Here is a 54623-nt window from a genome sequence, read left to right on the forward strand (position 1 = left end):
CACACCTGGCCGGAGTGGAAGAACGCGGCGCTGAGCGCGTAGTCCACGGCGGTGTCCAGGTCCACGTCCGGGAAGACGATGTTGGGGTTCTTGCCGCCCAGCTCCAGGGCGATCTTCTTGACCGTCCCGGAGGCCGCCGCCATGATCCGGCGGCCGGTGGCCAGGCCGCCGGTGAAGGAGATCAGGTCCACGTCGGGGTGCTCCGACAGCGGGGCGCCCGCGTCGGGTCCGCTGCCGGTGACCAGGTTGACCACGCCCGCGGGGACGCCCGCCTCGGCGGTGAGCTCGACCAGCTTGGCGGTGGTGACGGGGGTGATCTCGCTGGGCTTGACCACCATGGTGTTGCCCGCGGCCAGGGCGGGGGCCATCTTCCAGGAGAGCTGGAGCAGCGGGTAGTTCCAGGGCGTGATCATGCCGCAGACGCCGACGGGCTCGTAGACCACCTTGCTGTGCACGCCCTCGGGCGCGGACACCAGGCGTCCGGCGTCCTTTCCGGCCAGCCCGGCGTAGTACCGGAAGACGTTGGTGACGTCGTCGACGTCGATCCGGCCCTCCTCGATGGTCTTGCCGGTGTCCAGGGACTCCATGACCGCGATCTCCTCGCGGTCGCGCTGGAGGAGGTCGGCGATCCGCCCGAGGAGCCGGCCGCGCTCGTCGTCGGGGACGCGGCGCCAGTCGCCCCGGTCGAAGGCGTGCCTGGCCGCGGCGATGGCGTCCTCGGTGTCGGCTCTTCCGCCCTCGCTGACGATGGTCAGGACGGAGCCGTCCGCGGGGTCCAGGATCTCCCGGACCCGGCCGTTGCGGGCCGCCCTCCACTCGCCGTCGACGTACAGACTGGTGGCCGTGGCCGAACCCGGTTCCGACAGGTACGGCACGGACGGCAGGGTTACGTAGGGTTCGTTCACGGGTCCGGTTTGCCCAAGATCAGTATTCACAAACAGCCTCGTCCCATAAGACGCATAAGTCACATCGTTCCCTGGAAACCGCCCTGAACTGCGGTGACAACCGCTCACGAGAGGGACCTCCGTGGCGCTTCCCACGTCACATCCAAACCAATAACTACTCTGAGTGACGAATGATCGGGTATCGGACATACCCGCGTGGAGAAGACGAGGACGAGAGTTTGACGTACATTGGGGTGGACCCCGTTAGCTGAGGCTAACCTCAGCAGTTTTGTCCGGAACGCGCTAGCACGGTGCGGACCGCACCGAACCGCGCACGCCGCGCACCCCTTGAGGAACACCGATGCTGCTCGAACAAGAACGCCGGGACGTGTGCCTGACCGCCCGCGCACTCTCCGAGGCGGCCGGGACCGCCCCGGGCGCGTCGGGGACCGTCAGCGTCCGCAGCGGCGACCTGGTGGTCGTCACGCCGCACGGTGTCGCCCTCGACAAGGTCCAGCCCGCCGACTGCCCGGTGATGTCGCTCGACGACCGGGTCCTCGAAGGGCGGCGCGACCCCGCCGCCGAGGCCACCCTGCACATGGCCGTGCACCGGCTGGCCGCCGAGCACGGCCGTGAGGCCACCGCCGTGGTGAACGCCTTCACCGCCGACACGGTCGCGGTGTCCTCGGTCCTGGCCGAGCTGCCCCCGATCCACCACCGCGCCGCCGCCCTGGGCGGGGCGATCGAGGTGACCCCCTACACCACCTACGGCACCGGTGAGATCGCCGACCACGCGGTCAAGGCGCTCAAGGGCCGCGACGCCGCGCTCCTCGCGGGCCACGGCGGTCTGGCCCTGGGCCGCGGCCTGGCACACGCGCTGGAGAACCTGCGGCTGTTGGACTGGCTCAGCGCCGTCTACCTGCGGGCCCGCCAGATCGGCACGCCCCGGGTGCTGTCCGAGGACGAGCTGGCCCGGGTCCGCGACCGCGACACCCACGGCTGGGCGGGCCCGGACATCTGGTGACCTCCCCGGACGGGGCCCCTCAGACCCCCTCCTCCTCGTCGTCGAGGACCTCGTCCGGGCGGACCCAGGCCAGGTAGCAGGCGGGGAAGGCGGTGTGGCACATGGTGGTGAGGACCACCAGCGGCACCAGGACCGCCAGGAGGAGTCGGGCGCCCAGCTCCACGCTGGTGGCCCAGCTGCCGAAGACGCAGCCCACCACGAGCAGGACCATCAGCAGAGCCGTGGTCACGTGGTGCCCCAGGCGGGCGGCGTGGTCCATCTCGGCGCGCTGGAACTCGTCCAGGCCGTGGTAACCGGACACCCAGCGCGCGGCGATGTTGATGTTCGTGGCGAGCAGGGCCGAACCGGTCAGCAGCAGACCGTAGAGCGCCAGCGGCAGGTAGGACTCGGACGCTTCGCCCAGGAGTCCGAAGGCGAAGGCCACCGCGGCCAGCACGGTGACGAGGAAGAAGAGGACCACCGCCCGGCGGCGGCGGGAGCGCGCGGCCCAGAACCGGCGGCGGCGGGGGTTCTCGATGAAGGCGCGCAGCCGCTCCTGCCGCTGCGGACTCGGCTTGCTGAAGAACACGGGGACTCCTTCGGTCGGAGGGCTACTGTCCGATACGGGGGAAGGGCTCGGTGGAGAAGACGACCTCCACCGGAACCTCGAAATAGTGGGCGATGCGCAGCGCCAGGTGGAGGCTGGGGCTGTACTCGCCCCGCTCCAGGTAGCCGACCGTCTGGTAGTGCACCCCCAGGGCCTCGGCCAGCTGGCGGCGGGACACGTTCCGCTCGGCCCGCAGCATCGCGATCCGGTTGTAGACGGTCTCTCCGCTCCCGGCCGCCGCCCGGCGACCGGCGCCGCCCCGCTCAGTAACCACGCTTCATCGCCCTCTCCCGGGCCGCCTGGACCCTCGACCCCGACTCGCGCCGGGCCATCCGCCGCAGTACCCAGGGGGCGACGGCGAACCCGACCACGGCCCACAGTGCCAGAACCCCGGCCACCTGCGGCAGCTGCCAGGTCCCCGTGAGTTCGAGGGCGGCGTGGTCGGCGGGCAGCAGCGCGGCGCGTACGCCCAGGCCGATCCAGTAGACGGGAAAGAACTGGGCGAGGTCCTGCACCCAGCCGGCCATCGCCGTGATGGGCGACATGACCCCGGAGACCATGATCAGCCCCAGCACGGGGACCATCGTCAGGCCCGCCCCGGTGCGCGGATTGTTCAGCGTGGCGCCGAGGACGCAGCCGATCGGGGCCAGGGACAGCATCGCCAGCGCGAACACCCACGCCAGGGTGAGCGCCCCGGCCGCGCCCCGCAGGACGAACCCGTCGACGAACAGCACCCCGGGGGCGACCATCAGGGCCAGGGCCACGGTCGACATGAGCAGGACGTGCCAGGTCTTGGCGGCGGCGTAGCCGAGCAGGCCGTGCGGTGTCGCCCTGGCCCGCAGCAGGGTGCCGTCCTCGCGCTCGGTGCCGAGCACCTGCGCGACCGTGGCCAGCCCGAGCATGACCAGCTGCATCGTGATGCCCGCGGCCATCATCAGCGCACCGACGGAGGTGCCGGCCCCCTCCACGCTCTCGCGGCCCAGCAGGAGGGCGATGACCATGAAGATGGTCGGCATGAGCAGGTAGCCGCCGAAGACCTCCTGGAAGTTGGTGAACGAGGCCCGGAACTCGATCCACCCCCGGGAGAGGCCGGCCGCGACCGCGTTGGCCCTGGCGTTCATCGGATCTCCTTGGTGAACTCGGCGGCGGCGGCCTCGGCGTCCCCCGACTCGTGGCGCCGGACCATGGCCATGTACACGTCCTCCAGCGTGGCGCTGGAGACCCGCAGGTCGGTGATCCCGCCGCCGTGCTCGGCGTGGAGTCCGGCGACGTGGCGGGCGGGGCGGGCGGTGCTGTGGACGTGCCGCCGGCCGTTGACGGTCCAGGTGACCTCGCTCTCCCGGGCCACCAGGCCGGAGAGCTGGTCGGCGCTGCCGTCGGCGACGACCACTCCGCCCGCGAGGATGAGGATCCGGTCGGCGAGCTTCTCGGCCTCGTCCAGGTCGTGGGTGGTCAGCAGGACGGTGGTGTCCTCCTCGTCGGCGAGCCTGTGCACCAGGTCGTGGAACCCGCAGCGGGCCACCGGGTCGAAGCCCGCGGTCGGCTCGTCCAGGAAGAGCAGTTCGGGGCGGCCGACCACGCCCAGGGCCACGTCCACCCGGCGGCGCTGGCCGCCGGAGAGGTCGCGCACCCTCCGGCGCGCGTGTTCGGTGAGACCGACCGCCGCCAGCAGTTCGTCGGTGTCGTGGGGCCGGGGCCGCCCGGGCTCGGAGTAGGGGGCGTGGAACCGGCCGAAGTGGTGGACGAGGTCCCGGACCCGCCAGGCGCCGTGGTCGCGCCAGGACTGCAGGACGACGCCGACCCTCGCGCGCCAGTCCTCGCCGCCGTGCTCGGGGTCGCGTCCCAGCACCCGCGCCTCGCCCGCCGAGCGCGCGCGGAACCCCTCCAGGATCTCCACGGTGGTGGTCTTGCCCGCGCCGTTGGGGCCCAGCAGGGCGACGACCTCGCCGCGCCGCAGGGTCAGGTCCACGCCCCGCAGCACCTCGGTCGCGCCGTAGCTCATCCGCAGGCCGCGCACGCTGACCACGGTCTCCGCCGGTGTTCCCGCCGCCCCCGCCCGGGGCCTCACCCGGGCCGCTGAGTCCCTCACATCAGCCCTCCTTGTCGTCTGCGTCCTACTGCCATTGATAGCACAAGTACTATATTCCAGAGAATGAAGACTACACATCATCAGAGGAGGACTACACCTTCGTCCGGGTCGGGACACGCCAGGCGGGCGTGGCCGGTACCGGCCACGCCCAGGGGTTCCGCTCCGGACGGACCACCGCGAGGGCGCGGGTTTCGGACACGGCACCGCGGACAGAGAACAAGCGGGTACGGATACTCACGTCATCCGAATCCGCGGAAGGCGACAATGGTCCGGAGAACGGAACCGACCGGCAGGAGGCCCCATGCGCTGCAGCTACATCAGGCTTCTCGTCAACGACTACGAGGCCTGCTTCCACTTCTACTCGCAGGTGCTCAAGCTGCCCCTACTGCGGGGCGACGAGGGCAGCCGGTACGCCGAGTTCGACGTGGAGTCGGGGACGAGGCTGGCCATCAACCAGCGCGAGGTGATGGCGGAGGCGCTGGAAACGGACACCGCCGACCCGAAACTGCCCCACCAGGACCGACTCGCGGTGATCTTCGAGGTGGACGACGTGGACGCCACCGCGGCCAAGCTGGTCGCCGACGGGGCCCGCCAGGTGATGGAGCCCAGGGACTGGACGGCCTGGGGCATCCGCGCCGCCCACTTCCGCGACCCCGACGGCTACCTGCTGGAGATCAACGAACCCCTGATCCCCCTGGCGGAGGTCTGACTCCCCCTCAGCTCACCACGTACTCGGTCAGCAGCTCGTTCACCCGGTCCGCGCGCTCCACGCCGAGCAGGTGGGCGGCCCCCGGCACCACCTCGAACCGGGAGTCGGCGATACCGTCGGCCAGCCTGCGGCCGTGCCCGGGCGGCAGCAGCGGATCGTGGGCGGCCGACACCACCAGGGTGGGAACCCGTACCGCGGCGACCAGGTGGCGCTGGTCCATGGCGTCGACCGCCTCGCACACCGAGGCGAACCCGCCCGCGTCCAGCCGTGTGAACTCCTCGGCGAACCGGGCCACCACCTCCGGCCGCTCCTCCCCCATGTCCGGGGTGAACCAGGACAGCACCACCTCGTCCACCACCGAGTCCAGGCCCGCGCCGCGCACCCGGGCGGCGACGCGGTCCCACCGGTGGGCGCGGGGCGTGCGGGGCGCCGCGGCCAGGAGGACGAGGCGCTCCAGGGTGCGCGGGGAGTTGGCCGCGATCCACAGCAGCAGCGAGCCGCCGAGCCCGGCGCCCACCGCCGTGGCCCGGGTGACGCCCTGCGCCTCCAGCACCCCGAGCAGGTCCAGCGCGAGTTCCTCGATGCTGTAGGGCCCCTCGGGGGCCGGGGAGGAACCGTGGCCCCGGTGGTTGACCCGCAGGACCCGCCTGGTGCGGGTCAGCTCGGGCAGCTGCGGCTCCCACACCGACATCGTGGTCCCGAAGGACGGCACGAGCAGGACCACGGGCGCGTGCCGCGGGCCGTCGAACCGGTACTGGAGCGGAGTCAGGGCCATGGAACCTCCCAGTCGCCAGAACGCCAGGCTATCGGCCCGCGCCTGTCCGGAGTTCCCAAGGTTCTCCCGCATTCTCGCCAAGTGGAGGACAGAACCTGACCGCCTTGCTTCCTAGAGTCGCCGTACCGAGTCCGACACGACGCGAAGGCGATGATCATGACCGCGACGACCACCCTGGACGCCGAGCGCACCTCCCTCCTGGGGATGCTGGCCCAGCAGCGCGACTTCCTGCGCTTCACCCTCAAGGACCTGTCCGAGGAACAGGCCACCCGGCGCACCACGGTGAGCGAGCTGACCCTGGCCGGGCTGGTCAAGCACGTGGCGTCGGTCGAGCGCAACTGGATGGACTTCGTGCTCAACGGGGCGCCCGAGGTGGACTACGGGGACCCGGCCGTGTACGAGGGGCACGCCGCCACCTTCCGGCTGGTCGGGGAGGAAACCCTCGGGAGCGTGCTGGCCGACTACGAGCGCGCCGCCGAGGAGACCGAGCGGACCGTGGCCGAACTGCCCGACCTGGAGGTCAGCCACCGGCTCCCGGACGCGCCGTGGTTCCCCGAGGGCGCCTCCTGGTCGGCGCGCGACGTGCTGCTGCACATCCTGCGCGAGACCGCCCAGCACTGCGGCCACGCCGACATCCTGCGCGAGGCCCTGGACGGCCAGAAGACCATGGGCTGACGTTGGTCTCCTCCCGGAAGACCGACGGGGCGTTCCCGCCGACCGGCGGGAACGCCCCGGAAAAAGGTGGCGAGGGTCGCCTCCGCATCCCGTGTGAGTAGGGGAACGGGAAGCATCCAGGAACCCCCGATACTCAGGCGGCGGCATCACGACGGGTATCAGCGGAGGGTGCCTGAACCGTTCCTGCCCCATGTACATCCGTCGCCAATCTGTGCATTTTTCTATACAGTTGAGGCATGGCGATTCTTGAGCACACCCAGGAGATCAGCGTCACCGATGCGGCGAGACGTGGTGTCGCCGGCATCATCCACGACGCGGAACAGGGCACCGAGGTCATCGTGACCCGTCGACACGAGCCGGTCGCGGCCGTGGTCGCGTTCGCCCGTCTCGCGGAACTGGAGCAGGCGGAGGCGGATCTGAGGGATCTCGCCCTGGTCATGGCTCGGGAGCTCACGGACAGTGGACGACGCACCTCCATGGACGACGTACTGGCCGCCTTCGGTCACAGCCGCGACTCACTCGAAGAGCTCCCCGAGGACTGATGGCCGAGATCACCTTCACCGATGCCGCCCTCGACGATCTGCGACGGCTCGGCCCGGACGCCGTTCCCAAGGTCCTCAAGAAGGTTCTTCTCCTGGAGGAGAACCCAGAGGCCGGATACACCCTGGGCGGCGAACTCACGGGGTTTCGCAAACTGGTCGTCGGACGCAACACCTGGCGTGTCGTGTACCGCGTCACCGACGAGAAACGTGTGGAGATCTGCGAGGTCTGGGCCGTCGGAGCGCGAGCGGACGCCCAGGTCTACGCTGAGGCCTCCCGGAGAGTCCGAGCAGCATCGAAGGACACTCCCGCCGCCCAGAAGCTCGCGGTCGTCATCGAGCATCTCGGGAAACCAGCGGAGAGAGTGGCGCATGAACCGCCCCCCACGAGAGAACCCGTCCCGGGCTGGTTGGCCGAACGTCTGATCCACACCGTCGGCATGCCCCCTGAGAAGGTGGCCGCCCTCGATCTGGAACAGGCCGTGGACCTTTGGGCCGACTTCCGATCACGGCCACACTGACCCCGCGCTCCGCCCTCGGTGTCCAAACGCGTATCAGCGGCGCGGAACCCCACGGGAACGGCATCGGGGCGCCCCCGCCGACCGGCGGGAACGCCCCGGAAAAAGGTGGCGAGGGTCGCTTCCGCATCCCCCCTCAAAGTACGGAAGCGACCCTCGCGCCGGGAAGCGGCCAGCGACTCCTCCCCCCTGGAGTCGCGGCCTTGAAGGCCTGCCGCAGAATCGATCTTGTCGTTCCGCGTTGGTAGAGACACTACCCACCCCACCAGCGAAGAACAACCCTCAGTCACGAATAACTACTTAAAGTGATCGTCATTCCTCGGCAGGCGCAGGCCAAGCTCGTGTGGGCAGCGTCAAACCGGGGTCATGACGGGCCGCCGGGGGGGGCGCGCTTAGCCTGGTCTGGTGAGATCACCGCTCCTGAGCCCACGGTGGCTCGGCATCCACCTGCTCGCCGTTCTCGTGGCACTCGTCTGCGCCGCCGGGACCTCGTGGCAGTTCGTCCGGGCCTTCGAGCCCGACCGGGACGTCGTCACCAACCCGGTCGGGGACCTGGCCGGGGCCGTGCCCCTCGCGGACCTGCTCCAGCCCGGCGAGTACATGCACCCGGACTCCTTCGCCAACAGCGCGGTCCGGGTGAGCGGGCGCTACGACACCGACGCCCAGCTGCTGGTGCCCCGGTTCGCCGACGGGGTCAGCGGCCACGACGTGATCCTGCCCCTGGTCACCGACGAGGGCGTCGCCGTCACCGTGAACCGCGGCTGGGCCGAGGAGGGCCAGGAGCCGCCGCCCGCGCCGGAGGGGGAGGTCACCGTCTCCGGGTGGCTGCTGCCGCCGCAGGGCTCGGACATCGTGCCCGTGGAGACCGCCGAGGGCCAGGTCGAGCGGATCGCCACGTCCGTACTGGTCAACGAGTGGGACTACCGGCTCTACGAGGGTTACGTCACCCTGCCCGGGAACGACCCGGCCGCCGCCGGGCTCACCCCCGCGCCGCCGCCGGAGCCCCCCACCGGGTTCACCGTCAACTGGCGCAGCCTCAGCTACACCGTGCAGTGGGTGATGTTCGGCGTCTCCGCGATCGCCTTCTGGATCATCCTCATGCGCCGGGAACTGAAGGAGGCCCGCTCCCGGCGGGAGGAGGAGACCGCCGGGGGTCAGCCCGCGGCCACGGCCTCCTGAGCGGCCCGGTCCCGGGCCCGCTCGGACTCCACGATCCGGTGCTCCACCACGAACCCGACCACGGGGACCGTGCCCGCGAGCGCCACGCCCAGCGTGCGGGCGGCGCTCCAGCGGCGGTCCAGGGCCACCCACAGCACCACGAACACGTAGGCCATGTAGATGTAGCCGTGCGGCATCGCGATGAAGAGCATGAGCGGGGACTCGGGACCGAACCAGTGCTCCAGGCCCCGCGGCGCGCCCACCAGGGAGAACCGGGCGGTCTCCCCGACCAGGTACTTGGCGGGCATGGCCACGAAGGTCAGGCCCAGCAGGAAGATGCCGGTCACGTACGCGAGCACCCGGTACAACGCGAACGACACACGTCTCTTGTCCACGGCTGATCCACACCCCATCCGACGACTGCGGCCCGCCCGGGCGTCGCGCGAACGCGGTCTCCGCGCGGGCCAGATCAGCCTAAACGCTGTCCGGCGCCGCGGACGCCCGGGGTGGCTGGGACAGGGCGACCTCACATCGCCGCAGGCGGGATCACCTGTTGGAGACCCGGTCGGGGCTGGCCCAGCGGCCGTCGGACTCGGTGGTCCACGCCTTGGGGATCATCCGCAGCGCGAGGTAGGCGTCCACCACGCGGATGGGGAAGAACAGCAGTCCGTAGACCAGGTAGGACGGCCTGCGGCGGATGGCCGCCATGAGGCAGGTGAGCATGTAGTCGGGGACGAACAGGCCGATGGCGATGGCCAGCAGCGGCAGGAGGGCGGTCACCGCGGTGAAGGCACCGCCGATGTAGGGCAGGGCCAGCACGGGTTCACCGATGAGGGTGCCGGCCAGGACGAAGAGCCCGATCACCGAGGTGACCAGCAGCACCAGGGAGACCAGCACCACCTCCAGGATGTACAGCGCCAGGCACGCCCAGAACAGGCTGGGCCAGAACCTGTGGCGCCGGACGGTCTGCCAGAAGCCCAGCGTCCACCGGCTCACCTGCTTGTAGTAGTCCCGGAAGGTGAAGGGGTCCTGGCTGTAGGCCTTGGTGTCGGGGTCCATCGAGACCCGGCCGAGGCGCTTGTGGTGCACCTCGAAGGTCATGTTGAAGTCCTCGATCACCAGCCCCTTGGGGTTGACCTCGATCTCCCGCAGCGCCCGGGTGCGGTACACGCTGGCGAAGCCCGGCACGATGAAGGCCGTGTTGGCGTACCGCCAGGTCTGCCCGAAGCGCATGAGGTACTGGAGCATGAAGTACAGGCGGTCGCGGTAGGCGGAGATCGTGCGGCCCACGAAGGTGCGCTCGCGCGGCTTCCACTCCGAGACCACGAAGCCCGCGACGGCGGCCACCGAGGGGTCGGCGAGCTGGCGCCGGGCACCGTCCACGTAGCCGGGGTCGAGTTCGGTGTCGGCGTCCAGGATGAGCACGCCGTCGTAGTTGTCGGTCAGCGCGAACTCCTCGATGACCGCCTCGATCGCCCCGGCCTTGCCGCGGTTGGTGAGGAGTTCGAGGACGTTCACGCCGGTCTTGGCGGCGATCTCGGCGGTGGAGTCCCTTGAGGAGTCCGAGACCACGTAGACGTCCCACCGGGGGAACAGGCTCATCGCCGAGGCGATGGCCGCACCGATGACCGGCTCCTCGTTGTGCGCCGGGATGATGACGGCCAGGGAGATGTCCTCGGGGGAGGCCCGCTCCGCCGGGACCGCCGGGTCGGAGTCCTTCCCGGACGCGGCCCCGGCGGCCTCGCCCTCCCCCTCGGCCCGGACGGCCCCGCCCGCACCGACCAGGACGCGTTCGCGCGCCCTCCGGCGCACGGCGCGGGAGCGGCCCGCCGCGCGCGGTCGGACCACCGCGCGGACCGAGTCGTCGGCCAGGCGCACGAGCCCGATGACGGTCCACAGCAGCAGGTTGGCGCCGAAGGCGAGCCACAGGAACGCGTAGCCGAGGGCGCCCAGGCCCGAAGCCGCGGCCATGTCCGTCGCGAAGCCGAACCAGTAGACAAAGAGTGTGACGGCCAGGGTCAGGGCGATCAGCCCCGTCAGCAGGCCGCCGAGGAAACGTGCGGTACGCACAGCGCTGGTACCCCTCCGAGGTTCTCAGTTCCGGTCCGACATTAACCCGCAAAGTCGGTGTTAGATTGACGCCTTACGACTCCGAGAGGTTCACCCGGATTCGCGTCCTATGTAGGCCACGCAAATCGTATACACGGGCTTGTCTGAGGTGGTACCCATAAGAAGATATTTGGGAGCGGGGCTCGCGGCACTGTCGGCGACCTCCTCCCAAAAGGTACAGGTCCTAGAAAAATCCGTGCAAAGTGACCTACGGAGAGAAGGAGAATCCTCGGCGTGATCGGCGTACCGTCATCCCCCTCTCCCGATCGTGCCGGTGTCCCGGGGGACACCGGGTCAGGGAGCCGCGCCGCCGCGGGGGGCGAGCGCCCTCCCGGGATCACCGTGGCCCTCCACCAGCCGCACTACCTGCCGTGGCTGGGCCTTCTGGACAAGATCGACCGATGTGACCGCTTCGTCATCCTCGACAACGTTCAGTTCGAGCGACGGGGGTGGCAGAACCGAAACTACGTGTTAGGAGGGAAGAAACCCGTACTTCTCACCGTTCCGGTCACCCAGGGAAGCCGGGGCGACCGCATACGGGACAAGGTTGTTGACAACAGTCAGAAATGGAGGTCAAGGCACTACAAGGCACTTGCGGAACACTGTTACCGTAAGGCTCCCTACTGGAGGGACTACCGCGAGGAAATCGCCCACCTGTACGAACAGGAGTGGGAGAGCCTCACGGACCTGGCCGTCGCGACCACACGCATGCTGATGCGGGCGTTCGGAATCGACACCCCGCTGATGCTCGCCAGCGAGATCGGGGAGTTCCCCGGCCACAAGAGCGAACTCCTCGCACAGATCTGCGCCAAGGCGGGAGCCACCACCATGCTCTCCGGCGACGGAGCCAGGGACTACCTGGAGCCCGAGACCCTGCGCCGCTACGGGATCGACGTCGAGTGGCAGGAGTTCCGCCACCCCGTCTACCCGCAGCACTCGTGCGACCCGGCCGACTTCGTACCGCGCCTGTCCGCGATCGACCTTCTCCTGAATACCGGCCCGGAGGCGCTGAGCGTGCTCCGGGAGGCGAGAACCCGGAACTGATCCGCGCGGGTCCGCGATCTCCCCGTGCCACCGGGCACGGGGACGCTCCTCTCGGGAAAACCCGGTCACCCTCTAGTCAAAGGACGGAAAACGGTATGACGACGGACTGGTCCCAGGAACGCATCCTGGTCTACGCGCCCCATCCCGACGACGAGACGCTCGGCTGCGGCGGTCTCATGAGCAAGGCCAAGGCCGCAGGCGCCGAGGTGTTCGTCCAGTTCCTCACCGTCGGGGACACCGCCGACCTGTCGCCCAAGGGCTTCTCCACCGCGGAGGAGCGCTACGCGGAGATCAAGAAGGTCGCCGACCACTTCCGCTGGGACGACTGGCACATGGCCTTCCCCGGCGACCACTACCACCTGAGGCTCGACTCCGTCGCCCGGGTGGACCTCACCCAGGTGATCGAACGCGAGAGCCCGCTGTCCGTCGAGCGGCTCCGCCCGACCGTGGTGCTCGTACCGCACCGCTCCAGCTACAACCAGGACCACCAGGCCACGGCGGAGGCCGTGCACACCGCGCTGCGTCCGTCCAACACCGAGCTGCGCCACCACCCGGGGCTGGTGCTGGCCTACGAGGAGGCCGCCGACCACTGGCGCACCGACGCGCTGTGCCCGCCGAACCTCGTCGTGGAACTGGACGAGACGCACCTGGACGACAAGCTGCAGGGCATGCGGCTGTACGGCTCGCAGAGCCACCAGCACCCGCACACGCGCTCCGACCTCACCCTGCGCAGCCTCGCCGTCCTGCGGGGCATGCAGGCCGGGGTCGCGCTCGGTGAGGGGTTCCACGTCCTGCGTCACCTGGCCTGAGTCCGGCCCGAACGCGCCGCCCGCGTCCGGCGCGCCGTCTTCCACCCCCACGCGGCCCTGTCGGCCGCGCACAAACCGCCCCCCGTGACAACAACAGAGGAACATCCGTAGTGGAGGGGAAACCATGAAGGCAGTAGTCACCGGCGGAGCCGGTTTCATCGGCTCACACCTGTGCGACCACCTGGTCGCGCGGGGCGACCAGGTCACCGTGCTGGACGACCTGTCGACCGGCTCGCTGGCGAACCTGTCCTATGCCCGGAGGGCACCCGGATTCCGTTTCGTGGAAGGAGACATCCTCGACCGACAGCTCGTCGACTCCCTCGTGCGGGAGGCCGACGCCGTGTTCCACCTCGCCGCGGCGGTCGGCGTGTACAACATCGTCGACAACCCGCTGCGCTCCCTGCGGACCAACCTGCACGGCACGGAGAACGTGGTGGAGGCGGCCGTGGCGTACGGCGTGCCCTACATGGTCGCCTCGACCAGCGAGGTCTACGGCAAGAACGACGCCGACGGCCTCCATGAGAACGCCGACCGCGTCTACGGTCCGGCCACCAAGAGCCGCTGGTCCTACGCCGCGGCCAAGGGCCTGGACGAACTCGTGGCCTACGTGCACGGCCTCGAGTCCGGCGTTCCGTGCGTCATCACCCGCTTCTTCAACGTGGTCGGCCCCCGCCAGACCGGCCGTTACGGGATGGTCGTGCCCCGCTTCGTCGACCAGGCGCTGTCGGGCGAGCCCATCACGGTCTACGGCACGGGCACGCAGCGCCGCTGCTTCGGCTCGGTGTTCGACGTGGTCCCCGCCCTCCTCCGGCTGATGGACACCCCCGAGGCCTACAACCAGGCCGTCAACCTCGGCGGGCACGAGGAGGTGTCCATCAAGGGGCTCGCGGACCGGGTCGTGGAACTGACCGGTTCCAGGAGTCCGATCTCCTTCATCGACTACGAGGAGGCCTACGGCGAGGGCTACGAGGACATGCAGCGCCGCTACCCGGACACGTCTTTGGCCGCGCGCCTGATCGGTTACCGCCCCGAGCGCGACCTCAACGACATCATCCGGTCGATCGTCGAGCACCGCGACGCGGCGGACCCGCTCCCCCAACCGGTGTGATCTGAGCCGAGGTCCGGCCGGGCGCCCTCTCCGCCTCGGCTGGCCACCGCGACCGGTGTACGGGTACAGGGTCCGGGCCCGGTCCCTCTCCGTCAGGGCGGTCGTGCGTCCCGCCCACCCGTCGCCCCGCCCGTCGAGGGCAGTCGCGCCGGGTCTCCCCCCAGCCCGAACAGGGCATACGATCCGATCTCCCGCCCCGGCGGAGCAGCGGGGCCGTCCCCCCGCCGCTCCGGACCCCCACGACGGTTCAGACCCCCACCAGCACCGTCACCACCAGAACGCCACTGAGGGCCAGTACTCCCCCGCACAGGGCCGCCATCGCCCACGGGCGGGCCACGTACGAGGGCGGCCTCCCCGTCTCCGGCACCCGTGTTCCGTATCCGGTGGCGCGCCACCTCAGCCACACGTGCAGCCCCAGCACCGACGCCAGGACCAGGAGCACCCCCATCACCGCCACACGCAGTGCGGGCGGTGCCTCCGGGACCACGCCGTCACCCGGCACCAGCGAACCGCGCAGGAACAGCAACCCCACCACGACCATCAGGGCGAGCGTGCGCTGCCAGGCCATGAGTGTGCGCTCGGGCTGCATCCCGGGGTCGTCGCGTTCGACGGGACTGGTCACAGCAGGTGCCCCAGCAGTACCAGTGCACACACCAAACCCACCGCGAAGGTGGTGACCAGCGGTAGCAGGCTGAGTTTCAGAACCCCGCCGCGGCTCATGATCCGCTGTACGCGATACCAGCGCAGCGGGGCGTAGACGGTGATGAACCCGGCCAGCCCCGCCAGCAGCAGGCCGACCAGGGTGCGCGGCGCGTCGGCCCAGCCGAGCGGGAGCAGGTGCAGGACCGCCACGGCACCGGCGAGGAGGGCCAGGGCGGTGCGGACCCAGGCCAGGAAGGTGCGCTCGTTGGCGAGGGTGAACCGGTAGTCGACGGGTCCGCCGCCGTCCCCCGCGTCCTCCCCGCGCGTCCGGGAAGACATCCAAGCACCCCCTCTAGCAGGAACTTCACCCGTTCGGCCACCAGGCGGAACGGGAACTACCATGCTGGTCCCGTGCCCTTCACGTCGACACTAGCCGTCGCCCGTCTTTCCTCCCAAACCGGTATGCACCACGTGTTTGACCGGAAAAGGTTCAGCTGGCGGCACGGCCGACCGCCCCCGGCGAGGCATACGGAACAAACGAACGGGCACGACCGCTGTAGCACTCAGAGATGGCGGTTGGCCGACGGTCGACACCAACCAACCAAGAGATACAGGAGACCACGTGCCCACGGTCGAGCTCACCAAGGACAACTTCGCGGAGACGCTGAAGGACAACGACTTCGTCCTCATCGACTTCTGGGCGGACTGGTGCGGTCCCTGCCGGCAGTTCGCCCCGGTGTTCGAGTCCTCCTCGGAGAAGCACACCGACATCGTGCACGCCAAGGTGGACACCGAGGCGCAGCGCGAACTCGCCTTCGAGTTCAAGATCCAGTCCATCCCGACCCTGATGATCGTCCGCGAGCGCACGGTCATCTACAACGAGCCCGGGGCACTGCCCTCCGAGGCTCTGGAGAGCCTGATCACCCAGGCCCGGGAACTGGACATGAACGAGGTCCACCAGAAGGTCGCCGAGCAGAGCGGCGAGTCCCAGGAGTAGCGGCTCCCCGCACACACGGACCACCGGCGCGCCCCGGACGCCCCGCCAGCGGCGGCGGGCGCCCGGGACGCGCCGCCGCGCTCCCGCGCCCCGCGCTCAGGCCCGCGTGCGCCCGCGCGGCCCCGGGATCGCGTGCCCGGCCGCCGGGGGCCGCACCCCGGAGGGGCCGGAGTGCGGCTCCGGGCGGCCGGGGGGTAGACTCCCGGCGCACGGTCACGGTACGGCCCCCGACCACGGCGTGCCCCTCCACGGGAGGAGCTCCGGCGGGATACCGCCAGAGGCGGCGAAAGGTCACCAACGGGTTCGAACCCGGTCACCTTGCCCCGTTCCTCCGTGTAGCGCGGCGCACGGTCCGCCGAGCGGCTCCGGGCGCCCCGCGTCCCGGTGACGCAGGGCATGTCGGAGCCTTCCGACAGCTTTGAGTGACCGACGGGCAACGCCCAGCGTCCGCCAAGCCTCCCGAGTCCACCGCCCACGTTCACCTCCGTCATGGGGTTCGTTCACCCGTGCTTCACGTGGGCATATTTGTATGGGTTCGACCGCGCTGTGCGGCTCCGGCCGCTCTCTGCGCATGCACAGTCCGACCCGGAAGTGGCCTCATGTCTGTCAGCAACACCGCCTCCCCTCGCGGCACCGAGTCCGGTCGCGGCGTCGCCCCCGACACCGTCCGGTACAACCGTGAGGTTCCCGACCTGGGCGAGCCCGTCTTCGACGTCTCCGGCCTGTCCATCTACTACGGCAGCAACAAGGCCGTGCGCGACGTGGACATGAAGGTGGGGCCCCGCCAGATCACCGCGATGATCGGCCCCTCGGGCTGCGGCAAGAGCACCGTCCTGCGCACCCTCAACCGGATGAACGACCTCATCCCCGGCGCCCGCATCGAGGGCAGGGTGACCTACCACGGCGAGGACCTGTACGCCGCCGAGGTCGACCCCATCGAGGTCCGCCGCCGGATCGGCATGGTCTTCCAGAAGCCGAACCCCTTCCCCAAGTCGATCTACGACAACGTGGCCTACGGCCCGCGGATCAACGGCGTGCGCGGCAACATGGACGACCTGGTCGAGGAGACCCTGACCAAGGCCGCGCTGTGGGACGAGGTCAAGGACAAGCTCAAGGAGAGCGCCTTCGCCCTCTCCGGCGGCCAGCAGCAGCGCCTGTGCATCGCCCGCACCATCGCGGTCAACCCCGAGGTGATCCTGATGGACGAGCCCTGCTCGGCGCTCGACCCCATCGCGACCCTCAAGATCGAGGACCTGATGTACGAGCTGGCCAGCGAGTACACCATCGTCATCGTCACCCACAACATGCAGCAGGCGGCCCGCGTCTCCGACCGCACGGCCTTCTTCACCGCCGGTGTGGACGAGGGGGGCGAGCGCTACGGCAGCCTCGTGGAGTTCGACGAGACCGCCAAGATCTTCAGCAAGCCCGCCGACCAGCGGACCGAGGACTACATCAGCGGTCGCTTCGGCTAGACCGAACACCCGACCGCCCGGTCAGCCGCGAGGGGTGACGGGGGCGGTCTCCCAGGACAGGCAGCACGTCTACTGGCTCGCTCCACTTCCCGGCGAGGCGCCCGAGTGGCCGCACCGGGCTCCGGCGGACGGGTCCCGCGGAAAACTCCGGGGGTCCCGACCGGCCGGAGGAGCGGCCCGGGACCCTCATCTCCCGTTCCTTCGACGAAGTGGACCCTCCCCATGCCCGCGCTCACACCGTCCGCCGCCGTTCCGTTCCCGGGTGTCCCGGTCGAGGACGAGCCGGTGGAGCGCGCGGAGCGGCCGGAGGGCCCGCTGCGCGTACTGCTGGTGGAGCCGGAGTCGGAGCAGTCCCACCAGCTGGTGCTGTCGCTGAGCGGCCACGACGTGGACATCACCGTGTGCGTCGACGGCGCCGAGGCCCTGCTGCGGGTGGGCATGATGCGGCCGGACACCCTGGTGACCAGCGCGACCCCGCCCGAGGTGGATCTGGAGACGCTGGTGCGGGTGACCCGGCGGGCCACGGAGATCCCGATCCTCATCGGGGTGGGCCCCGGTGACTCCCAGCGGGCGATGCGCGCGCTGGCGGCCGGAGCCACCGCCTGTGTGAACCGCCCCTACCGGATCCCGGAGCTGGCGGCCCTGCTGCGCGGCTCCCTGCCGGGCGCGGACGGCGGCGGCCACGACGCGTCCGCCTCCCCGACCGCGCTGCGCTCGGGCGCGCTGGAACTGGACGCCCTGGGACACCGCCTGTTCGTGGACGGCAACCCGGTCAACCTGGCGCTGCGGGAGTTCGGGATCATGGACTTCCTGCTCAGGCACAGCGGCAGGGTGGTGAGCCGCGAGGAGTTGTGGACCGAGGTCTGGCACAAGCCGCTGCCCCCGGTGAACAACACCATCGCCGTGCACATCCGCCGCCTGCGGCACAAGCTGGGCGACTCCGAGTCCCAGCCCAGGTTCATCCACACCGTCCGCGGAATCGGCTACCGCCTGGACACAGCGAACAGCTCCTGAGCCCGGAGGAGAACGAGCCCGAAAAAGCACGAACCCCCCACAGGGTCCTCCGGTGAACACCGGAGTGGCCCGCTGTTCATGTTCGCGTCATTTGCCCCGCCAACGAACGCGAAGGTGAATCATCGGATAATCGACCCCGTCATCTTCGTTGCCGGAGGTCCACCGCGGAGTTCCCGTGGCCGTGATCATACCCGCAGGTCATCACGGTGCGTGGAAGAGACATGACAGCCCTGGTCAGAGCCGGGAACACGCGGCCGTTATCCAATGGTTACCTCCATTCACCCTGCATTCACCCGGGTTCTACCAGTGCGCCTTCATTTCGATGTTGCCACGTCTTTCGCCACGCTTACTGTCGTTTCACGTCAGCCCCGACAGCGGTGATTTTCACGAGGAGAACTACGACATGCGCAACGGGCGTTCCAAGCTCGCCGTCCTGGCGGCCATCCCCCTGCTCGCGGCGGCGTGCAGCAGCGGCGGCGACGGCACCAACGACGCCGGTGACGGTTCCAACGGCGGGGGCGGCGACCTCAGCGCCTCTCTGACCGGAGCCGGGGCCAGCTTCCCCGACCCCCTCTTCCAGGACTGGATCTACACCTACTCCAACGACGTCCAGCCCGGCGTCAGCATCAACTACCAGAGCGTCGGCTCCGGTGCCGGTGTGGAGCAGTTCCTGGAGCAGACCGTCGACTTCGGCTCCTCCGAGGAGCCCCTGAGCGACGAGGACCTCGCCGCCGCCGCCGAGGCCCGCGGTTGCAAGGCCGTGCAGTTCCCCGTCGTCTTCGGCGCGGTCGTGATCGCCCTCAGCAACCCGGACCTGGACGGCCTCGTCCTGGACGCCGAGACCATCGCGGCCATCTACGACCGCGAGATCACCACCTTCGACGACCCGGCCATCGCCGAGCTCAACCCGGACATGGACCTGCCCGACGACGAGATCGTCCCGGTCCACCGCTCCGACGGCTCCGGCACCACCTACGTGTTCTCGCACTACCTGAGCACCGAGGTGGAGTCCTGGGCCGACAAGTACGGCGAGGGCAAGGAGCTGGACTGGGCCGACGGCCTGGTCGGCGGCCAGCAGAACGACGGTGTCGCCCAGGGCATCACCCAGAACCCGGGCGGCCTGGGCTACGTGAACCAGTCCTTCGCCCAGGAGGCTGACCTGGCCGTCGCCCACATCGTCAACGAGGACGGCAACCCGATCGAGCCGACCCTGGACGCCACCATCGCCGCGTCCGAGGAGGCCGAGATCCCGGAGAACTTCCAGTTCTCCATCGACAACATCGGCGGCGAGGGCTACCCGATCGCCGGTTCGAACTGGATCTTCACCTACACCTGCGGTTACGACCAGGCCAACGCCGACGCGATCATCGACTTCTGGACCTGGGCCCTGACCGACGAGTCCGCCCGTGAGCTGGCCGGCGAGCTGGGCTACGCCCCGCTGGGCGAGGGCCTGACCGACCGCGTCGTGGCCGAGCTGGAGAAGACCAACTCCGAGAACGGCGGTGACGCCGGCGCCGAGGAGGGCGAGGAGTAAGTCGCCCCGCGGGGCCGGGGGCGCCTCCCCGGCCCCGCACCCCGCACCGCCCCGGCGGTGCGTTCCGCTCTCCACTCCCCACGAAAGCCACAGAGGAGAAGCCCATGTCCACCGAGGCCCGCGAGGCCCCCCAGGCCCCCGAGGACTCCCAGCGGGGGACACTCCACTCCGGCAGGGGGCGCTTTGCCGACCCGGTCTTCAAGTGGATCGTCGCGGTCTGCGGCACCACCGTCCTGATCATCCTGGCGCTGATGGTCATCCGGACCACCAGTGAGGCCTGGCCGGTCTTCGCCAAGGAGGGTTTCTTCGGCTTCCTCCTCGGGGAGAGCTGGAACCCGGGCGGCTCCCGTACCGAGATCACCGGAACCTACGGCGCCTGGCCCTTCATCTACGGCACCATGATCACCTCGGTGATCGCGATCGCCATCGCCCTGCCGCTGTCGGTCATGGTCGCCGTCTACCTGACCCACCTGGCCCCGCGCCGCCTCGCCAAGCCGCTCTCCTACACGGTGGAGCTGCTCGCCGCGGTGCCCAGCGTCATCTTCGGCCTGTGGGGCCTGCACTGGTTCCTCCCGAACGTGCTGCGCCCCTTCTTCGACGGGCTCGAGGCCGTCCTCGGCTGGTTCTTCCTCTTCGAGGGCCCGGTGCGCGGCGTCGGCTACCTGCCCGCCGGCATCGTGCTGGGCATCATGATCCTGCCGATCATGACCGCGATCATCCGCGAGGTGGTCGCCGTCCAGCCAGTCGAGCAGCAGATGGCCGCCTACGCGCTGGGCTCCACCCGGTGGGAGGTCATCACCAAGGTGATCCTTCCCGCCAGCTTCTCCGGGATCGTGGCCGCCGCCATGCTGGGCCTGGGCCGCGCCCTGGGCGAGACCATCGCCGTGCTCATGCTGATCGGCGGCTCCCAGTCCTGGGGCGCCAGCCTGTTCGGCACCGGCAGCAGCATGGCCTCGCACATCGCCGCGACCTTCGGCGAGTCCTCGCCGGAGAGCCGTATCGCGCTGATGGCGATCGGCGTCGCGCTGTTCCTGGTCACGATGATCGTCAACATCCTGGCCCGCGTCATCGTCTGGCGCCTCGGGCAGATCACGGGAGACGCCGCCGTATGAGCACCGCAACCACCACACCCCCGGCTTCCCGCCACACCCCGCTGAGCCAGCGCTCGCCCGGTTCCGGTGTGCGCAGGATCAAGGACCGCGCGGCCTCCGTGCTGCTGACCGCCGCCATGGTCGTGGCGATGATCCCGCTGATCCTCATCATCTTCGAGGTCACCCGGCGCGGCATCGGCGTGGTCAACCTGGACTTCCTCACCCAGACCGAACCTCCGCCCCGGCGCGAGGGCGGCGGGTACGCGGCCGGGTTCGTCGGCACGCTGTACATCATGGCCCTGGCGATCCTGATGTCGATCCCGTTCGGTATCGCCACCGCCGTCTACATCGTGGAGTACGGCCCCAACCGCCTGACGAGGGTGATCCGCTTCTTCACCGACGTGATGACGGGTATCCCCTCCATCTTCGTCGGCCTGTTCGTGTACGGCCTGCTGGTGATCGGCTGGGGCGGTCTGGGCTTCGGCACCTTCACGGGCGCGGTGGCCATCGCGGTGATGATGCTGCCGATCGTGACCCGCTCGGCGGAGGAGATGCTGCGCCTGGTCCCCAACGAGATCCGCAACGCCAGCTACGGCCTGGGCGCGCGCAAGTGGCAGACCATCGTGCACACGGTGCTGCCCGCGGCCGCCCCGGGTCTGACCACGGGTTCGATGCTGGCGGTCGCGCGCGGTATCGGTGAGACCGCCCCGCTGCTGATGACCGCCTTCGGCTCGGGTCTGATCGTGACCGCGTTCCAGGGCGAGGCCCAGGGCGCCGTGCCCATGCAGCTGTACCGGGGCGCCATGCAGCCCTTCGAGGCCGGTATCGACCGCGCCTGGGGCGCCGCCCTGTGCCTGTTCCTGCTGGTCCTGCTGTTCACCGTGATCGCGCGGTGGATCGGCTCCCGGGCCTCGGTGGGCAACCGCTAGGCCGGTACCTCCGCCTTCTCTCCGGGGCCGTGCGCCGAGCGCACGGCCCCTGTCGTCTTCCCGGACCCGAGCCGTCCCACCGCTTCCACCAAGCACATCCGCACCGATAGCCTTGCGCCGAACCGCGCTCCCCGCGCCCCGAACCCCCTGGAGAGGGACACCAGATGCCCGACACCAACGAGTACGCGGCGACCTTCGGGTTCGTCGACGCCGACAGCGACGGACGCATCTCCGCCCAGGAGTACGCCGACCTGATGCACCGTCTGGGCGACACCTGCACCGAGGCCCAGGCCGAGCGGGCCATCGAGGTGATGGACCAGGACGGCGACGGCCTGATCACCCTGGACGAGTTCACCGCCTACATGGCCCGTGCCGAGGGCTGAGCGGCCTTCCCGGGCCGGCGCACGGGCGCGGGAGCTCCCTCAGCGGGGCTCGCGCGCCAGGTAGACCGTGTCGGGTACGCCCCGGGCGACGGGGACCTCGACGACCTCCACCGAGGCGAACCGCCGTCGCAGCGAGGCCTCGAAGACCGGCACGGCGTTGGCGCTCCAGAAGGCCAGTACGCCGCCCGGCGCGAGCAGGCGGGTGAGGCGGTCCAGGCCGGGGGCCTCGTAGAGGCGGTTGTTGGCCTCCACCACCGTCCAGTCGGGCCCGTTGTCGGTGTCCAGGCAGATCACGTCGTAGCGGGCGGGCCGCTCGGCGGAGGCGGCCGCCTCCAGCCAGGCCACGATGTCGGCGTTGACCACCCGGCAGCGCGGGTCCCGGTGCACGTACTCGGCCGCCTCCCCGAGCTCACCGTCGTGCCAGGCGATCACCTGGGGTTCGAGCTCCACGACCTCCACCAGGGACACCCTGGGGTGGTCCAGCGCCTCGCGCGCGGAGAAGCCCACGCCCAGCCCGCCGATGAGCACGCGCGAGCGCGAGCGCCCGGCGGGCAGCGCGGCCAGGCTGGCCCGCACCATCTCGCGCTCGGAGGTGCCGTCACGGGTGTCCATGAGGAACAGGCCGTTGGAGTAGATCTCGTAGTGCGCGCCCACCCGGCGCAGCACGAGGTCGCCGCCGGTCTCCCCGGTCACCCTGGCCAGCGTGACCGCCTCGCCCTCGGGGGCGTGGGGGCCGGTCGCGGGGGTGTCTGGAGTTCGCTGGTTCATCCCCACATTCTGCCCGGGCGGCCCCGGGCCGCGGCGCCCGTCGTCGGAGGGCGCGCTTGACCCTCCCCTCGGGGGAGGCCCCACAGTGGAACCATGCTTCCCATCGGTGCCTTCAGTCAGCTCACCGGCCTGTCCGCCAAGACCCTTCGCCACTACCACGCGCACGGCGTCCTGGTGCCCGCGCGCGTGGACGGGGACACCGGATTCCGCTGGTACACCGTCGACCAGGTCGGGCGCGCCGAGCGGATCGCCGCCCTGCGCCGCACGGGGCTGGGCCTGGACGACGTCCGCCGGGTGGTGGACGACCCGGGTCTGGCCCCGGAGGTGCTCCACCGGCACACCCGGGATCTGGAGCGGCGCCGCCGGGAGGAGGACCGGGCGCTGGCGGCGGCGCCCGCCGTCCTGGCGTGGGAGCCGCGGGTGCGGGTCCGGCCCCGGGAGGCGTGCACGGCGCTCACGGCGGTGGCCGGGGAGTACGGAGAGGAGTACGACACCGCCCGCGTGACCGCCGACGCCGCCGCGCTCGCGGACGCGCTCACCGGCCTGGCGGAGGAGCACGGCTGGGGCGTCCGGGGCCGGTGGTGGCGTGCACTGGAGCCGGTGGCCGGAAGCGGGGGCTCGCGGGCGGCGGTGCGGGTGTGCCTGCCGGTGGCCGCCGCGGGCGCCCCCGAGCCGCCTCCGGGCGTGGAGGTCGCGGAGTACGGGGAGGGGAGGGAGTCCTACCTGGCGCTGCCGGGACCGGAGACCCTCGGCGGCTACGCCCTGGCGCTGTCCCACCTGTTCCGACACGAGGTCGACGGCGTGTTCCCCGACATCGGCCTGCTGCGGCACACGGACGTCGACGGGGGCGTGGAGTTCGCCATGGGACTGCGCCCGCTGGAGTGACCCGGGGCCCGCGGCCGAGAGGCCGCGGGCCCCGGGTGCGCCCTGGGGCGTGTGCCCGCCTACAGGCGGCAGGCGTAGATGTCGGTGACCAGGATGGCGCGGGCGCCGAGCTGCCACAGGTCGTCCATGATGCGCTGGGCGTCCCTGCGCGGCACCATCGACCGGACCGCGACCCAGCCCTCCCGGTGCAGCGGGGAGACCGTCGGCCCCTCCATGCCCGGGGTGAGCGCCACCGCCGACTCCAGCCGCTCGGCGTGCACGTCGTAGTCCATCATCACGTAGTCGCGGGCGACCAGGACGCCGCGCAGGCGGCGCAGCAGCGTGTCGAACCGGGGGTCCTCCTCGGCTTCGGTGGGCCGGATGACCACCGCCTCCGAGACCAGGATCGGCTCACCGAAGGTCTCCATGCCCGCCTGGCGCAGGGTGGTGCCGGTGGAGACCACGTCGGCCACCGCGTCGGCGACGCCGAGCTTGACGGAGCTCTCCACCGCGCCGTCCAGGTGGATGACCCGGGCGTCGACGCCCTGCTCCTCCAGGTAGGAGCGCAGCAGGCCGTCGAAGGAGGTGGCGATGCGCTTGCCGTCCAGGTCGGCGACCTTCATGCCCGCGCCGCCCGGGGCCGCGAAGCGGAAGGTGGAGCCGCCGAAGCCCAGCGGGAGGACCTCCCTGACCGGGGCCCCGGAGTCGAGCAGCATGTCGCGGCCGGTGATCCCGGCCTGGAGCATTCCCTCGCCGACGTAGACGGCGATGTCCTTGGGGCGCAGGAAGAAGAACTCGGTGTCGTTGTCGGGGTCGACCATGACCAGGTCGCGGCTGCTCTTGCGCTGCCGGTAACCGGCCTCGCGCAGCATCTCCACGGCCGGCTCGGAGAGCTGACCCTTGTTGGGCACGGCGATTCTCAGCATGTCGGGCATGTTCGTGCTTTCTTGGCTCGCGGGAACGGGGACGTCGGGGGCCGGAACGCGCGAGGGTGCGCGCCGACCTACAGATGCTTGTAGACGTCCTCGAGGCGCAGGCCGCGGGCCAGCATCAGGACCTGGAGGTGGTAGAGGAGCTGGGAGATCTCTTCGGCGGCCTGCTCGTCCGATTCGTACTCGGCGGCCATCCAGACCTCCGCGGCCTCCTCGACGACCTTCTTGCCGATGGCATGGACACCGGCGTCGAGTTGGGCGACGGTCCCGGACCCCTCGGGGCGGGAGCGCGCCTTCTCGGACAGCTCGGCGAACAGCTCTTCGAAGGTCTTCATGGCGTCTTTCGTCGACCGGCAGATGCCCTACCAGGGTAGGCGCTCCGGCGGTCCGATGCCGCAACGGAGCACCGGTGTCTCAGCATGTGGGCGGCGGGGTGCGCCACACCGGGGCGCTCAGTAGAACCTGCGGGCGGCGGCGCGGACGACCGGTTTGGGCAGGAAGCGCAGGATGCCCGTGGCGGCCTTGTACTGGGCGCCGGGGACGACGCTGGAGTGCCCGGCGGCCCAGGCGGCGAGGGACTCGCGCACGACCCGTTCCTTGGCGACGAACGCGAACGCCGGCATCCCGCTCTCCTGGACGCCCAGGGTCATGTCGGTGCGCACGAAGCCCGGCAGGACGGCGGTGACGTGCACGCCGTGCTCGCGGACCTCCGCGGCCACGCTCTCGCTCCACAGGGTGACGAACTTCTTGCCCGCGCCGTACACCGAGCCGCCGGGGTTGGAGGTGACCTCGCCCGCGACGGAGGAGACGTTGATGACGCCGAGCCTGGACCGGGTCCGGCCCGCCCCGCGCCGGGAGATCTGCACCGGCAGCACGGCGCGGGCGAGATGGAGGACGGCGCGCACGTTGAGGTCGAGCATGGCGTCGATCTCCGCCGGGCCCTGTTCGACGAAGGGGCCGCCGTCACCGCGCCCGGCGTTGTTGACGAGCAGGTCGATCGGGGCCTCGTCGCCGCTGCCGTCGGCTCTCAGGCGCTCGGCCACACGGGCCAGGCCCTCGTCGGTGCCCAGGTCGGCGGGCAGCGTCCGGGCGCCGATCCCGTAGCGGAGGGAGAGCTCCTCGGCCAGGGCTTCGAGCACCTCCGCCCGCCGGGCCACGAGGACCAGGGAGTAGCCGCGTTCGGCCAGCCTGCGGGCGTACTCCTCCCCGATCCCGCTGGAGGCGCCGGTGACCAGTGCGGTCCGGGGGTGGGCGGGGGTCTGGGGGATGCTGGCCGCTTCGTTCATGTGTCCCAGGTTAGGCCGTCGGGTGAAGAACGGCCGGTGGTCGGACGGCGGGCGGGTGACGGCCGGAGCGGGGCCGGGGGCGGTCGGGCGGCGGGACCCGGTGACGGCCGGGGAAAGCCCCGGTCCGGGGGCCCGTCGCGCGGTCTCCGGGCCCTCCGGGGCCCGGGCCCGGAGGCGGGCCGGTCCGGTGTTTTACCGGAGCGTCGCCGCGCCGACTCCCGCGGAGAGGCCGCGAGGCGTTAGCGTTCGGGTATGTCCGAGACACACAGCCCCGCCGGACCCTTCTCCTCCCTGAGGTTGGACGAGCGCCTGCGTGACACCCGACTGTTCGTGGCCCAGGCGCTGCGCACCTTCCACGCCACCGGCTCCGTCGTCCCGAGCAGCGGCGCCCTGGCGCGCGCGATGGCCGAGTACGTGCGGCGCCGCCCCGACCCCGACCGACCTCTGCGCATCCTGGAGGCGGGCGCGGGCACGGGCGCGATCAGCCGCGGGATCGCCGCCGAGATGCTCCCCGGGGACACCCTGGACCTGGTGGAGGCCAACCCGGAGTTCGCCGCCCACGTCGAAGGCCTGCTGAAGACGGACGCGGTCCTGTCCCGGGTGGGCGACAGCGCGCGCGTGCACGCCAAGCTCGTCAACGACATGGGCACGGACCGTTCCTACGACGTGATCGTGTCGGGTCTGCCGTTCGCCAACTTCACCGCCGACGCCGTCCGGGAGATCCTCGACTACTACTTCGAGGTCCTCGAACCGGGCGGCACCCTGTCCTTCTACGGCTACCTGTACACCAAGGAGGTCAAGGCGGTCATCGCCCGCCGCGAGGACTACCTGCGCCAGGTGCGCACGAGCTGGCTGGTGCAGGAGTGGATCGACCGCTACGGCATCGGCTCCGAGAGGGTGTTCGCCAACATCCCGCCCGCGTGGGTGCACCACCTGCGCAAGCCCGAGAAGACCTCCTGAACCCTTCCGACACCTTCCGGGCCCGTCACGACCGTGGCGGGCCCTTCGTCGTTCCGGCCGCAGGGGTCCGGACCGGGATCCGCCCACAGGCTGTGGACGACCTCCCCAGCCCCCGACGGCCCGGGTGTGCCCCACCCCACGCCCGGTGCCCGCGGAGGGCGCCGGGGCGCTCCTCCGCCGCGGATCGCCGCAACCGCACGTGATCGCGCGATCGCGCGGACGCGAACGTACGACCGCACTGTCCGTTTGCGATGGATTCGTGACCTCGATCACTGGAACTTGGTGTCGCAGGCACGGGCGGGGCGCGGGTAGTCTCGCGTTGACTTCGTGCGGACCGGTTCTTTACGTTCGGGCAGAACTCACTGCCCGCAGGCACGTGAAAAGTCCCCAGGGCTTCTCTTCACCCCCTGAAGCCCGCTCCGCGCCACAAGCACCGCGCACCTTTTCCACACCGCACCAGTGTGAACCACCACCGTGCGCGCGGAATCCTACAGATCATCGATTTCCCAGGTCAGTGTGGGCCGACGGAGGAGGCAACGTGACGCTCACCCAGGCTGTCGAGACGGTTCCGGGCATCCCGGGGGGCACCGCCCCCGCGGTCCTGCCCGTGGACGTCCGGCGACGCGTCTCCGCCCTGGCCCGGACGTCGCGGCTGCTGGTCGCCTGCGACTACGACGGCGCCCTCTCCCCCACGGGCCCGGCCAACGGACGCCCGCTGCCGGAGGCCCTGCGCGCGCTGCGCGACCTGGCCGACCTGCCCGGCACCGTGTGCGCGGTCATCTCCGCCCGGCCGCTGCGCGACCTGGCCACGCTCTCCCGGCTGCCCGCCGAGGTGCGCCTGGTGGGCGCGCACGGCACCGAGTTCGACACCGACCTGACCATCGGCCGCCCCGGGCCCGACGCCGCACCCTCGGACAAGGCCGCCGCCCTGGAGCTGCTGCGCGAGCAGGTGGAGGCCACCTCCACCCTCTACATCGGCGGCGGCGACGGCGAGGAGCCCGTCTTCATGCGCCTGAGCGGCGCGGACGCGGGTGTGCGGGTCGGCGAGGAGCCCACCGTGGCCGCGCACCGCGTGGCCGACACCCCGACCGCTGCGGCGCTGCTGTCCTCGCTGGCCAACGAGCGCCGCTCCTGGGTGTTCGGCGAGCGCCCCACGCCCATCGAGCGCATGTCGATGCTGTCCAACCAGAACTCGGTGGCCCTGGTCGGCCCGGACGCGCGCCTGCTCTGGTTCTGCCACCCCCAGCCCGACTCCAACGCCCTGTTCGCCGAGGTCCTGGGCGGGCGGAGCGCGGGCGTGTTCGCCATCGCCCCCGCGCACGGAGGCCTTCCGCTGGGCCAGCGCTACCTGCCCGGCACGATGACCGTGCGCACCCGCTGGTCGCGCATGGACGTCACCGACTACCTCGCGCACGGCACCCCGCAGGGCCGCACCGACCTGGTCCGGGTGATCAGCGGAGTCACCCCGGCCACCGTCGAGTTCGCCCCCCGCCCCGACTTCGGACGCGCGCCGGTGCGCATCAGCCGCCGGGAGAACGGTCTGCTCGTGGAGGGCGCCGATTTCCCGATGGCGCTGTACGCGCCCGGTGTGGAATGGGAGATCGGGCACGACGGTGTCGACGACGTCGCCCGCGCGGTCGTGCACCCGTCCTCGGAGCGGCCGGTCGTGCTGGAGCTGCGCTGCGGCACGGACTCCCTCGTGCCCGGCACCCTGCCCGAGCCCGAACTCCAGCGCGCGGCCGGGGAGCACTGGTCGTCCTGGCTCGACGGGCTCACCCTGCCGACGACAGCCCAGCAGCTGTCAGCGCGATCCGCCCTGACACTGCGCGGGCTGTGCACCCCCTCCGGCGGCGTGATGGCCGCCGCGACCACGTCGCTGCCCGAGGAGATCGGGGGCGTGCGCAACTGGGACTACCGCTACTGCTGGTTGCGCGACGGCGCCCTGACCGTGCAGTCGCTGGTCTCCCTGGGTTCGACCGCCGAGGCGGAGGGGTTCCTGGACTGGGTGCACCGGGTGGTGGAGTCGTTGCCCGGCCCGGAGATGCTGCGCCCGCTGTACTCGCTGAGCGGTGGCGACCTGGGCCCGGAGGAGGTCGTCGAGTCGCTCTCGGGCTACGCGGGGTCGCGTCCGGTGCGGATCGGCAACCTCGCCGACCACCAGGTGCAGCTGGACGTGTTCGGCCCCGTCGTGGAGCTGATCGAGAAGCTGTCCGCCGTGCGCGGCACCCTCGCCGACCGCGACTGGGACCTGGTGCGCGCGATGGCCGAGGCCGTCGCCCGCCGCTGGCACGAGCCCGACCACGGTATCTGGGAGGAGCGCGACGAGCCCCGCCAGCGCGTCTACTCCAAGGTGATGTGCTGGGTGACCCTGGACCGCGCCGTCTCGCTGGCCGAGCGCTACGGCCGCGACGTGGACCCCTCCTGGCCCGGTCTGCGCGACGACATCGCCGCCGAGGTGCTGGAGAAGGGCTGGAACGAGGACGCCCAGGCCTTCACGACCGCCTACGACGGCACCGACCTGGACGCGGCCTCGCTGCACATCGGCCTGTCCGGGCTGATCGACCCCGCCGACGAGCGCTTCCAGGCCACCGTGACCGCCGTGGAGGCGGAGCTACGCAGCGGCCCGACCGTCTACCGGTACCACCGCGACGACGGCCTTCCCGGAGGTGAGGGCGGTTTCCACCTGTGCACCACCTGGCTGATCGAGGCCTACCTGCTGACCGGCCGCCGCGCGGAGGCCGAGGAGCTGTTCAAGCACCTGGTGGACTGCGCCGGGCCGACCGGTCTGATCCCCGAGGAGTACGACCCGGTCACCGAGCGGGCGCTGGGCAACCACCCGCAGGCGTACTCGCACCTGGGCCTGATCCGCTGCGCCCAGCTGCTCGACCGCGCCTAGGGGGCCGGGGGCCCGGTCCGCCCTCCGCGGCCCCGGACACCCCGACCGCCTCCTATCGCACCGCCCCCTTCCCTCCCTTGGGAGGGTGCGGCCCCGGCCAGGGCACCGGGGACCGCACCCGACACCGGGGGGCGGTGTTGGAATGCGCACTGCCCGTAACCTCCGCGCCCAATCATCCCCGTGCGGGGGAAACCTCCAGACCCCCTGTCCCACAGGGTCTGCGGAACGGAAAAAACCTGGCTGACCAGGTGAGGGAGTACTCCGGAAACTTCGCTCCCGCCCCTCGAGAGGATCGGGAGCGGAGCACGGTGGGCCGACGGGGGGAATCCGCTCAGTAACGGCCCAAGGTCCGTCCGATCACGCGCGCACCCCCTCCATGCTCTCGGCCAGCGCGGGGGCAAGGCCGTGCGGGAGCACGTCGTGGACCCACACGATGCGGCAGCTCCCCTCCCCCTCGGGGTCGGCGAGCACGGTTTACCCGACCTTCCCCGGCTGGTGCTCCGGCACCGTCGCGCCCAGCTCCAGCAGCTCCTCCACCGCCCGGTCGACGTCGGGCACGGCGAAGTCCAGGTGCACGCGCGCGGGTCCGTCCGGCCGAGTCAGCCCCCGCTCCCGCCCCCGCGCGTCAGAGGCCCCGGAGGAGAGCGGGTCACGCCTCCTCCTCGTCGAACCGCGCGCGGGCGCGCTGGACCGCGGGCATGTTCGCGGTGCTCCAGCGCAGGAGCGCGTCGATGAGGTCCTGGAGCGTCTTGCCGAGCGGAGCGATGCGGTACTCCACGGCGAGGGGGCGGGTGCCCACGACGGTGCGTTCGACCATTCCGTTGCGTTCCAGGCGCCGCAGCGCCGTCGTGAGCGACTTCTGGGTGACGAGGGGAATGGCCCGGCGCAGTTCGTTGAAGCGCAGCGGCTGTTCGCACAGTTCCTCCAGCACCTGGAGCGACCACTTGTCGAGCACCTGGTCGAGCAGTTCGCGGTGGAGTGGGCTGATCCGGGGCTGCTGGGGTTCGGTATCCGGCATGAAACCTGGTTTCGTTGAAGTTCCTTTCGTATACCAAGTATTAGTTGGATACCTTCTTGCCGCCAAACGTGAGGACCTTCCATGACCGTGCGCCTGCTCACCCCCGAGGGCATGTTCCAGCCCGTGCCCTACCACCACGTCGCGATCGGTACGGGCACCCGTCAGGTGCACGTGGCCGGGCAGATCGCGCGCGACGCGGAGGGCAACCCCGTCGCGACGGGCGACCTCACCGGCCAGGTGGCCCACGCCCTGCGCAACACCGCGCGCGGCCTGGCCGGCGCCGGGGCCGACTTCTCCGACGTCGTGCGCCTCAGGTTCTTCGTCACCGACTGGCGCCCCGAGAAGGCGGACGACTTCATGGCGGGCCTCGAGGGCGTCATCGACGAGCTGGGGATTCCGCGTCCGCTGCCGCCCCTGTCTCTCATCGGCGTGGACTACCTGTTCGAGCCCGACGTTCTCGTCGAGGTCGAGGCGTTCGCGGTCCTCGACTGACCGGGGACGGGAGAGGGCCCCGCGTCCGCCGGAACGCGGACCGGGGCCGGAGGCCGGCGGGGGCTTCAGCCGAAGGGGGACTCGGGGCGGTCGGCCCCGGCGGCCTTCCGGACCCGGCCCTCCGGCTCCTTCCGAGCGGCCTCCCGGAGGCCGACCGGTACGTCGTCACGGCTGGCCAGAGAACGGCCAGCCGTCGTGTGTCACCGGAAGCGCGGACCCTCCTCCAGGAACTCGCGCACACCCGGCCACTCCGAGCGCAGCACCGAGTAGTAGACCACGTCCCGGCGGCGCCCTCCCGGCATGACGTCGTAGCTGCGCAGGACGCCCTCCTCCGTGGCGCCGATGGCGCGCAGGCCCCGGCGGGCGCGCTCGTTGAGCACGTCGGTCTTGAACTCGACCCGTTCGGCGCCCATCACCTCGAAGGCGTGCCGCATCGTGAGGTACTTCGACCAGTGGTTGATCCCGCGCCCCCAGAACTCGCTCCCCAGCCAGGAGTTGCCGACCTCCAGGCGCAGGTCGGGCTCGGACATGTTTCCGTAGCTCGTGCTGCCCGCCACGCGCCCGCTCGACTTGTCGGTGATGGTGAAGGTGGTCTGCTCACCGCTGTCGCTGGCGGAGAGGCAGGAGTAGAAGAACCGGACGAAGCTGGCCTGGTCCTCCACACGGGTCACGAAGTGGGTCCAGATGTCGGGATCCATGACCTGCTCCCGCCATCCCTCGCGATCGGACTCGGTCAGCGGAGTGAGCAGCACGTGCTCGTTCTCCAACCGGACACGCGACTGCTCGGACCACGACATGGGAACTCCTCCGGATATACGTCGGTACGTCCGGGGCGGAGTTTAGTTACGGCCGTCACGTACCTCCACGGAGGGGACCCCCGCACGGGCCGCGGTACCGCGCCGACCGTCGTACCCGGCCGATACGGTGTCCTCTCCACCAGAACGCGGAGGAACCGAGCGATGGCCGCCACCGACACCGTCATCTCCCCGCGCGCGCTGAACCGCGCCACCCTGGCCCGCCAGTTCCTGCTGGAGCGCGTGGACCGGCCGGTCACCGAGGTGGTCACCCGCCTCGTCGGCCTGCAGGCACAGACCACGCACACCTGGTACGTGGGCCTGCAGAACCGGATCGAGGGCGTCCGCCCCGAGGAGGTCGGGCGCCAGCTCACCGACGGCGAACTCGTCCGCGCCACGCTGATGCGCGGCACCCTGCACCTGGTCACCCCCGCGGACCTGCGCTCGCTGCGCCCCACCCTGGACGCCGTCATGGAGCGGGGACTGGCGCACGGCAACCACGGCAGGGCCCTCGCCGGGGTCGACCTCACGGCCGTGGTGGAGGCCGGGCGCGCCCTCTTGGAGAAGGGGCCGCTCACCCCCGGCGAGCTGGGGCCGCTACTGGCCGAGCGGTGGCCGGACGTTCCCTCCGGCGACCTGTCCCACGCGGTCCGCTCCCTGCTCCCCGTCGTCCACGTGCCCCCGCGCGGGGTGTGGGGCGCCTCCGGCCCGCCCCGACTCGCCCCCGCCGACACCTGGACCGGACTACCCATGGACGCCGCACCGGACCCCGGCGGCCTCGTGCTGCGCTACCTGGCCGCGTTCGGCCCGGCCACCGTCCGGGACGTGCAGGCGTGGTCGGGGCTGACCCGGCTGCGGAGCGTGGTGGAGGGCCTGCGCGAGCGGCTCACGGTGCTGCGCGGCGAGGACGGCGCCGAGCTGTTCGACCTGCCCGACGCCCCGCGCCCCGGGGGCGGGGTGCCCGCCCCCGTGCGCTTCCTCTACGACTTCGACAACCTGCTGCGCGGCCACGCCGACCGCGGCCGGGTGATCGACCCCGAGGACCTGCGCCGCCTCGCCTCCCGGAACGGGATGCCGCCCGCCACCGTGCTGGTCGACGGCCGGGTGCGGGGCTCGTGGAAGGTGGTGCGGAGCGGGGGGACCGCGACCGTGGAGGTGACCCCGTTCCGGCCGCTCGGGGGCGCCGACCGCGAGGAGGCCGAAGCGGAGGGGCTGCGCCTGCTGGGCTTCTGGGCCCGCGACAGCGACCGGCACGAGGTCCGCTTCGCCGCTCCCGCCTGAACGGCGCCTCGGCTTCCGTACTCCGTGGCACCCGGCGCAAAGTCGGAATCACCCGTTTCACACCGAGAATTACGGTGTCCACTGTGGAGGCATGTATCCGGACCTCGGACTCTACGTGTGGATATGGAAGGATTCACGGGTGACCGAAGAGTTCCGCGCCGCGTTCCAACGCGTGCTCGACACCGCAGCCAACCAGGCACCCGACTTCCCGGGAGCCGTGCACGACGTGTTCCGGCTGTCCTCCCAGGTGCCCGTGGACGAACTCGCCATCGCCATGGAGGCGCTGGCCCCGGTCCTGAGCGACGCCGAGCCGACCGCGGGGATCGCGGCCGACCTCGCCGTCCTGGCCGGCGCCCTGGTGGAGTCCGGTGCCCCGGCGGGACAGGTGGGGTTGGAGGTGCTGCGCCAGCTCGGCAGTTACGGTCAGGCCGCGGTGGCGTTCATGCACGCCTGGGACAAGACCGGCGGCGGCGCGCCCCCCGCGCCCCCCGAGGTGTCCGAGGCCGAGGAGGCCCGGGTCGAGGAGGTCCTCGGCGAGAACGCCCCCCTGGCCACCGTGGGCTGGTGGACGTCGCTGCGCTACGGTCTGGCCGCCAAGGCCATGCTGGGCGACGCCCGGGTGCGCGCGGCCGTGCGCTCCGACCCCAGCGCGCTGGAGGGGCTCACCCAGATCGTGCACGCCCTGTCCACGCAGCTCAGTGAGTTCGTCGAGGTGAACGAACTGCTGCGGATGGCGGAGGCGGACACCGCCCTGGTGCTGGACCGGGCCTCGTGGCGGGGCTTCCGGGTGCGCTTCGACGGGATCGGCGACAACTTCCAGCTGCACACGCTGCTCGCGGACGCGCTGATCGGCAAGGAGGGCCGGCGGGTACCGGGCACCCGGCCCGACCCCCGGTGGACGGCCGCCTGCCTGGACGCCCCGGCGGACCCGCTGGCGGACGTGGTGCGCGGCGAGTGGGACCTGGTCGGCGGGGACGGCACGTGGGTGGGCAACGAGGCGTGCCCCGGGGACATCCCGGTCCTGGAGGGGGAGCGCGTACTCGTCCTGGAACCGCAGACGCTGACCCACTCCTGGCGGGCCGGGCGCCGGCACCCGCACATCCCGGGGTCCCTGGAGGTGGTGGAGGAGATCCCCTCCAGCGAGGCGGCGGCCTGGTGGTCGCGGATCCACCCGGCCGGCGCGGTCCGCCACCCGCTGGCCCCGCCCCTGGAGCACGACGAGACCGGGACCCACCGGGCGCCCCGGCACTTCGGCGTGGCCGCGCACTTCGCCGAGGTGGACTCGGGACCGATGTCGGCGACGTTCCGCGCGCTGGAGCCCGAGGAGGACGGGGCTCCCCGTCCGGGGGCCTGGAGGTCTCCCGGGGAGTACGACGACGCCTCCGCGGCTCCCGGGTCCCGGGAGCCGCGGAGCGCTTCCGCCGGACCGGACGCGCCCGCCGCCCCCCAGGACCCGTGGGGAGCGCCCGCCGACGCGGGCGGGACCGACCAGGACCTCACGGCCGTACCGCACGCCTGGAACGCCCCCGGCTACCGGGACGAACTCAGCGAGGACCGCGCCCCCCTGCCGCACGCGTGGGACGACCCGCCCGCCGCGGACGGCCCCGCACAGCCGGTGTGGGGCAGGCCCGTGGAACACCGGGTCGCCCCCGCCCCGGACGGACCGGCCGAACCGCACCCGTGGGAGGCGTTCACCGGACACGGGGACGAGCAGACCGAACCGGGGGAGCCGCCGCGGACGGCGCCCGCGGAGCGGTCGAACGGGGCCGCCCCGGCGCAGGGGCCCGACCCCGACCCCCGGGCCGACGCGCCCGCCTCCCCGGCCGCCGACGAGCGGCCCTCGGGGGCGCACCAGCTCCCGCCCATGCCTCCGGGGGTCTCCGACAGCTGGTCGTGGGCGCCCCGGTGGAAGTGGCCCGCGCCGCCGGAACCCCCGCGCTGACCGGAGCCGCCCCGCGGCCCCGGCGACCGGTCGCACCCGGGCCGTCTCGCCGACGACCAGCGCCGACCCCGGAAAGTGGTACCAAGAAAGCGGCTGGTCACCCACGCGTGGCGGGTACGCGACTAGGCTGGCGTTCGGCAATCCGACAACCCGGGCAAGCCGACTGCGCTGGGTGCGTCACAAACACACTCAAGGAGATCCCGTCATGGGACAGCGACACTTCGATCTGGTGGTTCTCGGCGCGGGACCCGGCGGCTACGTCGCCGCCGTGCGCGCCGCTCAGCTCGGCCTCACGACCGCCGTCATCGAGGAGAAGTACTGGGGCGGGGTCTGCCTCAACGTGGGCTGCATCCCCTCCAAGGCGCTGCTGCGCAACGCCGAGCTCGCCCACCTGTTCCAGAACGAGGCCGACCAGTTCGGCATCAGGGTCGACGGCAAGGTCGAGTTCGACTTCGGCAAGGCGTACAGCCGCAGCCGCGAGGTGGCCGAGGGCCGCGTCAAGGGCGTCCACTACCTCATGAAGAAGAACAAGATCACCGAGATCGAGGGGCGCGGGACCTTCATCGACGACCACACGATCGAGGTCGGTGACGGGAACGGCGGGACCGAGACCGTCACCTTCGACCACGCGGTGATCGCGGCGGGCTCCTCCACCAAGCTGCTGCCCGGAACGGAACTGTCCGAACGGGTCGTCACCTACGAGGAGCTGATCCTCACCGACACCCTCCCCGGCAGCATCGTCATCGCCGGCGCGGGCGCCATCGGCGTGGAGTTCGCCTACGTCATGGCCAACTACGGCGTGGACGTCACCATCGTGGAGTTCCTCGACCGCCTCGTGCCCACCGAGGACGAGGAGGTCTCCAAGGAGCTCTCCCGCGCCTACAAGAAGCTCGGCGTCAAGGTCATGACCTCCACCCGGGTGGAGTCGGTGGAGGACACCGGCCGGGGCGTCCGGGTCACCGTCAGCAGCGACGGCAAGGAGCAGGTCCTGGAGGCCGACAAGCTCCTCCAGGCCATCGGCTTCTCCCCCAACGTGGAGGGCTACGGCCTGGAGAAGACGGGCGTGGAGCTGACCGAGCGGGGCGCCATCGCCATCGACGGCCGGGGCCGCACCAGCGTGCCGCACATCTTCGCGATCGGCGACGTCACCGCCAAGCTCATGCTGGCCCACACCGCCGAGGCCATGGGCATCGTGGCGTCGGAGACCATCGCGGGCGCGGAGACCCAGGAGATCGACTACCGGTTCATCCCGCGCGCCACCTACTGCCAGCCGCAGATCGCCAGCTTCGGCTACTCCGAGAAGGAGGCGCGCGAGGCCGGATACGACGTCCAGGTCGCCAAGTTCCCCTTCATGGCCAACGGCAAGGCGCACGGCCTGGGCGACGCCCGCGGCTTCGTCAAGATCCTCTCCGACGGCAAGTACGGGGAGTTCCTGGGCGCCCACATGATCGGCCCGGACGTCACCGAGCTGCTGCCCGAGCTGACCCTGGCCCAGCAGTGGGACCTGACCGTGCACGAGGTCGCGCGCAACATCCACGCGCACCCGACGCTCAGCGAGGCGGTCAAGGAGGCCGTGCACGGCCTGGCCGGGCACATGATCAACATGTGACGAGCCGCGTCCGGGGGCGGGTGCCGCGCCCCCGCGCCGGGGGCACCGGGGACTTGCTAAGTTTCCCTGTGTCCCCCGCCGGAGCCCCCTCCCGCCGCCCGGCGCTCCCCGAACCGAAAGCCACCCATGCGACTGATCCCGTCCACCCCCCTGTCGTGCCTGGGCACGGCCGTCGCCGTCGCCGTCGTCGGCGGAGTCGCCCTCGTCGGCTTCGGCGTGGTCGACGTCGACGAGTTCGACCTGAACCTCGGTCTGCCCTCCTGGGGCGGCGAGGAGTCCCCGGACGAGGAGCCCAGCGCCGACCCGAGCCCCGAGGCGGAGCCAGAGGAGCAGGAGGCGTCGGGCTACGCGCTGCCCGAGTCCTGCGAGGCCGCCGGCGCCGCCGAGGTCGTCGGCGACCTGGCCCCCGGCCCGGTCCTGACCGAGGAGTCCGGCGAGGTGGCGGGTATCGACGACGCCGAGCAGGTGGTGTGCTCCTTCAGCGACGGGAGCACCGAGCCGGGCGCGCCCTCGTTCACCCTCGTGTTCACCCTGAACGCCGACCCCAGCGCCAGCCCCGACGTGGTGCGGGTGCCCGGCGCCGAGGCGGAGATGAACTGGGAGGTGGACATCGACGTGGACGTGGACACCTACCACACCGAGGAGGCCGACTCCCTGGGCGGCGACCTGGAGTACGTGGGCACCGTGGACGGATCCAGCCGCCACCTGTACCTGTCGCTGCCCGGCGACCTGTACGTCACGGCGATCGCCTACGGCGACGAGGTGCCGCGCGAGGACCTGGAGCGGGTGGTCATGGAGGCCGCCGAGCGCGTCCGCGGCTGAGCGGGCACCGGGAGCGAACGGAGGGGGCCGCCCGGGCGGCCCCCTCCCCGCGTCCCGGGCTCAGTACTCCACCGGGATCTCCTCGAACTCCCCGAAGGGGCCCGCCCGCAGGGTCAGCTCCTCCACGTCCACCGGCGGGGCGGGGAAGACCGCCACCAGGTTGTAGGTGTTGCCGGGCTGGAGCATGTGCACCTCCTCGGCGAAGCTGCTGTAGCGGCCCTCGCCGAAGGACATCTGAGCCACGTACCGCACCAGGCCGCTCTCCGGCTCCAGCAGCTGGAAGCCGCCGAGCGTGCCCTTGTTGAACTGCTCCGGGCCGCCGGCCTGGATCGCCTCCTGGCCGCCCATGTCGGGGATGGTCGGCTCGTCGGTGGTGTTGGTCAGGGACACGGTGCCGATGACGTAGGCGCCGTCGCGGCGCAGCGGGTAGACCTCCAGGCGCACGCCGTCCAGCTCGCCCTCGGCCACCACCGAGCCCGGGTCGTCGTCGTAGGGGGCGGGCCAGGTGACGTTGCGCTGGGCGACGCCGAGGCCGTCGTCGTCGTACTCCTCCTCGTCGGTGGCCTCGCGGGTCTCGTTGAAGACGTACGAGAACTCCACGCGCCGGTTGCGGGCGCGGGCCTGTTCGTCGTCGGGGCCGCCCTCGCGGGCGACCGGTTCGCGCTTGCCGCGGCCCTCGACCTCCAGGTCGTAGCCGGGTCCGAGCTCCTCGGCGAGCAGGTCGCGCACGGTCTCGGCCCGCCTGACCGACAGCGGGTCGTTGTAGGAGTCGTCGCCGATGCCGTCGGTGTGGCCGATGACCGTGATGACGGGCTCGTCGGGGTCGACGTTCTGGGCCAGGGTGGTGGCCGCGCGGCGCACGACGTCCTCGGCCTCGGAGGTCAGGTCCGAGCGGTCGAACTCGAACATCACGTCCGAGTGCAGGGAGATGATCTCGCGGTCGCCGTCCCGGGTGGTGGAGGCGATCTCGGAGTCGACGAAGCTCTGCACCCAGCCCTCGTCGGCCAGCGCGTCCCCGTCGGGGCGGCGGTTGGCGAAGGTGAGGTTCTCCCCGCGCGCGGGCGGGTTGTCCAGGCTCAGGTGGTCGGGGCCGTTGGGGTCCTCCGGGTCGGGCCGCTCCTCCTCCACGTCCTGGATCGGGATCCCGGTCATCGCGCCGAGGCCGCTGCCGACGAAGGTGACCTGCTCGACCTCGTCGGGGATGCGGGGGAAGTAGCGCACGTACTCGTTGGTGACGCCGTCGTGGACCGGGTACAGGCCGTCCCGGTTGGGGCTCTCGGAACCGTACTTGAGGCCATCACCGTCGAGGAACTGCCGGTAGACGCGGCCGGTGAGCGGGTCGACGAGGGTGTGCGCCATGCTCAGGTTCCGGTTGGGTCCGGAGAAGTCGTCGAGGTAGGTGACCTCGTAGTACATGACGGTGTAGTCGTCGGTGCGCTCCAGTCCCGTGACGGCGAAGCGCATCTCGGCGTCCTGACCGGTGTCCTGGAAGATGCGGCCCTCGCGGACGTAGGGGAACTCCTCCCGGACGGCCGGCGGGCCCGACGCGTCTCCGAACGTCTCCGACCACCAGTCGGATATGTCCGCGGTGACCGAGCAGCCGCTGAGGAGGAGGCTGCCCGAGACCACCAGCGCGACCGCGGTGAGGGGCGTCTTGCGCGCCATGTGGGGGAACTCCGATCGTTGAGGAGACGTACGGCCAATATCCTCCTGCACTCGCGGGGCCGGGCCGACCGTCCCGTCCCCCCTTGACGGGATACGCCCGCCCTGAGGGAGTTCCGGCCGGGTGCGGGAGGGGCGGCGGGGGCCGGGAGGGCCCTTTCCGGAGACGGCCGAAAAAACTCCGCTCCGGCACCCATCCGCTCCCGCCCCGGCGCCGAATCCCCCACGTGACCACCGAGACACGCGGGACCGCCCCGCCACGCGACAGGCGACGGGCCGTCGTCGGACCGGTCGTGGGCCTGCTCACCGTGGTCGCCGCACTGGGCGTCGCGGAGCTGGCCGCAGGACTCCTGCGCACCGTGTCACCGGTGTTCGCCGTCGGCGACACGGTCGTCGACATCACACCGCCCGCCCTCGTGGAGGTGGCGATCGATCTGCTGGGCAGCGCCGACAAGGTCGTGCTGGTCTCGGGGATCGCCGTCGTCCTCCTGGGTGTCGGGGCCGTACTCGGCGTGGTGGCGCTGCGGCGTCCGCGCGTCGGGTACGCGGGGCTGGCGGTGTTCACGGCGGTCGGGCTGGCCGCCGTGCTCCCCCACCGCGCCGCTGACCCGGTCACTCCGGTGCCAGTGATCACCGGCGCGGTGGCGGGGGCCGTCGCACTGGCGCTCCTGCTGCGGAGCGCGAACGCGAGCCTTCTGCCACAGGGGACGGGGAGTTCGACGGCACCGGCGGACGCGGAGGAGGTTCCCCGGTCCTCCACGACCGGAACGTCCGGCAGGGGCCCGGGCAGGCGCGGTTTCGTGCTCACCGCGGCCGGGGTCCTGGCCGTGTCCGGATCCGCCGGTGTCCTCGGACGCCGGCTGCCCGCGCTGGGCGGCGGCGCGGGTTCCCGCTCCTCCCTCGCCCTGCCCAACGCCGCGGACCCCCTGCCTCCGCTGCCCGCCGCCGACCTGGGGATTCCGGGGCTGACCCCCTTCACCACGTCCAACCAGGACTTCTACCGCATCGACACCGCGCTCACCCTTCCCCGGCTGGACGCCGACAGGTGGACCCTGCGGGTGCGCGGGATGGTGGACGAGCCGCTCGAGATCGACATGGACGAACTGCTCGGCATGGAGCTGGTGGAGGCCGACATCACCCTGACCTGCGTGTCCAACCAGGTCGGCGGCGACCTGGCGGGCAACACGCGCTGGCTGGGCCTCCCGCTGGCCGACCCGCTGCGCCGGGCGGGCGTCCGGTCCGGCGCCGACCAGATCCTGAGCACCTCCGACGACGGCTGGACCTGCGGCACTCCGACCGAGGTCGTCATGGACGGCCGTGACGCCCTGCTCGCGGTGGGGATGGGCGGCGAGCCGCTGCCCCACGCGCACGGGTACCCGGCCCGCATGGTCGTCCCGGGCCTGTACGGGTTCGTGAGCGCGACCAGGTGGGTCACCGACATCAAGCTCACCCGCTTCGCGGACGAGCAGGCCTACTGGGCGCAGCGCGGCTGGGCCGTGCGGGCGCCGATCAAGACCATGTCCCGCGTGGACGTGCCCGCGCCCCCGTCCCGCGTCGCCACCGGCGACGTCGTCCTGGCCGGGGTGGCCTGGGCGCAGCACCGCGGTGTCGACGCCGTGGAGGTGCGCGTGGACGACGGCGGGTGGCAGGTCGCCGAGCTGGCCGAGGTCTCCGGCATCGACACCTGGGTCCAGTGGGTCGCCGAGACCAGCGTCGAACCCGGACAGCACTCCGTGGAGGCCCGGGCCACCGACACCACCGGGTTCACCCAGCCCTCCGAACGGGTCGACCCCGCCCCCGACGGCGCGACCGGCTGGCACAGAGTCCAGTTCACCGGCGAGTAGGGGTCCCCCATCCGTCACCGCTCCCAGGAGCGGTGAAGCGAAACAACCGAAGTTCAGCAAGTTGAAGGAGAGCATGATGATTCGCAAGTCCGCCCTCACCGTCTCCGCCTCCGCAGCCGCCCTCGCCTTCGGTCCCACCGCCTGTGGCGGCGGCATGGAAGGCAGCGCCGGCTCCGCGGAGGAGACCCCGACCAGCAGCGAGACCGAAGGCAGTGCGGGCATGGACAACGGGAAGGGGCCACGGCCCAGACCGCGGGCGAGAACTTCGGCCCCGGCTGCGCCGCGGTGCCCGAGGACGGCGCCGGCAGCTTCGAGGGCATGGCCCGGGACCCGGCCGCCACGGCGGCCTCCAACAACCCGGCGCTGTCCACGCTCGTGACGGCCGTGCAGGAGGCCGACCTGGTCGACACCCTGAACTCGGCCGAGGACATCACCGTCTTCGCACCGACCGACGACGCGTTCGCCGAGATCCCCGAGGAGGACCTCAACGCGCTGCTCGCCGACAAGGAGCAGCTGACCGAGGTACTGACCTACCACGTGGTGGAGGGCCGCCAGGACCCGTCCGCCCTGGAGGACGGCGCGTTCACCTCGCTCCAGGGCGGGGACGTCACCACCGCGGGCTCCGGCGAGGACTTCACGGTCAACGGCGACTCCGAGGTCGTCTGCGGCGACGCGCAGACCGCCAACGCCACCGTCTACATCGTCGACACCGTGCTGACGCCCCAGTAAGAGTAAGGTCCGAGGACGGTATGACCCCCGGGCGGCCTGAGCGTTGACGCCGGGCCGTCCGGGCCCCTGCCCGCACCCCGGGCACACGGCACTCCATCAACCGCAGAGCAGCACAGGAACACCAGGAAGAGGAGCGGATGGACGAGCAAGCCGCGATACCCCGGGGTCCCCGTGGGGTGGGAGCCGAACCCCGGGTTCCGCCCTCCCAGCGGCTCACGGAGCTGCTCCGCCAGGTGGCGCGCGGCGACGAAAGCGCGTTCGGGGAGGTGTACGACCTGGTCAGCCCGTCGGTGTACGGCCTGGTCCGTCGTGTGCTGCGCGATCCCGCCCAGTCGGAGGAGGTCGCGCAGGAGGTGATGGTGGAGGTCTGGCGCACCGCCTGTCGGTACGACGAGCGGCGGGGCAGCCCGCAGGCGTGGGTGATGACCCTGGCTCACCGCAGGGCGGTGGACCGGGTGCGCTCCGAGCAGGCCGCCACCGACCGCGAGGCGCGGGCGGCGGCCGCGGACGCGCAGAGACCCTACGACGAGGTGGCCGAGGAGGCCACCGACCGGCTGGAACGCGAACGGGTGCGGCGCTGCCTGGACACCCTGACCGAACTCCAGAGCCAGTCCGTACGTCTGGCCTACTACGGCGGTTACACCTATCGTGAGGTGGCCCGCCTTCTTTCGACGCCGTTGGGCACCGTGAAGACGCGGATGCGCGACGGCCTGATCCGTCTACGCGACTGCCTGGGGGTGGAGTGGTGAGGAGGAGACTGGGCCAGGACCCGCACATCCTCTCGGGAGCCTACGCCCTGGGTGCGCTGTCGCCGGGTGAGAGCGTGCGCTTCGAGGACCACCTGGCCGACTGCGACTCCTGCGTACAGGAGGTCCGCGGCTTCGCCGAGACCACCGCCCTGCTCGGCTCCGCCGCCGCGAGCACGCCCCCCGCCCAGCTGCGCGAGCGGGTGATGGAGGAGGTTGCCCGGACACGGCAGCTCGCCCCTCCGCCCCAGCGCGTCCCCGACCCGCGCCGCGGCGGGTGGACGCGGGGTCTGGGGCTCGTGCTGGCCGCCTGCCTGGCCGCCGTGATCGCCCTGGGCGTGGTCGCCTTCGACCAGGTCCGACAGATCCGGGAGCTGCGGGAGAACGAGCAGCTCATCGCGGCGGTGCTGGCCGACCCCAACGCCTCCTACACCAGCGCGGAGCCCATGGAGGGCGTGTCCGTGACCGTGGTGCGCTCCGAGCGCACCGGGCGGCTGGTGTTCAGCGCGCACGGCCTGGACCGGCTGCACGACGAGGACTACCAGCTCTGGCTGACCCGCGACGACGGCACCGTGTACTCGGCCGGGGTGCTGACCGTGGACGAGTCCGGTTTCGTGAGCCCGGTCCTGGCCGCCCCGCAGGGTCCGGCCACCGAGGGCGTGGCCGTGACCATCGAGCCCGAGGGCGGCTCCGAGCAGCCCACCTCCGACCCGGTGATGGCGCTGCCGATCGACGGCTGACCCCGGGCGGCCGTGGCCCGGTCCCCGGTGACCGGCACGGCGGTCCCCGGTTCGGAGTTCCCGGACGCCGCCCGCTACGGCGACTGGTCCGATGATCGGACCGCTCGCCGACGGCCGGCGCGTCCGGACCCGCCGGGGTCAGGCCACGGAGACCTCCTCGGGCCGGGGCAGGTCGCGCATCACCGGCGAGAGGCTGAACAGCGCGGCGAGCGCGGACACCAGGGCCATCGTCAGGAACACCCAGGTGGGTCCGGCCAGGTCGAAGATCACCCCGGTGCCGAGGATGCCGATCGGCTGGGAGACCAGGGCCATGAACGTGACCGCGCCCAGGACCCGGCCCTGGTGGCCGTCGGTGACCGAGGCCGAGACGTAGGCGTGGAAGACCGCGTTCACGCACGGCACGATGGCGAACACGCAGCCCACCAGCATCCCGAGCGACAGCACGGTGGGGGCGACCACCAGCGCGAGCGCGCACACCGGGGCGCTCCAGGCCGCGGCGAGGAAGGTGGCCGAGGGACGCACCCACCTGACCACCACCCCGGCGAGCAGGGCGCCGACCAGGCCCCCGGTTCCGGCCAGGGAGACGGTGAGCCCGATCTGGAAGTGGCTGGCGCCCTGGCCCTCGGCGGTCGCGATGAGGGCCAGAAAGGCGCCCGTCTGGGTGAAGGTCAGGTTGAAGCCGACGATCCACAGCATCATCGGGCGCAGTATCGGGTGCCTGGCCAGCACGGTGAACCCGGTGACCGTGTCGCGCAGCGTCCACCGTTCGGGCTCGTCGAGCCGGTGGGCCTGCATCGGGCGTCGGATGAGGGCCACGAGCACCGCGGAGGCCAGGTAGCTCAGCGCCTCGGCGGCGAAGGGGAAGGCACGGCCGAGGCTGAAGAGGGACCCGGCGACCGGTGCGCCCAGTGCGGTGGTGGTGAAGAAGCGGATCTGGTTCTGGGCGGAGGCCTCGGCCACCTGTGCCGGGGGCACCAACTGCTTGATGGAGGCCATCGCGACGGGGTTGGAGACGCCCATCATGGCCGCGGAGCCGACCGCGACGCCCACGATGACGGGAAGCGTGGCGTGCTCGGTGAACAGGAGGACGGCGAAGAGGCCGAGCAGTGCCAGGCGACCGAGGTCGCAGCACAGCAGGATCGTCCTGCGGTTGGACCGGTCGGCGAGCGAGCCGCCGATGACCGCGGCGACCATGGTGGCGACGACCTGGGCGGCTCCGATGACGCCCGCCTGCGTCGCCGACCCCACGAGGAGGAGGGCGAGCAGGGGGTAGGCGACCTCGCCGCTCTCCTTGCCGAGCCCGGCGAGGAAGCGGCTGGTCCACAGGATCTGGAAGTCGCGGTTGCGGATGAGCGGGAGGTTCTGTTCCGCGCTGTCGGCGGGGGGCCTCGCCCCGGTCGACACGGAGGGGCGGTGCTGCCGCTCTGTCATCGCAATCGACTGACCCGTCCGCAGACCCCGAACGGGGGCCTGACGAGGGGGGTGGTTCTCATGCCGTCATTATGCGCGCATTGCCCTCTTTGGCGAACTTTGATGTTTCTGTCCTGAGCACGGTAGGGATCGGCGGGAAAATCCGCTCCGGACGTGGTGTAGGGACCCGCCCCGGAGAACGCGCGCGCCGGTGTCGGGGGCCGGGAGCGTGCCGAGTGAACAGGAGGAACCACGGAGCGCACACGGAACCGGGGCCGCGAACGCCCCGGAGCCCCCGGTCCGGCTGCGCCGGGCCCCGGGCAAGCGCCGGGGCCCGGCTGCCAGGAACGACGGCGGAGGGTCCGCGGGAGGCCCGAACGGCGGTCGCGGCGAAAATGGCCGGGTTCGGCCATCCGTCCCGCCGACCGGTGTCCACGGCCGTCGGCCGACCGCGGAACCACCGTCAGACCGGGCGGCCCGCGGCCGCGGCCTCGACACCGCGCGGGGTGCGCTCGGCGTGGGCCACCACGAGGGCGGCCACCAGAGAGCCCCCGGCCACCAGCGCGTACGAGGCGGTCCACCCCCCGGTCAGTTCGCCGAGCAGGCCGAACAGCAGCGGGCCGCCCAGGGCCATGCCGCTGCCCGCGCCCTGCACGAACCCGGACAGGGCCGCCGCGCCCTGCGGGGTGGTGCTGCGGGCGTTGATCATCGTCATGGTCACCACGAACAGGCTGGTGCCCAGACCCAGGGCGAGCACCCACAGCGGGGCCAGCCCGGAGGCCAGGGCGATGCCCGCGTAACCGACCGCGTAACCGGCCAGGCCGAGCGCCACGACCGGGAAGGTGTTGGAGGCGCGCAGCGTGACCGTGGGTGCCACCAGGCCGAACAGCAGGCTGGTGCCGACCATCAGGGACACCATGCTCCCGGCCATGGCCGGGGTGTGACCGGCGTCGGTGAGGAGGGTGGGCAGCCAGGTGAACAGGGTGAAGACGTTCCACGTGACCATGCCGAAGAGGAGGGCCATCCGCCAGGCCATACCGACCCGCCAGATCGGCCGGGCCAGCGCGGGGCCCGCGGTCGTCGGCGCGGCGGCGGCCGCCGGGTGCGGTCGGCCGCGCTGGAGCGCCCACAGCAGGGCGGCGACCAGGGCGAGCACCGACCAGGACCCCAGGGCGAAGCGCCAGCCCACCACCTCGGCGAGAGGGACGGCGACCAGGGGCGGGACGAGGGCGCCCACGTGGATGGCGACCATCTGGACGGTGCTCAGGGCGGCCAGGCGGTCGGGGAAGTACTGCTTGATCAGCGGCGGGATCACGACGTTGCCGAGCGCCGCACCGGTGAGGGCGACCCCGGTGAGCACCAGCAGGGTTCCGGTGCCGGGGGCGAAGGCGCGCAGGGCCTGGCCGACACCGGTCAGCAGCATGCTGAGCACGGCGGTGGACTCCGGCCCCAGGCGGCGCATGACCGCGGGCGTGACCAGGCCGAAGACGGCGAAGGCGACCAGCGGCAGGGTGCCGAGGAGGCCGACCACCGCGGCGCCGAAGCCGAGTTCCCCGCCGACGGTGGTCAGCAGGGGTGACAGGGAGGTGACCACCAGGCGCAGGTTCAGGGCGGCGCAGACGACGGCGGCCAGGGCCAGGGCGCGGCCACGGGTACGGCTCGGGTCGCGGTGCCGGCCGCGGACGGGACCGCGGCGCTGACCGCGGTCGCGGGTCTGGCGGCGGAGCGAAGCCGGATCGGGGGTGTGGGCCCGGCTTCGTCCCCGCTCGTGCGGGCGTACCGACGGTCGGTCGGTGGTGCCCGCGACGGAGGAAGGTCTCACGGTACGGACGTCCCTTGTGTTCTGCGGTGGTGCCTCATCGCACCGGGTCGGGGCCGAACGGCGGGGCGACACTGCCTGCCCGGAAGGATCGCTTCCTGGCGAGCCAAATACGACCTTTTCTCCCAAATGTTAGACACAGAGCGGACGGGTAGACAAGATTCCGTACTTTCTACGGATATACTGGCCGCATGGCTGATCTTGACGAACTTGATACGGCGATCCTGGCCGAACTCCAGTCAGACGCGCGGAAAACCAACCGGGATGTGGCCGCCGCGGTCGGCGCTTCGCCCACGACGACCCTCGATCGGACCCGTGCGCTGCGAGAAAGGGGTGTGATTCGGGGCTCACTGCTGGACGTGGACCTGGAGAGGATCGGCCGTCCGGTGCAGGCGCTCATCACCGTGAGCGTGGTCAAGCCCTCGCGCCACAACATCGAGGCCTTCCGCGACTGGGTGAGCTCGCTGCCCGACACCTTGTCGGTGTTCGTGACCTCGGGCAGCGAGGACTTCCTCATCCACGTGGCGCTGCCCGACAACAACAGCCTGTACGCGTTCGTCATCGACAAGCTGACCGAGCGCCCCGAGGTCGCCGACGTGCGCGCGTCGATCGTCTACGAGCACCTGCGCAACCACCGCATCGCCCCGACCAACGCCCGCGCCCGACGCCGGGTCTGAAGCCCGCACGCCGCCGAACCCGTGACCCGCGCCGCACCGACACGTAGGGTGTCCGCTGTGACGCGGATCTCCCCCGTGGACGAGCCCGCCGCCGCCCCTGTCCCGCAGACGCAGAAAGGCACCACGGCACATGGAACTCGCCCTGACCCCCCTGGAGTTCGCCCGCCGCACGCGTAGGCTGCACCCCGCGCGCGAGGCGGTCGTCGACCGGGACCTGCGGCTGACCTACGAGGAGTTCTTCGACCGCTGCGACCGCTGGTCGTCGGTCCTGCAGGGCATGGGGGTGGCCAAGGGCGACCGCGTCGCCTACATCGCGCCCAACACCCACGCCCAGCTGGAGTCCTTCTACGCGGTACCGCAGCTGGGCGCGGTGCTGGTTCCGGTCAACTTCCGGCTCTCGGCGGACGACTTCGCCTACATCGTCAACCACTCCGGAGCCCGGGTGCTGTGCGTGCACGCCGACCAGCTCGACGCCGTGGACGGGGTCCGCGACCGGATGCCGGGCGTGGAGCGCTTCGTCGCCCTGGAGGGCGCGCGGCCCGGATGGGAGGACTACGAGGAGCTCGTGGCCGGGGCCGAACCGGAGTTCACCCGCCCCGAGATCGCCGAGGGGGACCTCCTCAGCCTCAACTACACCAGCGGCACCACGGCCCGACCCAAGGGGGTGATGATCACCCACCGCAACGCCTACATGAACTCCGTGGGTACCCTGCTCCACCTGCGGATCGACGTCGGCGAGCGGTACCTGTGGACGCTGCCGATGTTCCACGCCAACGGGTGGACCTACACCTGGACGGTCACGGCCGCCGGGGCCACCCACGTGTGCCTGCCCGCGATGACCCCGGCCAACGTGTACGAGCTGATCCGCGCCGAGGACGTCCGCTGGCTGTGCGCGGCACCGACCGTGCTGATCATGCTGGCCAACGCACCCGAGGAGGTCCGCGGCGAGGTGCCGCCCGGCGTACACGTGGTCACCGCCGGGGCCTCACCCGCCGCCGCCACGATCGAACGCCTGGAGGACGGTTTCGGCTGGACCGTCACCCATGTCTACGGCCTGACCGAGACCGCGCCGTTCATCACCGTGTGCGAACCGCGCGCGGAGCACGCCGCCCTGTCCCCGCGCGAGCGCGCCGCCGTCAAGGCCCGCCAGGGGGTCGAGCTGATCACCTCCGGCGAACTGCGCGTGGTGGACGCCGACGGCGCGGAGGTGCCCTGGGACGGCACGACCGTCGGCGAGATCACCGTGCGCGGCAACGTGGTGATGAAGGGCTACTACAACGACCCCGAGGCCACCGAGCGGGCCATGGGCGACGGCTGGTTCCACACGGGCGACGCCGCGGTGGTCCACCCCGACGGGTACGTGGAGATCCAGGACCGGATCAAGGACGTCATCATCTCCGGCGGCGAGAACATCTCCTCCGTCGAGGTGGAGGGGGTCCTGCTGCGGCACCCGGCGGTGCTGGAGGCGGCCGTGGTCGGCGTACCGCACGAGCGCTGGGGCGAGACGCCCCGGGCCTCCGTGGTCCTGCGCGACGGCGCCTCGGTCACCGAGGCGGAGGTCATCGCCTTCGCGCGGGAGAACCTGGCCCACTTCAAGGCGCCCACGAGCGTGGAGTTCGTGGACCGGCTCCCCAAGACGGCCACCGGCAAGATCCAGAAGTTCGTGCTGCGCGGCGGCGCCTCCGCCGTCTCCCGGCAGTAGACGGCCCCTGCCGGCGCGATCGCGCGGGCCCGTGTCAGTCCGGAGAGGGCTGGAGCAGCACGAACCCCGCCTGGAAGGGGTCCGAGCACACGGCGAGGCGGCCGACGCCCGGCGTGTGCTCGGGGCCCATGTACACCTCGCCCCCCGCGGTCCGCACCCGTTCGGCCGCGAGGTCGCAGTCGACGACCGCGAACACCGGGTGCCACTCCGCGGAACCGCCGTTGTCGGACAGGTGTGCGGGGTCGACCGCCATGAGGCCGCCGTGCGCGCGCTCCCGCCCCGCGCCGGGGGGCGTGAGGACCGTGTACGTCCCGGCCTCGCCCGGCAGTTCGAAGTCGCTGACGCCCCACTTGAACAGGCGCGTGTAGAACTCGCGCGAACCCTCGCCGTCGGGTGTCCACAGCTCGACCCAGCACAGGCTTCCCGGCCGGTCGGTGACCTCGATCCCGGGGACCCTCTCGGCCTGCCACAGGCCGAAGGAGGCGCCCTGAGGGTCGAAGAACTGGGCTGTGCGACCGAAGTTCCACACGTCGAACGGCTCCACCAGCAAAGTGCCGCCGAGGCGTTCCACGGTGATGATGGTGTCGTCCACGTCGGGGTCGGCGAAGTAGATCGTCCAGGTCGGGCGCTCACTCTCGGTCCAGCGGGGGTGGAGGCCGCCGACCACCGCCCCGTCCAGGCGCAGGAGCACATAGCCGCCGCTCTCGGGCGCGGGCGGAGCGGCCTCCCAGCCGAACACCTCGCGGTAGAAGGCGCCCGAGACGTCCACGTCGGGTGAGGACACCTCGATCCAGCACGGTGAGCCGGGCATGAAGTCGGTGGTGATCATCGCCGCCCCTCTCGGTAGTGCGCACACCTCACCCGACTCCTTCCCCGGTCGGCGGCCTCCCGGGATTCGGGGCGGCAAAGTCTCGCTCAACTCGGCGTTGCCCGGTGGCACCCGGACAGCTCCGCGGACGGGCGCAGGTGGACCAGGCCGGCCACCGCGTCGGCGTGCCCGGCGCGGCCGGAGGAGCAGGCGTTCGGTCCGGATCCGCTTGCGCCGTTCACCCGTACGGCCGAGCACGGCACGGCCATCGGTGGATCCACGCGTTCCCGTCCGCCCGCGCCAGGACTCCTTGTCGGCCCCCCGCGCCCGCCCTAGCATTCCGGCAACACCGAGCTACCCAGAGGTACTCCATGCGGACGAGCACCCCCCTGCGCCTGGGCGCGGTCGCCACCGGACTGGCCGTTCTCCCCGGCCTGCTCGGCACGGTACCGGCCCTCGCCGAACCCGCCGACGTCCCCGCCGCCACCGTGTCCGGGCCCGTCCCCGTCACCGACGACTCCTACCCCTTCATGTCCGCCGACGGCCCCGAGGCCCCCCCGATCGAGGCGGGCGTGCCCATCGAGGTCGACCTCGGCGCGCACGGCTACGTCGAGGAGGAGTTCCTCCTGGAGGGCACCGCCGAGCACCGCGACCCCGCCACCGGCGAGGTCACCGGCTCCTCCCCCTACACCACCCGGATGGTGGTGCGGAGGCCCGCCCGCACCCGCGACTTCAGCGGCACGGCCTTCCTGGAGTGGAACAACGTCAGCTTCGGCCAGGACATCGAGATCGACTGGTTCCTGTCCCACGACTACCTCATGCGCGAGGGCCACGTCTGGGTCGGCCTCTCCGCCCAGCGGGTCGGGGTCGACGCGCTGCGCGCCTGGGACCCCGAGCGCTACGGCGGGCTGACCGTCGGCGGCCGCGAGCTGGCCGACGCCCCGGCGTTCGACATCTACTCCCAGACCGCCCGCGCCCTGCGCTCGCCCGAGGGCGTCGACCCGCTGCCCGGCCTCGACGTCGACACGGTCATCGCCACCGGCCACTCCCAGTCGGCCCGGTACCTGTCCGCCTACCACAACACCGTCCACCCCCACCACGGGGTCGTCGACGGCTTCGTGATCCACGGCGCCCCCACCGCGCTGGAGGAGGGCACCACGCCCGTCATGCGGGTCCTGGCGGAGACCGACGTGCGCCTGCGCTCCCAGAGCCAGGAGCCGGACTCGGCGTACTTCCGCCGCTGGGAGGTGGCCGGGACCGCGCACGTCGGCTACACCGAGTACCTCACCTTCGCCCCGCTCATCGCCCGGGAGAACCCGGGCACCCGGCCGCAGCGGTGCGACCGGCCGCCGTTCAGCCGCATCCCGTTCCACCACGTCCTGAACGCGGCCTACGAGCACATGGTGGACTGGGTCGAGGACGGCACCGCGCCGCCGCGGGCGCCGCGGCTGGCGTGGGAGGACGCCGCGACGGCGCGCCGCGACGAGCACGGCAACCGACTGGGCGGGATCCGCCTGCCCGAGCACGAGGTCGCCACGGCGCTCAACCACGGCGACAACACCGGCGACCCGTTCTGCGTCCTCCAGGGCACCCACGTCCCCTTCGACGAGGAGACCCTCCAGGAGCTGTACCCGCGGCGCGGCGGGTACGTCTGGCAGGTGAACCGGGCCGTCAACCGGGCCCGGCACGACGGCTACCTCCTGGCCGAGGACGCCCGGGACTCGCGCAAGGACGCCCTGCGCACGTCCTACCCCTGGTGGTAGACCGTGGTGTGGGGCCCGGGAGGGGCCGGGCCCCCACCGCGACCAGGTGCGCGTCGTCAGTACCGATCGCGTCCGGATAGGCGGCGCCGCGGCCCTGGGCATCGCCGCCCTGCTCCTGCCGCCGCTGCGCGCCGTGACCGAGCGCCGGACTGCACCCGGCCGATGCTCTGCCGCACCAACGCGCCTCCCGCCGGGCCCGACCGCTTCCTGATCAGCGCTTGAAGTGCACGAAGAGGCGGCCAGGATACTTGCCCGAGTTCACTTCCGAGCCGCGCGCATCCGCGGAAATCGACTCGCCCTCCCGGGCCGCGTACGCGAGTATCGCGGCATGGACACGTGTGCACAGTGCGGAGCGGTGAGCGAAACTCCCTGCGAGGAGTTGTTCCAGCAACTGTTGGCGCTGGACCACTCCCGCCAGGAGCCGTGGGGGCCACTGCACGGCGTCGCCGTCGCGTGCTACCGCCTCCAGCACCCGGCATCCCTCACCGAGGGCTCGCACGTCTTTCCGCTGGAGCTGCTGCGGGCCTACGTCGAGGGCGGGCCCGAAGCGGCGCGCAGGATGACCGAACACGCCCGCCGCGCCAACTCCCACAGGGCCCGCCGACCGGAACACACGGTCACCGCTCCCCGCTCGGAGGCACCCACCGGGTTCGCGTTCACCATCGCCGAGGTCGCCGTGGACGGCGGCTTCCCCGCTGACGGCTACCCCGGGCGTGTCCGCTCCTGGGCGGAGGCGACCCTGGCCGGATGGCGGGGCTGACCGATCCGCCGGCTCAGTGCCTGAAGTGGATGAACAGGCGGCCAGGATACTTACGAAGCCGCACTTCGCAACCTCGGAGGCGCTCAGGCCTGGCCGGGGAGGGTGACATGGACGCGGTGCGGACCGTTGTAGTGGTGACCCTCGCCTACGGGAAGGCAGCCCAGTCGGGCGGCCAGGCGCAGGCTGGGCGCGTTGTCGATGTGGATGAGCGCCCAGACCGAGTGCAGGCGAGAGGGTCAAGGCCGTGGCGGACAGCCAGGTACCAGCCGATCTCCGGCAGCCCGCCGGGCAGTCCCCCCGAGGGGCGCAGATGGGCGAGGCCGACCAGAGCGCCGTCGAGCAGCACGGCCCCGTGCCCCGGTTCCGGCGGCCCGTCGTAGGCCAGCCGGTTGTCGACCATCCGTCGGGCCAGGGCCGGGTCGGAGAGATCCGCCCCCAACAGGGAGCTCATGGCCGGGTCGGCGAACAGGTCCACCGCGTCATCGGCGTGCCGTTCCGCAAGGGGTTCCAGGACCAGCCGGTCGCTGGACAAGCACTTCTGCCGCTCACCCGTCGGACCGCCGGGAGTCAGTGTTTGAAATGCACGTATAGACGGCCAAGATACTTGCAACGACCGCACTTCGGTGCTTCACGGCCATCCGGGCGGCAAGGGCGCCGGGCAGCGCGCGACGGGAGTTGACCCCGAACTTCGTGTACACCTTCCGCAGGTGCCACTCGACGGTGTGCGGGCTGGTGAAGAGCTCCGTGCCGGTCTTCGCCTTCGTCATGCCGGCGGCGGCGAGCACGGCGACCTGGGGCTCCTGGGGGGGTGAGTGCGCTCGTCGTCGCCGTCGGAGGACCAGTAGCTGCTCGTCGTCCCCTTGTAGGGGCATCGGGTCACCGTGTCCGAGTGCCGCAGCCGCGTCCCGTCGATGTTCGCGCGATCGAGGTAGTAACGGGTCGGCAGGCCGGTCTCGAACAACGTCACGCAGTCGGCCGTTTCCGCCAGCACGGCGCCGTCCAGCTCCACTCGGACCGAGCTGCTGGAACGCAGAGCGTCCACGCGGGAGTACGGGCTGCGCGGATGAAGAAGATCGGCTCGTCCTCCTCGAACCAGGAGTCCAGCGCCCCCACTCGAAACGCACGGTGTCGCGCAGGGCTCGCGGGGCGCCTTCCCCAGATCCACGCCTCCCCCGTGCGGACTTCCGGACCGACGTGCAGGGGGTGACGGTGTGCGGGTCCGGCGCCGAGCTGCTCGGTGTGCTCGTCGTCGTGGAGCACACCCTCCACCAGGTCCTCGATCGGGATGCTGAACTGCGGATGTGCCCGCCATTCCCAGACGTACAGCGCGTGGCGGGTGTCGAAGGCGACCCGGCTGCCGATCATTCCGCGGATCCGGCGGGGAACGGGTTCGACGTGGCCGATCGGGACGGTGAGACTCGGGTGCAGGGCACCTTTGGATGCCATGGTGTTTACCTTGTGTTCGGAGGTGCGGCACTCGCCGCACCCGGTGTCCGTGGGCGCGGAAGGAAGGCGCCGGCTCGGGCCGACGGGCCCTGATCTACTCCTTCGATGGCATCGACACCCGACAGCGTCGCCGAAAGCGGGACACGGTGCGCAATCGCACGGTGTGGTGAGCGAGGTGTTGTCACAAAACGCGAGGGCTCGCGGTCAATGGGCTGTCAGTGTTCCCACTTGAGGAGATACACCGTGGACGCTCGCGTCAACTACTTCGGCAACGCCCTCGCCGGAAAGGTCATGAAGCACCTCAACTCGGCCGGAGCGGCAGTGCATGCGGCCATCCCGGTCACCACTCAGGAGCTGGTGAAGATCCGTGCCAGCCAGATCAACGGCTGCGGCTTCTGCACCGACATGCACACCAAGGACGCCGCCGCGGCGGGTGAGGACCAGCAGCGTCTGAACCTGGTGGCCGTGTGGCGCGAGGCCACGGTCTTCTCGGACGCCGAGCGCGCCGCGCTGGAGCTGACCGAGCAGGGCACGCGCATCGCGGACGCCTCGGGCGGTGTGTCGGACGAGGCGTGGGCGAACGCCGCGAAGCACTACGACGAGGACCAGCTCGCCGCACTGATCTCGCTGATCGCCGTCATCAACGCCTACAACCGCATCAACGTCATCAACCAGCAGCCGGCCGGCGGCTACAAGCCCGGCATGTTCGGCTGAGTCAGCCGCTCCGGCCCGGCCGGACACGAACCGTCCGTCGCCTGGTCACT

The 54623-nt window shown here is 71.5% G+C and carries 57 protein-coding genes and 1 pseudogene (1 of these 58 running past the window's edge); 33 read left to right on the forward strand and 25 right to left on the reverse strand.

Going from position 1 to position 54623, the window contains the following annotated elements:
• Positions 1–905: the 5' portion of an aldehyde dehydrogenase family protein gene (locus FYW95_RS11905; RefSeq protein WP_160050346.1), read on the reverse strand. Its footprint begins 622 nt before the window's first position; only the first 905 of its 1527 coding nucleotides appear in the window; the start codon lies at positions 903–905; its stop codon lies off the left edge, out of view.
• 340 nt (positions 906–1245) lie between these two features.
• Here FYW95_RS11905 and FYW95_RS11910 point away from each other — a divergent pair, with 340 nt between their 5' ends.
• Positions 1246–1908, forward strand: a complete 663-nt coding sequence (locus FYW95_RS11910; protein WP_159944756.1) for a class II aldolase/adducin family protein — start codon at positions 1246–1248, stop codon at positions 1906–1908.
• Between the two features lie 19 nt (positions 1909–1927).
• On the opposite strand, the gene FYW95_RS11915 is transcribed toward FYW95_RS11910, so the two are convergent.
• From FYW95_RS11915 to FYW95_RS11930, 4 genes are all read right to left on the reverse strand, one after another.
• A complete protein-coding gene (locus FYW95_RS11915; protein ID WP_159944757.1) occupies positions 1928–2476 on the reverse strand; it encodes a hypothetical protein in 549 nt (182 codons plus the stop codon).
• Between the two features lie 22 nt (positions 2477–2498).
• The gene (locus FYW95_RS11920; protein ID WP_370462431.1) at positions 2499–2693 is read right to left on the reverse strand and encodes a helix-turn-helix transcriptional regulator; all 195 of its coding nucleotides are present in this window, start codon (positions 2691–2693) and stop codon (positions 2499–2501) included.
• Between the two features lie 64 nt (positions 2694–2757).
• Positions 2758–3615, reverse strand: a complete 858-nt coding sequence (locus FYW95_RS11925; RefSeq protein ID WP_159944759.1) for an ABC transporter permease — start codon at positions 3613–3615, stop codon at positions 2758–2760.
• Complete coding sequence (locus FYW95_RS11930) at positions 3612–4496, reverse strand: ABC transporter ATP-binding protein (protein ID WP_236568019.1); 885 nt, start codon at positions 4494–4496, stop codon at positions 3612–3614. The genes FYW95_RS11925 and FYW95_RS11930 overlap by 4 nt, the downstream gene beginning before the upstream one ends.
• Positions 4497–4884: 388 nt before the next feature.
• Here FYW95_RS11930 and FYW95_RS11935 point away from each other — a divergent pair, with 388 nt between their 5' ends.
• The gene (locus FYW95_RS11935; protein WP_159944760.1) at positions 4885–5292 is read left to right on the forward strand and encodes a VOC family protein; all 408 of its coding nucleotides are present in this window, start codon (positions 4885–4887) and stop codon (positions 5290–5292) included.
• A 7-nt stretch (positions 5293–5299) separates the two neighbouring features.
• Here FYW95_RS11935 and FYW95_RS11940 read toward each other — a convergent pair whose 3' ends face one another.
• Positions 5300–6067 (reverse strand): alpha/beta fold hydrolase, encoded by a 768-nt coding sequence (locus FYW95_RS11940; protein ID WP_160050347.1) that lies wholly within the window; start codon positions 6065–6067, stop codon positions 5300–5302.
• Between the two features lie 156 nt (positions 6068–6223).
• Here FYW95_RS11940 and FYW95_RS11945 point away from each other — a divergent pair, with 156 nt between their 5' ends.
• The 4 genes from FYW95_RS11945 (at position 6224) to FYW95_RS11960 (ending at position 8978) form a co-directional block, all read left to right on the forward strand.
• Positions 6224–6742: a DinB family protein gene (locus FYW95_RS11945; protein WP_370462429.1), complete on the forward strand. Its 519-nt coding sequence runs from the start codon at positions 6224–6226 to the stop codon at positions 6740–6742.
• Between the two features lie 236 nt (positions 6743–6978).
• Positions 6979–7284: a prevent-host-death family protein gene (locus FYW95_RS11950; RefSeq protein ID WP_159944763.1), complete on the forward strand. Its 306-nt coding sequence runs from the start codon at positions 6979–6981 to the stop codon at positions 7282–7284.
• Positions 7284–7802, forward strand: coding sequence for a type II toxin-antitoxin system RelE family toxin (locus FYW95_RS11955; RefSeq protein ID WP_159944764.1), 519 nt, complete (start codon positions 7284–7286; stop codon positions 7800–7802). Before FYW95_RS11950 ends, FYW95_RS11955 begins: the two co-directional genes overlap by 1 nt.
• Positions 7803–8204: 402 nt before the next feature.
• Entirely contained in the window at positions 8205–8978 is a 774-nt protein-coding gene (locus tag FYW95_RS11960; RefSeq protein ID WP_159944765.1) for an SURF1 family protein, read from the forward strand.
• On the opposite strand, the gene FYW95_RS11965 is transcribed toward FYW95_RS11960, so the two are convergent.
• Positions 8954–9352, reverse strand: coding sequence for a DUF3817 domain-containing protein (locus FYW95_RS11965; RefSeq protein WP_159944766.1), 399 nt, complete (start codon positions 9350–9352; stop codon positions 8954–8956). The two genes, FYW95_RS11960 and FYW95_RS11965, sit on opposite strands and share 25 nt — an antisense overlap.
• 151 nt (positions 9353–9503) lie before the next feature.
• The gene (locus FYW95_RS11970) at positions 9504–11027 is read right to left on the reverse strand and encodes a glycosyltransferase family 2 protein (protein WP_160050348.1); all 1524 of its coding nucleotides are present in this window, start codon (positions 11025–11027) and stop codon (positions 9504–9506) included.
• A gap of 375 nt (positions 11028–11402) precedes the next feature.
• Between FYW95_RS11970 and FYW95_RS11975 the strand changes: the two genes are divergently transcribed.
• From FYW95_RS11975 to FYW95_RS11985, 3 genes are all read left to right on the forward strand, one after another.
• Positions 11403–12110, forward strand: coding sequence for a WbqC family protein (locus FYW95_RS11975; protein WP_236568020.1), 708 nt, complete (start codon positions 11403–11405; stop codon positions 12108–12110).
• A gap of 95 nt (positions 12111–12205) precedes the next feature.
• Positions 12206–12919, forward strand: coding sequence for a PIG-L deacetylase family protein (locus FYW95_RS11980; protein WP_159944768.1), 714 nt, complete (start codon positions 12206–12208; stop codon positions 12917–12919).
• A gap of 124 nt (positions 12920–13043) precedes the next feature.
• Positions 13044–14027, forward strand: coding sequence for an NAD-dependent epimerase/dehydratase family protein (locus FYW95_RS11985; RefSeq protein WP_159944769.1), 984 nt, complete (start codon positions 13044–13046; stop codon positions 14025–14027).
• Between the two features lie 247 nt (positions 14028–14274).
• Here the strand turns inward: FYW95_RS11985 and FYW95_RS11990 are convergent, their stop codons facing one another.
• Together FYW95_RS11990 and FYW95_RS11995 are read right to left on the reverse strand one after the other, a co-directional pair.
• Positions 14275–14649: a DUF202 domain-containing protein gene (locus FYW95_RS11990; RefSeq protein ID WP_159944770.1), complete on the reverse strand. Its 375-nt coding sequence runs from the start codon at positions 14647–14649 to the stop codon at positions 14275–14277.
• Positions 14646–15008, reverse strand: coding sequence for a YidH family protein (locus tag FYW95_RS11995; RefSeq protein WP_159944771.1), 363 nt, complete (start codon positions 15006–15008; stop codon positions 14646–14648). The genes FYW95_RS11990 and FYW95_RS11995 overlap by 4 nt, the downstream gene beginning before the upstream one ends.
• Before the next feature lie 283 nt (positions 15009–15291).
• On the opposite strand from FYW95_RS11995, the gene trxA reads away from it, so the two are divergent.
• The 7 genes from trxA (at position 15292) to FYW95_RS12030 (ending at position 22089) form a co-directional block, all read left to right on the forward strand.
• Positions 15292–15666, forward strand: a complete 375-nt coding sequence (gene trxA / locus FYW95_RS12000) for a thioredoxin (RefSeq protein WP_159944772.1) — start codon at positions 15292–15294, stop codon at positions 15664–15666.
• Positions 15667–16265: 599 nt separating this feature from the next.
• Positions 16266–17138, forward strand: a complete 873-nt coding sequence (gene pstB, locus FYW95_RS12005; protein WP_159945120.1) for a phosphate ABC transporter ATP-binding protein PstB — start codon at positions 16266–16268, stop codon at positions 17136–17138.
• Positions 17139–17360: 222 nt separating this feature from the next.
• Positions 17361–18152, forward strand: coding sequence for a response regulator transcription factor (locus FYW95_RS12010; RefSeq protein WP_159945119.1), 792 nt, complete (start codon positions 17361–17363; stop codon positions 18150–18152).
• Positions 18153–18555: 403 nt separating this feature from the next.
• Positions 18556–19686 carry a phosphate ABC transporter substrate-binding protein PstS gene (gene pstS / locus FYW95_RS12015; RefSeq protein WP_160050349.1) on the forward strand — a complete coding sequence of 377 codons (1131 nt, stop codon included), beginning with the start codon at positions 18556–18558 and terminating at the stop codon, positions 19684–19686.
• 104 nt (positions 19687–19790) lie between these two features.
• Positions 19791–20798, forward strand: coding sequence for a phosphate ABC transporter permease subunit PstC (gene pstC, locus FYW95_RS12020; protein WP_159945117.1), 1008 nt, complete (start codon positions 19791–19793; stop codon positions 20796–20798).
• On the forward strand, positions 20795–21706 hold the full coding sequence (gene pstA, locus FYW95_RS12025) for a phosphate ABC transporter permease PstA (protein ID WP_159945116.1): 912 nt from the start codon (positions 20795–20797) through the stop codon (positions 21704–21706). The genes pstC and pstA overlap by 4 nt, the downstream gene beginning before the upstream one ends.
• Positions 21707–21870: 164 nt before the next feature.
• Positions 21871–22089 (forward strand): EF-hand domain-containing protein, encoded by a 219-nt coding sequence (locus FYW95_RS12030; protein WP_159945115.1) that lies wholly within the window; start codon positions 21871–21873, stop codon positions 22087–22089.
• A gap of 39 nt (positions 22090–22128) precedes the next feature.
• Here FYW95_RS12030 and FYW95_RS12035 read toward each other — a convergent pair whose 3' ends face one another.
• Positions 22129–22857 (reverse strand): spermine/spermidine synthase domain-containing protein, encoded by a 729-nt coding sequence (locus tag FYW95_RS12035; RefSeq protein ID WP_159945114.1) that lies wholly within the window; start codon positions 22855–22857, stop codon positions 22129–22131.
• A 93-nt stretch (positions 22858–22950) separates the two neighbouring features.
• Here FYW95_RS12035 and FYW95_RS28710 point away from each other — a divergent pair, with 93 nt between their 5' ends.
• Positions 22951–23742, forward strand: coding sequence for a MerR family transcriptional regulator (locus tag FYW95_RS28710; protein ID WP_160050350.1), 792 nt, complete (start codon positions 22951–22953; stop codon positions 23740–23742).
• Positions 23743–23801: 59 nt separating this feature from the next.
• On the opposite strand, the gene hisG is transcribed toward FYW95_RS28710, so the two are convergent.
• The 3 genes from hisG to FYW95_RS12055 all read right to left on the reverse strand — a co-directional run bounded on the left by hisG (position 23802) and on the right by FYW95_RS12055 (position 25939).
• Positions 23802–24656, reverse strand: a complete 855-nt coding sequence (gene hisG / locus FYW95_RS12045; RefSeq protein WP_159945112.1) for an ATP phosphoribosyltransferase — start codon at positions 24654–24656, stop codon at positions 23802–23804.
• Between the two features lie 68 nt (positions 24657–24724).
• A complete protein-coding gene (locus tag FYW95_RS12050) occupies positions 24725–24988 on the reverse strand; it encodes a phosphoribosyl-ATP diphosphatase (RefSeq protein WP_014913038.1) in 264 nt (87 codons plus the stop codon).
• A 117-nt stretch (positions 24989–25105) separates the two neighbouring features.
• On the reverse strand, positions 25106–25939 hold the full coding sequence (locus tag FYW95_RS12055; protein ID WP_160050351.1) for an SDR family NAD(P)-dependent oxidoreductase: 834 nt from the start codon (positions 25937–25939) through the stop codon (positions 25106–25108).
• A gap of 252 nt (positions 25940–26191) precedes the next feature.
• Between FYW95_RS12055 and FYW95_RS12060 the strand changes: the two genes are divergently transcribed.
• Positions 26192–26899 carry a class I SAM-dependent methyltransferase gene (locus FYW95_RS12060; protein ID WP_159945110.1) on the forward strand — a complete coding sequence of 236 codons (708 nt, stop codon included), beginning with the start codon at positions 26192–26194 and terminating at the stop codon, positions 26897–26899.
• A gap of 538 nt (positions 26900–27437) precedes the next feature.
• Positions 27438–29795, forward strand: coding sequence for a trehalase-like domain-containing protein (locus FYW95_RS12065; protein WP_159945109.1), 2358 nt, complete (start codon positions 27438–27440; stop codon positions 29793–29795).
• 474 nt (positions 29796–30269) lie between these two features.
• Here the strand turns inward: FYW95_RS12065 and FYW95_RS28165 are convergent, their stop codons facing one another.
• Together FYW95_RS28165 and FYW95_RS12075 are read right to left on the reverse strand one after the other, a co-directional pair.
• A complete protein-coding gene (locus FYW95_RS28165; RefSeq protein WP_370462440.1) occupies positions 30270–30398 on the reverse strand; it encodes a VOC family protein in 129 nt (42 codons plus the stop codon).
• A 46-nt stretch (positions 30399–30444) separates the two neighbouring features.
• Complete coding sequence (locus tag FYW95_RS12075) at positions 30445–30813, reverse strand: winged helix-turn-helix transcriptional regulator (protein ID WP_159945108.1); 369 nt, start codon at positions 30811–30813, stop codon at positions 30445–30447.
• A gap of 81 nt (positions 30814–30894) precedes the next feature.
• Between FYW95_RS12075 and FYW95_RS12080 the strand changes: the two genes are divergently transcribed.
• A complete protein-coding gene (locus tag FYW95_RS12080; protein WP_159945107.1) occupies positions 30895–31305 on the forward strand; it encodes a RidA family protein in 411 nt (136 codons plus the stop codon).
• 200 nt (positions 31306–31505) lie between these two features.
• On the opposite strand, the gene FYW95_RS12085 is transcribed toward FYW95_RS12080, so the two are convergent.
• Positions 31506–32102 carry a GNAT family N-acetyltransferase gene (locus tag FYW95_RS12085; protein ID WP_159945106.1) on the reverse strand — a complete coding sequence of 199 codons (597 nt, stop codon included), beginning with the start codon at positions 32100–32102 and terminating at the stop codon, positions 31506–31508.
• 162 nt (positions 32103–32264) lie between these two features.
• On the opposite strand from FYW95_RS12085, the gene FYW95_RS12090 reads away from it, so the two are divergent.
• From FYW95_RS12090 to FYW95_RS12105, 4 genes are all read left to right on the forward strand, one after another.
• Complete coding sequence (locus FYW95_RS12090; RefSeq protein WP_159945105.1) at positions 32265–33380, forward strand: winged helix DNA-binding domain-containing protein; 1116 nt, start codon at positions 32265–32267, stop codon at positions 33378–33380.
• Between the two features lie 139 nt (positions 33381–33519).
• A complete protein-coding gene (locus FYW95_RS12095) occupies positions 33520–35322 on the forward strand; it encodes a hypothetical protein (protein ID WP_159945104.1) in 1803 nt (600 codons plus the stop codon).
• Between the two features lie 205 nt (positions 35323–35527).
• Positions 35528–36931, forward strand: a complete 1404-nt coding sequence (gene lpdA / locus FYW95_RS12100) for a dihydrolipoyl dehydrogenase (RefSeq protein WP_159945103.1) — start codon at positions 35528–35530, stop codon at positions 36929–36931.
• Between the two features lie 126 nt (positions 36932–37057).
• Entirely contained in the window at positions 37058–37753 is a 696-nt protein-coding gene (locus FYW95_RS12105; protein WP_159945102.1) for a hypothetical protein, read from the forward strand.
• Between the two features lie 60 nt (positions 37754–37813).
• Here the strand turns inward: FYW95_RS12105 and FYW95_RS12110 are convergent, their stop codons facing one another.
• Positions 37814–39418, reverse strand: a complete 1605-nt coding sequence (locus FYW95_RS12110) for an OmpA family protein (RefSeq protein ID WP_159945101.1) — start codon at positions 39416–39418, stop codon at positions 37814–37816.
• Between the two features lie 215 nt (positions 39419–39633).
• Here FYW95_RS12110 and FYW95_RS12115 point away from each other — a divergent pair, with 215 nt between their 5' ends.
• From FYW95_RS12115 to FYW95_RS12130, 4 genes and pseudogenes are all read left to right on the forward strand, one after another.
• A complete protein-coding gene (locus FYW95_RS12115; RefSeq protein WP_159945125.1) occupies positions 39634–41259 on the forward strand; it encodes a molybdopterin-dependent oxidoreductase in 1626 nt (541 codons plus the stop codon).
• Positions 41260–41335: 76 nt separating this feature from the next.
• Positions 41336–41988, forward strand: a pseudogene (locus FYW95_RS12120) (fasciclin domain-containing protein).
• 137 nt (positions 41989–42125) lie between these two features.
• Positions 42126–42737: an ECF RNA polymerase sigma factor SigK gene (gene sigK, locus FYW95_RS12125; RefSeq protein ID WP_159945100.1), complete on the forward strand. Its 612-nt coding sequence runs from the start codon at positions 42126–42128 to the stop codon at positions 42735–42737.
• Positions 42734–43474 carry an anti-sigma factor gene (locus FYW95_RS12130; protein WP_159945099.1) on the forward strand — a complete coding sequence of 247 codons (741 nt, stop codon included), beginning with the start codon at positions 42734–42736 and terminating at the stop codon, positions 43472–43474. The genes sigK and FYW95_RS12130 overlap by 4 nt, the downstream gene beginning before the upstream one ends.
• A 138-nt stretch (positions 43475–43612) precedes the next feature.
• Here the strand turns inward: FYW95_RS12130 and FYW95_RS12135 are convergent, their stop codons facing one another.
• Positions 43613–44905 (reverse strand): MFS transporter, encoded by a 1293-nt coding sequence (locus FYW95_RS12135; RefSeq protein WP_159945098.1) that lies wholly within the window; start codon positions 44903–44905, stop codon positions 43613–43615.
• A 442-nt stretch (positions 44906–45347) separates the two neighbouring features.
• Positions 45348–46523 (reverse strand): MFS transporter, encoded by a 1176-nt coding sequence (locus FYW95_RS12140; RefSeq protein ID WP_160050354.1) that lies wholly within the window; start codon positions 46521–46523, stop codon positions 45348–45350.
• Between the two features lie 371 nt (positions 46524–46894).
• Here FYW95_RS12140 and FYW95_RS12145 point away from each other — a divergent pair, with 371 nt between their 5' ends.
• Together FYW95_RS12145 and FYW95_RS12150 are read left to right on the forward strand one after the other, a co-directional pair.
• Positions 46895–47380, forward strand: coding sequence for an Lrp/AsnC family transcriptional regulator (locus tag FYW95_RS12145; protein WP_159945097.1), 486 nt, complete (start codon positions 46895–46897; stop codon positions 47378–47380).
• Between the two features lie 130 nt (positions 47381–47510).
• Positions 47511–49082 (forward strand): long-chain-fatty-acid--CoA ligase, encoded by a 1572-nt coding sequence (locus tag FYW95_RS12150; protein WP_159945096.1) that lies wholly within the window; start codon positions 47511–47513, stop codon positions 49080–49082.
• A 34-nt stretch (positions 49083–49116) separates the two neighbouring features.
• On the opposite strand, the gene FYW95_RS12155 is transcribed toward FYW95_RS12150, so the two are convergent.
• Positions 49117–49911, reverse strand: coding sequence for a VOC family protein (locus FYW95_RS12155; RefSeq protein WP_159945095.1), 795 nt, complete (start codon positions 49909–49911; stop codon positions 49117–49119).
• Positions 49912–50261: 350 nt separating this feature from the next.
• Here FYW95_RS12155 and FYW95_RS12160 point away from each other — a divergent pair, with 350 nt between their 5' ends.
• Together FYW95_RS12160 and FYW95_RS12165 are read left to right on the forward strand one after the other, a co-directional pair.
• The gene (locus FYW95_RS12160) at positions 50262–51653 is read left to right on the forward strand and encodes an alpha/beta hydrolase domain-containing protein (protein WP_159945094.1); all 1392 of its coding nucleotides are present in this window, start codon (positions 50262–50264) and stop codon (positions 51651–51653) included.
• Positions 51654–51981: 328 nt separating this feature from the next.
• A complete protein-coding gene (locus FYW95_RS12165) occupies positions 51982–52413 on the forward strand; it encodes a DUF5946 family protein (RefSeq protein ID WP_255459373.1) in 432 nt (143 codons plus the stop codon).
• 145 nt (positions 52414–52558) lie between these two features.
• Here FYW95_RS12165 and FYW95_RS12170 read toward each other — a convergent pair whose 3' ends face one another.
• The 4 genes from FYW95_RS12170 to FYW95_RS12180 are packed head-to-tail and all read right to left on the reverse strand — an operon-like array spanning position 52559 to position 53859.
• Positions 52559–52945, reverse strand: coding sequence for a GNAT family N-acetyltransferase (locus FYW95_RS12170; protein ID WP_201294822.1), 387 nt, complete (start codon positions 52943–52945; stop codon positions 52559–52561).
• Between the two features lie 13 nt (positions 52946–52958).
• Positions 52959–53285, reverse strand: coding sequence for a helix-turn-helix domain-containing protein (locus FYW95_RS12175; RefSeq protein ID WP_201294823.1), 327 nt, complete (start codon positions 53283–53285; stop codon positions 52959–52961).
• On the reverse strand, positions 53177–53455 hold the full coding sequence (locus tag FYW95_RS28895; RefSeq protein ID WP_370462986.1) for a DUF427 domain-containing protein: 279 nt from the start codon (positions 53453–53455) through the stop codon (positions 53177–53179). Before FYW95_RS28895 ends, FYW95_RS12175 begins: the two co-directional genes overlap by 109 nt.
• Positions 53377–53859 (reverse strand): hypothetical protein, encoded by a 483-nt coding sequence (locus FYW95_RS12180; RefSeq protein WP_201294825.1) that lies wholly within the window; start codon positions 53857–53859, stop codon positions 53377–53379. The genes FYW95_RS28895 and FYW95_RS12180 overlap by 79 nt, the downstream gene beginning before the upstream one ends.
• 243 nt (positions 53860–54102) lie before the next feature.
• On the opposite strand from FYW95_RS12180, the gene FYW95_RS12185 reads away from it, so the two are divergent.
• Positions 54103–54573, forward strand: coding sequence for a carboxymuconolactone decarboxylase family protein (locus tag FYW95_RS12185; protein ID WP_159945123.1), 471 nt, complete (start codon positions 54103–54105; stop codon positions 54571–54573).
• Positions 54574–54623: the final 50 nt, after the last annotated feature.

Origin of the sequence: Nocardiopsis sp. FR4 (assembly GCF_009830945.1) — a bacterium.
Taxonomy (GTDB): Bacteria; Actinomycetota; Actinomycetes; order Streptosporangiales; family Streptosporangiaceae; genus Nocardiopsis.

Bases quoted from the DNA above. Each gene is read 5' to 3' on its own strand.
- hisG (WP_159945112.1), bottom strand. From the start codon at position 24,656: ATGCCCGACATGCTGAGAATCGCCGTGCCCAACAAGGGTCAGCTCTCC.
- pstB (WP_159945120.1), top strand. From the start codon at position 16,266: ATGTCTGTCAGCAACACCGCCTCCCCTCGCGGCACCGAGTCCGGTCGC.
- FYW95_RS12135 (WP_159945098.1), bottom strand. From the start codon at position 44,905: ATGACAGAGCGGCAGCACCGCCCCTCCGTGTCGACCGGGGCGAGGCCC.
- sigK (WP_159945100.1), top strand. From the start codon at position 42,126: ATGGACGAGCAAGCCGCGATACCCCGGGGTCCCCGTGGGGTGGGAGCC.
- FYW95_RS12075 (WP_159945108.1), bottom strand. From the start codon at position 30,813: ATGCCGGATACCGAACCCCAGCAGCCCCGGATCAGCCCACTCCACCGC.
- FYW95_RS12160 (WP_159945094.1), top strand. From the start codon at position 50,262: ATGCGGACGAGCACCCCCCTGCGCCTGGGCGCGGTCGCCACCGGACTG.
- FYW95_RS11950 (WP_159944763.1), top strand. From the start codon at position 6,979: ATGGCGATTCTTGAGCACACCCAGGAGATCAGCGTCACCGATGCGGCG.
- FYW95_RS11945 (WP_370462429.1), top strand. From the start codon at position 6,224: ATGACCGCGACGACCACCCTGGACGCCGAGCGCACCTCCCTCCTGGGG.
- FYW95_RS12085 (WP_159945106.1), bottom strand. From the start codon at position 32,102: ATGTCGTGGTCCGAGCAGTCGCGTGTCCGGTTGGAGAACGAGCACGTG.
- pstC (WP_159945117.1), top strand. From the start codon at position 19,791: ATGTCCACCGAGGCCCGCGAGGCCCCCCAGGCCCCCGAGGACTCCCAG.
- FYW95_RS12035 (WP_159945114.1), bottom strand. From the start codon at position 22,857: ATGAACCAGCGAACTCCAGACACCCCCGCGACCGGCCCCCACGCCCCC.
- FYW95_RS12180 (WP_201294825.1), bottom strand. From the start codon at position 53,859: ATGGCATCCAAAGGTGCCCTGCACCCGAGTCTCACCGTCCCGATCGGC.
- FYW95_RS11940 (WP_160050347.1), bottom strand. From the start codon at position 6,067: ATGGCCCTGACTCCGCTCCAGTACCGGTTCGACGGCCCGCGGCACGCG.
- lpdA (WP_159945103.1), top strand. From the start codon at position 35,528: ATGGGACAGCGACACTTCGATCTGGTGGTTCTCGGCGCGGGACCCGGC.
- FYW95_RS11955 (WP_159944764.1), top strand. From the start codon at position 7,284: ATGGCCGAGATCACCTTCACCGATGCCGCCCTCGACGATCTGCGACGG.
- FYW95_RS12150 (WP_159945096.1), top strand. From the start codon at position 47,511: ATGGAACTCGCCCTGACCCCCCTGGAGTTCGCCCGCCGCACGCGTAGG.
- FYW95_RS12050 (WP_014913038.1), bottom strand. From the start codon at position 24,988: ATGAAGACCTTCGAAGAGCTGTTCGCCGAGCTGTCCGAGAAGGCGCGC.
- FYW95_RS12030 (WP_159945115.1), top strand. From the start codon at position 21,871: ATGCCCGACACCAACGAGTACGCGGCGACCTTCGGGTTCGTCGACGCC.
- FYW95_RS12055 (WP_160050351.1), bottom strand. From the start codon at position 25,939: ATGAACGAAGCGGCCAGCATCCCCCAGACCCCCGCCCACCCCCGGACC.
- FYW95_RS12155 (WP_159945095.1), bottom strand. From the start codon at position 49,911: ATGATCACCACCGACTTCATGCCCGGCTCACCGTGCTGGATCGAGGTG.
- FYW95_RS12145 (WP_159945097.1), top strand. From the start codon at position 46,895: ATGGCTGATCTTGACGAACTTGATACGGCGATCCTGGCCGAACTCCAG.
- FYW95_RS11980 (WP_159944768.1), top strand. From the start codon at position 12,206: ATGACGACGGACTGGTCCCAGGAACGCATCCTGGTCTACGCGCCCCAT.
- FYW95_RS12080 (WP_159945107.1), top strand. From the start codon at position 30,895: ATGACCGTGCGCCTGCTCACCCCCGAGGGCATGTTCCAGCCCGTGCCC.
- FYW95_RS11920 (WP_370462431.1), bottom strand. From the start codon at position 2,693: ATGCTGCGGGCCGAGCGGAACGTGTCCCGCCGCCAGCTGGCCGAGGCC.
- FYW95_RS12175 (WP_201294823.1), bottom strand. From the start codon at position 53,285: ATGCCCCTACAAGGGGACGACGAGCAGCTACTGGTCCTCCGACGGCGA.
- pstA (WP_159945116.1), top strand. From the start codon at position 20,795: ATGAGCACCGCAACCACCACACCCCCGGCTTCCCGCCACACCCCGCTG.
- FYW95_RS11995 (WP_159944771.1), bottom strand. From the start codon at position 15,008: ATGTCTTCCCGGACGCGCGGGGAGGACGCGGGGGACGGCGGCGGACCC.
- FYW95_RS11985 (WP_159944769.1), top strand. From the start codon at position 13,044: ATGAAGGCAGTAGTCACCGGCGGAGCCGGTTTCATCGGCTCACACCTG.
- FYW95_RS12165 (WP_255459373.1), top strand. From the start codon at position 51,982: ATGGACACGTGTGCACAGTGCGGAGCGGTGAGCGAAACTCCCTGCGAG.
- FYW95_RS11935 (WP_159944760.1), top strand. From the start codon at position 4,885: ATGCGCTGCAGCTACATCAGGCTTCTCGTCAACGACTACGAGGCCTGC.
- FYW95_RS12090 (WP_159945105.1), top strand. From the start codon at position 32,265: ATGGCCGCCACCGACACCGTCATCTCCCCGCGCGCGCTGAACCGCGCC.
- FYW95_RS12060 (WP_159945110.1), top strand. From the start codon at position 26,192: ATGTCCGAGACACACAGCCCCGCCGGACCCTTCTCCTCCCTGAGGTTG.
- FYW95_RS11930 (WP_236568019.1), bottom strand. From the start codon at position 4,496: ATGAGCTACGGCGCGACCGAGGTGCTGCGGGGCGTGGACCTGACCCTG.
- FYW95_RS11910 (WP_159944756.1), top strand. From the start codon at position 1,246: ATGCTGCTCGAACAAGAACGCCGGGACGTGTGCCTGACCGCCCGCGCA.
- FYW95_RS12110 (WP_159945101.1), bottom strand. From the start codon at position 39,418: ATGGCGCGCAAGACGCCCCTCACCGCGGTCGCGCTGGTGGTCTCGGGC.
- pstS (WP_160050349.1), top strand. From the start codon at position 18,556: ATGCGCAACGGGCGTTCCAAGCTCGCCGTCCTGGCGGCCATCCCCCTG.
- FYW95_RS12105 (WP_159945102.1), top strand. From the start codon at position 37,058: ATGCGACTGATCCCGTCCACCCCCCTGTCGTGCCTGGGCACGGCCGTC.
- FYW95_RS11925 (WP_159944759.1), bottom strand. From the start codon at position 3,615: ATGAACGCCAGGGCCAACGCGGTCGCGGCCGGCCTCTCCCGGGGGTGG.
- FYW95_RS12010 (WP_159945119.1), top strand. From the start codon at position 17,361: ATGCCCGCGCTCACACCGTCCGCCGCCGTTCCGTTCCCGGGTGTCCCG.
- FYW95_RS28710 (WP_160050350.1), top strand. From the start codon at position 22,951: ATGCTTCCCATCGGTGCCTTCAGTCAGCTCACCGGCCTGTCCGCCAAG.